General features: G+C 59.4%; 49 protein-coding genes (2 of these 49 cut by a window edge). 21 read left to right on the top strand and 28 right to left on the bottom strand.

Annotation, left to right across the window (positions count from 1 at the left end; translation table 11 throughout):
* Positions 1-1,247 carry the 3' portion of a malate dehydrogenase (quinone) gene (gene mqo, locus BKD70_RS19590; RefSeq protein WP_047275666.1) on the top strand. It extends 403 nt beyond the left edge of the window, so the window shows 1,247 of its 1,650 coding nt (coding positions 404-1,650); the start codon falls outside the window, past its left edge; it ends in the stop codon at positions 1,245-1,247.
* A 97-nt stretch (positions 1,248-1,344) separates the two neighbouring features.
* Here the strand turns inward: mqo and BKD70_RS19585 are convergent, their stop codons facing one another.
* The 9 genes from BKD70_RS19585 to BKD70_RS19545 form a co-directional block, all read right to left on the bottom strand.
* Positions 1,345-2,196, bottom strand: a complete 852-nt coding sequence (locus BKD70_RS19585; protein ID WP_047275663.1) for a CAP domain-containing protein — start codon at positions 2,194-2,196, stop codon at positions 1,345-1,347.
* Positions 2,197-2,262: 66 nt separating this feature from the next.
* The gene (locus BKD70_RS19580) at positions 2,263-2,931 is read right to left on the bottom strand and encodes a hypothetical protein (protein ID WP_047275662.1); all 669 of its coding nucleotides are present in this window, start codon (positions 2,929-2,931) and stop codon (positions 2,263-2,265) included.
* Positions 2,932-2,980: 49 nt separating this feature from the next.
* Positions 2,981-3,535 carry a UPF0149 family protein gene (locus tag BKD70_RS19575; protein WP_047275660.1) on the bottom strand — a complete coding sequence of 185 codons (555 nt, stop codon included), beginning with the start codon at positions 3,533-3,535 and terminating at the stop codon, positions 2,981-2,983.
* A 98-nt stretch (positions 3,536-3,633) separates the two neighbouring features.
* Positions 3,634-3,822, bottom strand: coding sequence for a hypothetical protein (locus BKD70_RS25460; RefSeq protein ID WP_230683706.1), 189 nt, complete (start codon positions 3,820-3,822; stop codon positions 3,634-3,636).
* Positions 3,823-4,078: 256 nt separating this feature from the next.
* On the bottom strand, positions 4,079-4,480 hold the full coding sequence (locus BKD70_RS19565; protein WP_047275657.1) for a hypothetical protein: 402 nt from the start codon (positions 4,478-4,480) through the stop codon (positions 4,079-4,081).
* A 236-nt stretch (positions 4,481-4,716) separates the two neighbouring features.
* Entirely contained in the window at positions 4,717-5,352 is a 636-nt protein-coding gene (locus BKD70_RS19560) for a TetR/AcrR family transcriptional regulator (RefSeq protein ID WP_052892177.1), read from the bottom strand.
* A 5-nt stretch (positions 5,353-5,357) separates the two neighbouring features.
* A complete protein-coding gene (locus BKD70_RS19555; RefSeq protein WP_047275655.1) occupies positions 5,358-7,772 on the bottom strand; it encodes a membrane-bound PQQ-dependent dehydrogenase, glucose/quinate/shikimate family in 2,415 nt (804 codons plus the stop codon).
* A 139-nt stretch (positions 7,773-7,911) separates the two neighbouring features.
* A complete protein-coding gene (locus BKD70_RS19550; protein ID WP_047275653.1) occupies positions 7,912-8,382 on the bottom strand; it encodes a GNAT family N-acetyltransferase in 471 nt (156 codons plus the stop codon).
* 23 nt (positions 8,383-8,405) lie between these two features.
* A complete protein-coding gene (locus tag BKD70_RS19545) occupies positions 8,406-9,371 on the bottom strand; it encodes a threonine dehydratase (RefSeq protein ID WP_047275651.1) in 966 nt (321 codons plus the stop codon).
* Between the two features lie 86 nt (positions 9,372-9,457).
* On the opposite strand from BKD70_RS19545, the gene BKD70_RS19540 reads away from it, so the two are divergent.
* Positions 9,458-10,825, top strand: coding sequence for a PLP-dependent aminotransferase family protein (locus tag BKD70_RS19540; protein ID WP_047275649.1), 1,368 nt, complete (start codon positions 9,458-9,460; stop codon positions 10,823-10,825).
* Complete coding sequence (locus BKD70_RS19535) at positions 10,810-11,034, top strand: hypothetical protein (protein ID WP_047275647.1); 225 nt, start codon at positions 10,810-10,812, stop codon at positions 11,032-11,034. The genes BKD70_RS19540 and BKD70_RS19535 overlap by 16 nt, the downstream gene beginning before the upstream one ends.
* A 5-nt stretch (positions 11,035-11,039) precedes the next feature.
* On the opposite strand, the gene BKD70_RS19530 is transcribed toward BKD70_RS19535, so the two are convergent.
* The gene (locus tag BKD70_RS19530; RefSeq protein ID WP_047275645.1) at positions 11,040-12,149 is read right to left on the bottom strand and encodes a DUF1615 domain-containing protein; all 1,110 of its coding nucleotides are present in this window, start codon (positions 12,147-12,149) and stop codon (positions 11,040-11,042) included.
* A 44-nt stretch (positions 12,150-12,193) separates the two neighbouring features.
* Entirely contained in the window at positions 12,194-12,535 is a 342-nt protein-coding gene (locus BKD70_RS19525) for an FKBP-type peptidyl-prolyl cis-trans isomerase (protein WP_047275643.1), read from the bottom strand.
* Positions 12,536-12,892: 357 nt separating this feature from the next.
* Here BKD70_RS19525 and BKD70_RS19520 point away from each other — a divergent pair, with 357 nt between their 5' ends.
* The 6 genes from BKD70_RS19520 (at position 12,893) to BKD70_RS19495 (ending at position 23,692) form a co-directional block, all read left to right on the top strand.
* Positions 12,893-15,151, top strand: coding sequence for a FepA family TonB-dependent siderophore receptor (locus BKD70_RS19520; protein ID WP_047275642.1), 2,259 nt, complete (start codon positions 12,893-12,895; stop codon positions 15,149-15,151).
* Positions 15,152-15,289: 138 nt separating this feature from the next.
* Positions 15,290-15,580: a hypothetical protein gene (locus tag BKD70_RS19515; protein WP_047275640.1), complete on the top strand. Its 291-nt coding sequence runs from the start codon at positions 15,290-15,292 to the stop codon at positions 15,578-15,580.
* Positions 15,577-17,115 carry a PepSY domain-containing protein gene (locus BKD70_RS19510; RefSeq protein WP_047275639.1) on the top strand — a complete coding sequence of 513 codons (1,539 nt, stop codon included), beginning with the start codon at positions 15,577-15,579 and terminating at the stop codon, positions 17,113-17,115. The genes BKD70_RS19515 and BKD70_RS19510 overlap by 4 nt, the downstream gene beginning before the upstream one ends.
* A gap of 1 nt (position 17,116) precedes the next feature.
* On the top strand, positions 17,117-17,452 hold the full coding sequence (locus BKD70_RS19505; protein ID WP_047275637.1) for a DUF3325 domain-containing protein: 336 nt from the start codon (positions 17,117-17,119) through the stop codon (positions 17,450-17,452).
* A gap of 399 nt (positions 17,453-17,851) precedes the next feature.
* Positions 17,852-18,850 (top strand): hypothetical protein, encoded by a 999-nt coding sequence (locus BKD70_RS19500; RefSeq protein WP_047275636.1) that lies wholly within the window; start codon positions 17,852-17,854, stop codon positions 18,848-18,850.
* A gap of 51 nt (positions 18,851-18,901) precedes the next feature.
* Positions 18,902-23,692: an RHS repeat domain-containing protein gene (locus tag BKD70_RS19495; protein ID WP_080960342.1), complete on the top strand. Its 4,791-nt coding sequence runs from the start codon at positions 18,902-18,904 to the stop codon at positions 23,690-23,692.
* Between the two features lie 74 nt (positions 23,693-23,766).
* Here BKD70_RS19495 and BKD70_RS19490 read toward each other — a convergent pair whose 3' ends face one another.
* From BKD70_RS19490 to BKD70_RS19460, 7 genes are all read right to left on the bottom strand, one after another.
* Positions 23,767-24,462 carry an amino acid ABC transporter permease gene (locus tag BKD70_RS19490; protein ID WP_047275633.1) on the bottom strand — a complete coding sequence of 232 codons (696 nt, stop codon included), beginning with the start codon at positions 24,460-24,462 and terminating at the stop codon, positions 23,767-23,769.
* 3 nt (positions 24,463-24,465) lie between these two features.
* Positions 24,466-25,194: an amino acid ABC transporter permease gene (locus BKD70_RS19485; RefSeq protein ID WP_047275631.1), complete on the bottom strand. Its 729-nt coding sequence runs from the start codon at positions 25,192-25,194 to the stop codon at positions 24,466-24,468.
* A 77-nt stretch (positions 25,195-25,271) separates the two neighbouring features.
* Complete coding sequence (locus tag BKD70_RS19480; RefSeq protein WP_047275629.1) at positions 25,272-26,078, bottom strand: ABC transporter substrate-binding protein; 807 nt, start codon at positions 26,076-26,078, stop codon at positions 25,272-25,274.
* 156 nt (positions 26,079-26,234) lie between these two features.
* Complete coding sequence (gene budA / locus BKD70_RS19475) at positions 26,235-27,020, bottom strand: acetolactate decarboxylase (RefSeq protein WP_047275627.1); 786 nt, start codon at positions 27,018-27,020, stop codon at positions 26,235-26,237.
* Positions 27,021-27,153: 133 nt separating this feature from the next.
* Positions 27,154-28,548: a HAMP domain-containing sensor histidine kinase gene (locus BKD70_RS19470; protein WP_047275625.1), complete on the bottom strand. Its 1,395-nt coding sequence runs from the start codon at positions 28,546-28,548 to the stop codon at positions 27,154-27,156.
* The gene (locus BKD70_RS19465; protein WP_047275622.1) at positions 28,526-29,209 is read right to left on the bottom strand and encodes a response regulator transcription factor; all 684 of its coding nucleotides are present in this window, start codon (positions 29,207-29,209) and stop codon (positions 28,526-28,528) included. The genes BKD70_RS19470 and BKD70_RS19465 overlap by 23 nt, the downstream gene beginning before the upstream one ends.
* 137 nt (positions 29,210-29,346) lie before the next feature.
* Positions 29,347-30,882, bottom strand: coding sequence for an MFS transporter (locus tag BKD70_RS19460; RefSeq protein ID WP_047275621.1), 1,536 nt, complete (start codon positions 30,880-30,882; stop codon positions 29,347-29,349).
* 210 nt (positions 30,883-31,092) lie between these two features.
* On the opposite strand from BKD70_RS19460, the gene BKD70_RS19455 reads away from it, so the two are divergent.
* From BKD70_RS19455 to BKD70_RS19440, 4 genes are all read left to right on the top strand, one after another.
* Positions 31,093-31,989, top strand: coding sequence for a LysR family transcriptional regulator (locus tag BKD70_RS19455; RefSeq protein ID WP_047275619.1), 897 nt, complete (start codon positions 31,093-31,095; stop codon positions 31,987-31,989).
* A gap of 145 nt (positions 31,990-32,134) precedes the next feature.
* Positions 32,135-34,225, top strand: a complete 2,091-nt coding sequence (locus BKD70_RS19450) for a bifunctional diguanylate cyclase/phosphodiesterase (protein WP_230683705.1) — start codon at positions 32,135-32,137, stop codon at positions 34,223-34,225.
* A 63-nt stretch (positions 34,226-34,288) separates the two neighbouring features.
* Positions 34,289-35,035: an SDR family oxidoreductase gene (locus BKD70_RS19445; protein WP_047275617.1), complete on the top strand. Its 747-nt coding sequence runs from the start codon at positions 34,289-34,291 to the stop codon at positions 35,033-35,035.
* Positions 35,036-35,180: 145 nt separating this feature from the next.
* A complete protein-coding gene (locus BKD70_RS19440) occupies positions 35,181-35,510 on the top strand; it encodes a DUF4880 domain-containing protein (RefSeq protein WP_047275615.1) in 330 nt (109 codons plus the stop codon).
* Here the strand turns inward: BKD70_RS19440 and BKD70_RS19435 are convergent.
* Both BKD70_RS19435 and BKD70_RS19430 read right to left on the bottom strand, forming a co-directional pair.
* Positions 35,463-36,731, bottom strand: a complete 1,269-nt coding sequence (locus tag BKD70_RS19435) for an AGE family epimerase/isomerase (RefSeq protein ID WP_047275613.1) — start codon at positions 36,729-36,731, stop codon at positions 35,463-35,465. The genes BKD70_RS19440 and BKD70_RS19435 overlap by 48 nt on opposite strands.
* A gap of 114 nt (positions 36,732-36,845) precedes the next feature.
* A complete protein-coding gene (locus BKD70_RS19430; RefSeq protein WP_047276152.1) occupies positions 36,846-37,709 on the bottom strand; it encodes a LysR family transcriptional regulator in 864 nt (287 codons plus the stop codon).
* A 206-nt stretch (positions 37,710-37,915) separates the two neighbouring features.
* Here BKD70_RS19430 and hcnA point away from each other — a divergent pair, with 206 nt between their 5' ends.
* From hcnA to hcnC, 3 genes are read left to right on the top strand one after another with little or no spacing between them, the layout of a single operon-like run.
* On the top strand, positions 37,916-38,233 hold the full coding sequence (gene hcnA / locus BKD70_RS19425; RefSeq protein WP_047275611.1) for a cyanide-forming glycine dehydrogenase subunit HcnA: 318 nt from the start codon (positions 37,916-37,918) through the stop codon (positions 38,231-38,233).
* The gene (gene hcnB / locus BKD70_RS19420) at positions 38,230-39,627 is read left to right on the top strand and encodes a cyanide-forming glycine dehydrogenase subunit HcnB (RefSeq protein ID WP_047275609.1); all 1,398 of its coding nucleotides are present in this window, start codon (positions 38,230-38,232) and stop codon (positions 39,625-39,627) included. Before hcnA ends, hcnB begins: the two co-directional genes overlap by 4 nt.
* Before the next feature lies 1 nt (position 39,628).
* A complete protein-coding gene (gene hcnC / locus BKD70_RS19415; RefSeq protein WP_047275607.1) occupies positions 39,629-40,885 on the top strand; it encodes a cyanide-forming glycine dehydrogenase subunit HcnC in 1,257 nt (418 codons plus the stop codon).
* A gap of 64 nt (positions 40,886-40,949) precedes the next feature.
* On the opposite strand, the gene BKD70_RS19410 is transcribed toward hcnC, so the two are convergent.
* Positions 40,950-41,399 carry a DUF1289 domain-containing protein gene (locus BKD70_RS19410; RefSeq protein ID WP_047275605.1) on the bottom strand — a complete coding sequence of 150 codons (450 nt, stop codon included), beginning with the start codon at positions 41,397-41,399 and terminating at the stop codon, positions 40,950-40,952.
* Between the two features lie 44 nt (positions 41,400-41,443).
* Positions 41,444-42,676, bottom strand: a complete 1,233-nt coding sequence (locus tag BKD70_RS19405) for a ribonucleotide-diphosphate reductase subunit beta (protein WP_047275603.1) — start codon at positions 42,674-42,676, stop codon at positions 41,444-41,446.
* Positions 42,677-42,895: 219 nt separating this feature from the next.
* On the opposite strand from BKD70_RS19405, the gene BKD70_RS19400 reads away from it, so the two are divergent.
* On the top strand, positions 42,896-43,810 hold the full coding sequence (locus tag BKD70_RS19400; protein WP_047275601.1) for a LysR family transcriptional regulator: 915 nt from the start codon (positions 42,896-42,898) through the stop codon (positions 43,808-43,810).
* Between the two features lie 3 nt (positions 43,811-43,813).
* Here BKD70_RS19400 and BKD70_RS19395 read toward each other — a convergent pair whose 3' ends face one another.
* Complete coding sequence (locus tag BKD70_RS19395) at positions 43,814-44,755, bottom strand: cupin (RefSeq protein ID WP_047275599.1); 942 nt, start codon at positions 44,753-44,755, stop codon at positions 43,814-43,816.
* Positions 44,756-45,652: 897 nt separating this feature from the next.
* Here BKD70_RS19395 and BKD70_RS19390 point away from each other — a divergent pair.
* Together BKD70_RS19390 and BKD70_RS19385 are read left to right on the top strand one after the other, a co-directional pair.
* A complete protein-coding gene (locus BKD70_RS19390) occupies positions 45,653-46,453 on the top strand; it encodes a glucose 1-dehydrogenase (protein WP_047275597.1) in 801 nt (266 codons plus the stop codon).
* Positions 46,446-48,272 (top strand): glycoside hydrolase family 15 protein, encoded by a 1,827-nt coding sequence (locus BKD70_RS19385; RefSeq protein ID WP_047275596.1) that lies wholly within the window; start codon positions 46,446-46,448, stop codon positions 48,270-48,272. The genes BKD70_RS19390 and BKD70_RS19385 overlap by 8 nt, the downstream gene beginning before the upstream one ends.
* Positions 48,273-48,327: 55 nt before the next feature.
* Here BKD70_RS19385 and BKD70_RS19380 read toward each other — a convergent pair whose 3' ends face one another.
* From BKD70_RS19380 to BKD70_RS19360, 5 genes are all read right to left on the bottom strand, one after another.
* Positions 48,328-50,805, bottom strand: a complete 2,478-nt coding sequence (locus BKD70_RS19380) for a TonB-dependent siderophore receptor (RefSeq protein ID WP_047275594.1) — start codon at positions 50,803-50,805, stop codon at positions 48,328-48,330.
* A 168-nt stretch (positions 50,806-50,973) separates the two neighbouring features.
* The gene (locus BKD70_RS19375; RefSeq protein WP_047275592.1) at positions 50,974-52,638 is read right to left on the bottom strand and encodes a cyclic peptide export ABC transporter; all 1,665 of its coding nucleotides are present in this window, start codon (positions 52,636-52,638) and stop codon (positions 50,974-50,976) included.
* 213 nt (positions 52,639-52,851) lie between these two features.
* On the bottom strand, positions 52,852-53,721 hold the full coding sequence (locus tag BKD70_RS19370; RefSeq protein WP_371914012.1) for a formylglycine-generating enzyme family protein: 870 nt from the start codon (positions 53,719-53,721) through the stop codon (positions 52,852-52,854).
* 24 nt (positions 53,722-53,745) lie between these two features.
* Entirely contained in the window at positions 53,746-55,095 is a 1,350-nt protein-coding gene (gene pvdM, locus BKD70_RS19365) for a pyoverdine-tailoring dipeptidase-like protein PvdM (RefSeq protein ID WP_047275590.1), read from the bottom strand.
* 117 nt (positions 55,096-55,212) lie between these two features.
* Positions 55,213-56,121: a LysR family transcriptional regulator gene (locus BKD70_RS19360; RefSeq protein ID WP_080960215.1), complete on the bottom strand. Its 909-nt coding sequence runs from the start codon at positions 56,119-56,121 to the stop codon at positions 55,213-55,215.
* Positions 56,122-56,216: 95 nt separating this feature from the next.
* On the opposite strand from BKD70_RS19360, the gene BKD70_RS19355 reads away from it, so the two are divergent.
* Complete coding sequence (locus BKD70_RS19355) at positions 56,217-57,083, top strand: pirin family protein (protein ID WP_047275588.1); 867 nt, start codon at positions 56,217-56,219, stop codon at positions 57,081-57,083.
* 88 nt (positions 57,084-57,171) lie between these two features.
* A protein-coding gene (ycaC, locus tag BKD70_RS19350; RefSeq protein ID WP_047275586.1) for an isochorismate family cysteine hydrolase YcaC crosses the window boundary here: on the top strand, positions 57,172-57,671 show its 5' portion. It continues 127 nt past the right edge of the window; only the first 500 of its 627 coding nucleotides appear in the window; it begins with the start codon at positions 57,172-57,174; its stop codon lies off the right edge, out of view.

The following is a 57,671-nucleotide window of genomic DNA, read 5'->3' as shown; positions in this document are numbered from 1 at the left end:
CGCCACACATGAGCTTTGTGTGGGGCGATGACAACATCAAGTTCCTGAAAAAGCGCTACGACGCACTGCAGGCGAGCCCGCTGTTCGCTGGCATGCAGTACTCCGAAGACCCGGACCAGATCAAAAAATGGGTCCCGCTGATGATGGAAGGGCGTGACCCGAACCAGAAGATCGCCGCCACCTGGTCGCCGATCGGTACGGACGTGAACTTCGGCGAAATCACTCGTCAGTTCGCCGCTCACCTGCAAGCCCAGCCTAACTTCTCGCTGAGCCTGTCGAGCGAAGTCAAAGACATCAAGCGCAATGAAGATGGCAGCTGGCGCGTGGTGTACAAAAACCTGAAGGACGGCACCGAGTCCCAGACCGATGCCAAGTTCGTGTTCATTGGCGCGGGCGGCGGTGCGCTGCACTTGCTGCAGAAGTCCGGCATTCCTGAAGCTCAGGAATACGCAGGCTTCCCGGTAGGCGGCTCGTTCCTGGTGACCGAGAACCCGACGGTGGCCGAGCAACACTTGGCCAAGGCCTACGGCAAAGCGTCGGTTGGCGCGCCACCGATGTCGGTGCCTCACCTGGACACCCGCGTGCTGGACGGCAAGCGTGTGATCCTGTTTGGCCCATTCGCGACGTTCTCGACCAAGTTCCTGAAAGAAGGTTCTTACTTCGACCTGTTGACCAGCACCACCACCCATAACTTCTGGCCAATGACCAAAGTCGGTATCGAACAATACCCCTTGGTTGAATACCTGGCCGGTCAGTTGATGCTGTCGGACGAAGACCGTTTCAACGCGTTGAAAGAGTACTTCCCGAATGCCAAGTCTGAAGACTGGCGTCTGTGGCAGGCCGGCCAGCGCGTGCAGATCATCAAGCGTGACGAAGAGAAGGGCGGCGTGCTGAAACTGGGCACCGAAATCGTCAGCGCCAAAGATGGCAGCATTGCAGGCCTGCTCGGCGCTTCGCCGGGTGCCTCCACTGCGGCACCGATCATGCTGACCGTGCTCGAAACCGTGTTCAAGGACAAGGTGGCCTCGCCTGAGTGGCAAGCCAAGCTGCACCAGATCGTACCGAGCTATGGCACCAAGCTGAACGGTTCGCCAGAGCGCGTTGCGCAGGAATGGGCCTACACGGCTGAAACCCTGCAACTGACGCCTCCACCGGCAATCCCGGCAGCCTCGGCTGCTCAGCAAGCTCCAGCTCAAGCGCCGGCACAGCCAGCGCCAAGCAACCCAGCCGCTGATATGGCCCTGTAAAAAAGCGGCCCCGACCCACACTGTTGGGCGGGGCCACTTTCAGTTGTGACGCTTGACGCCCTTCGATACTACGCCCGCTGAATGAGTGGACGCCGATTCACGGCGTACCGAACAGGGCGGTCCAGTAAATCCCCGCATCACTTTTCGGATCGACCGCATAGGCCGCGCCCAGCGCCTGAAACTGCGGATTCATCACGTTCGCGCAATGCCCGGGGCTGGCCAGCCAGCCATCGACCACCTTGTTCGGCGTGTCTTGCCCGGCGGCAATCGTTTCCCCGATCCATTGCGCGCTATAGCCCGCCAGTTCTGCACGGTCCCCAGGCGTTTTGCCATCGCGGTTCATGTGATCAAAATAATTGGTATTGGCCATGTCACGTGTGTGGCTTTCAGCGGCGATGGCCAGTGTGGCGTCCCAGGTCAACGGGGCGGCTGCGGCAAACGCCTGCGTGCCGCATTGGCGCGGTTGGGCGCGGGCGGTATTGATCAGCGCCAGTACCTTCTGGCCCTCGGTTTGCCAATCCCCCAGGCGACCGGTCAACAAGGGCCGTGCCAGCACGATGCGCCACTCACGCTGGTTGCGGCTGACACCGATGTCCACGAATTGCGGGTCGAGAACCACCTTGCAGAAGCTCTCTTGAACGGCTTGCATCGCGGCCTGCGCATCACGCGGGCCTGACAGGCTAATGGCCTGCACATTGACCAGCGGATACGCATGGCTGGCCAGCGCTTGCTGCAGGTCGCCAAAGTTGCCGGAAGGCAAGATCAGGCGCGCATCAGCGGTCAGTGGCGGCAGTTCCTGAGAGACCTGCCCCGCGCACTTGTGAGGCTGGCTGCGATAGGTATTGATCGACTCGACGAGTTGCGACTCTTCGCTGGCCACGGCCGAGCAAGCCACGAGCCAGGCGCAGGTGAAAGCGGCCAGACGGGTGAAGGTGACGGGAACGCGCATGCAGGTTTCCTCTGAACGGACTGCGCACATGATGCGTTATTTCACCCCCCGTTTGGCAACGGCCTGTCAGCGCGTGCGTTCGGCCACGAAGGCGCGTGCCTTGGCGGTGAGCTGGTCGATTTGACGGTCACGCTTTTTTTCGGCGTCGATCATGGCTTTTTTGCCGTGACGGTTGAGCAGGTAGGTGTGAATCTGCCGCACTTCGGTGGAGCTGTAGACCGCCGACACATCCAGCACGGCCATCAGCCCGTCGGTGCCGTGGTCGCGGGTGTTCATCACCACCTGCGGGCCGCGAGCGCCTATGACCTGAAAGCCCAGTGCTTCAAATGGCGCCACGTTGCGCACGCTGCAGGTGAGTTCGGTGTGGGGGTAGCGGCGGGTGACTTCCTGCACCATCGCCCGGGTGACGTCCGGGGTATTGGCGGCCATGTAGGCGATACCGCAGGCCTGAGGGTCGTCCTTTACGGGCAGATACAGGACAAACCCGGTCACGCTGTCCGGCGCCTGCTCGTCCGTGGCGACGATCAGTTCAACGGCAATCCCTTTGGTGCCGTCCAGCGCCTCCAGATACAAATGCACTTCGAAGCCGATGGCGTACTGATAGATGTTGTAGAGCAGGTTGCTGGGCGTGATTTCCATCATGCTCAGCTCGGTGAGCTGGTCCACCACCCGTTGCAAAATCTGGCTGCTGATGGGTTCGCTGACGGGTGTATCAAAATGAGTAAGAAGCGTCATGGGCCTTTTCTGCAGGTCTGTGCGTGAGGGTAGGTCGGAGGCCGGCGGCTCAGCGCTGGCTCAGCCAGTAGTCATGCAAAGCGCGGGCGGCGGGGGCCAGCTCGCTTACCAGGTGCTGATGCGCGGCGACGTCCAGATCGGCTGGCAGTTCAAAGTTGTCCTGTTCGGCGCAGTCAGAAATAGCACTCAGCAACCCCGCCTGAATGGCTGGCAAGGGTGTCCAGTGGGCAATGGCGACACCGCGCAGGTACCCGAAACACCATTCTTCTGCCAGTGTCACGGTTTGACCCTGATGCTCGGTCTGTTCGAAGCGCGGCAAAAATGCCTGACTGTCGTGCGCCAGTTGGCGAGCCAGCGTGTTGAGGTGCCGCACGCACAGGTCAATGAACTGTCGGGCCTCTTCCGGGGTTTCCCACTCAGGGTTTTGCCCCCCCCAAATCGCCGGGAACCACTCGGCAATGTCCACCGGCGCCGGGCCAGAAACCAGTGCCGTGAAGTAGCCGTCGAGTTCGCTCGGGTTGAGGACAGAATGGTCGTCGCCGTATTTCAGCAGCGTGTCTTCAAGTGAGGTGAAGTCGGCAGCGTTCAAAGGTTGGGTGTTCATGGACGGTTTCCTGTAGCGGGCGCTTTGGGCTGCGCGCTGAATAAATTGCGCAGAATCCCGTTTGACGCGGTGTGTGACCCGGGCGCGGGCTCAATGAATCAATCGACTTTAACGATCGACGCCAATTCGTAGTATTTAAATTTGGCTTTGGCCAAGGCTTTTTTGGCTTCTTGCTCGGCATCAAACCGGCTCAGGGATTTTGAGTCATGAATGAACTGGGTCACTTCGCCGTCGTATTCCTTGCTGACGTTCATGGTGACGCGCAACACGGGGCCTCTGCGTTTCACGGGAGCTCGGTCCGCAGCCTTGACGGGGGCGGGTGCGACGGGAGGCAGTTCAGGTTCAGGCTGGGGGGCCGGGGCGGGAGTGGGTGTATCAAGGCCGAGCGCTCTGCGCATTTCGTCCTCGGTGAATCCGGTGCTCATGGTGTGACTCTATTGATGTGAAACACGGGCTTATATTTCAGGCCTCTGGTCAAGGCAAGCGAATTCTTCCGGGAATGCCGAAAAACCGCTTATTGGGCCCACGGCATCGCACAGCGATTCAGGTATCGCGCAACAGGTCGTGACCGTCGAGCAGGCGATAGGCTATTTCCGGGCGCTTCTCCAAGGCTCGCCGTATGGCGGCGGGGATCGCCTGACGGGTTTTGCGGCACAGGCCCGGCTGATCGGCCAGGCGGATGGCAATCCCGCGCATGGTGCGCACTTCATTGAAGCCGGGCTCAATGTCGAGGCGGATGCCCAGTTGTTCGTGCATGCGCCGTTGCAAATGGTGCAACTCGTCGAGGTCCTGAATGTCTTCCAGCCGTTGCAGCAGCTCTTTTTCCGCCTGACGGGTCAATTTGAAAATCCGCAGGTCGGCGTCGTCCTTGGCCAGCAATGCGTCACGCTCGCAGATGCAAAACCCGGGCGGGCAAGCAGGTCGGATCGGTACGGAGTGGGTCATGGGCCAGGGTCTGTTCCCGTTTTATAGCCGTCGCGACGAAAACCCACGGGCTGCAGGGCAAGGCGCGAGAAGCGTGGTGTGATTGTTCCCAGCCAGCGTCGAGTACCGCCGCTCTGCGCCACGTGGGCTTTCGTCCCTTCGGAGCGCGTGGCACAAGTAGCCAGGCTGCGTTGCAGCGTTTGAGAAGAGCATAGCCAGATTGCCCGGGGTTTGCCGCCATGCCCGCCGCGCAGTGCTCAAGGGACTTGCAGACGGCGCATCACCAAGGCGATCAGTTCCTGGATCATGGGCTGGAACGCTTTGGCGGTGCAGGTTTGGCCCAGCATCACGGTGCGGGTCGTCAGGTGCGAGAACAAGGCATCGAACAGGATCGCGGGCACTTCGCTGGTTGACGCATCGGTGGCGATCGCTCCTCGCTGGCGCTGCTCCTGAAGCAGGTTGGCGATCAATTGGTGCCAGAACTTGGGACCGTGCTCGTACCAGGTTTGCCCCACTTGCGGGACATGGGCCGAGCCGTTGACCACCAAGCGGTAGAAGCTGACATGGCGAGGGCTGGTGACCACCGCCACCAGCTGTTCGAGGATCATTTCCAGACCGCGGGCCAACTCGACACCCGAGGTGTCGAGTTGCTTGAGGTCAATGATGAAGTCTTCACACAGGTACTCGACCACGGCCACCAAGAGCGCTTGCTTGCTGCCGAAGTAGCGGTAAATCGTGGCTTTGGAGCCGCCTGCCGCGGCGACGATGGCGTCCATGCTGAGGCCATCGTAGCCCTGTTGCAAAAACAGTTCGCTTGCCGTGATCAGCAGGTTGCGCCGTCGGTCCTCACTCCGGGTTGGGGTTGAAGTCGGGGAACGGTGCAACTGCGGCATGGGAACTACTCTTTTTCGGGAAGCGCGTACGCTATCACGTAATCCCCGCGATCTGGAGACTGACGCGCGCCACCTGCGACGATCACCACATATTGACGCCCGGTTTCAGGCGAACGATAGGTCATCGGCGTGGCCTGACCCCCGACCGGCAAGCGGCCCTTCCACAGCTCTTTGCCGGTGGCCATGTCCAGGGCCCGCAGGTAGTAATCCTGTGTCCCCGCATAGAACACGATCCCCGAGCCCGTCACGGCACCGCCGCCCAGGGTCGGCATGCCCAGCGGAATCGGCAGCTTGGCGCGCACGCCATTGATCACAGCATCTTCCACTGTCCCGGCCGGACGCTCCCAGACCTGTTTGCGTGTCTTCAGGTCCACCGCGGCAAAGACTCCCCACGGCGGGCTCTGGCAGGGAATACCCAGTGGCGAGTTAAAGCTTTTGTGGTCAATCACGAACGGCGTGCCGTCCATCGGGTAGGTGCTGCCCACGCCATGTCCGGACTTGAGGTGGGACAGGTCGACGTTGTCACGCGGCACCAGTTTGACCACCTGCGGGATGCGGATGTCGTTGACGAACAGGTAGCCGCTTTTCTCGTCAATGGCCGCGCCACCCCAGTTAAAGCCACCGTAGTAGCCAGGGTAGATCAACGTGTCTTCGGTGCTCGGTGCGGTGAACTCACCGTGGTAGTTGAGCTTCTTGAAGTCGATACGGCACATCAACTGATCGAAGAACGTCGCGCCCCACATGTCTTTCTCGGTCAGCGGTTGTGCGCCGAAGGTGGGCATGCCGACCGAGTAGGGCTGGGTTTTCGCCACCCAGTCGCCCGCCGCATGCGCCTGTGGCACCGGTTTCTCGATGACATCGGCGATCGGCTGGCCGGTGCGGCGGTCGAGCATGAAGATTTGCCCGCGCTTGGTCAGTTGGATCAGTGCCGGTATCTTGCCGCCTTTGCCGTCCGGCACGTCATACAGGGCTGGCTGGGACGCTACGTCATAGTCCCAGATGTCGTGATGCGCGGTCTGGAACGTCCAGCGTTCGCGGCCGGTGGCCATGTCCAGCGCAACCACGGCAGACGAGTATTTCTCGGTCAGTTCCGGACGTGCGCCACCCCAGAAATCCGGCTGCTGGTTACCCGTGGGCAGGTACACCAGGCCCAATTCGTCGTCGAATGCCGGGCTGGACCACATGTTCGGCGTGCTGCGGGTGTAGGTTTGACCTTCAGGCGGCAGTTTGGTGATGGCCGGGTTGCCCAGGTCCCAGGCCCAGACCAGTTCACCGGTGTCGGCACTGAAGGCGCGCACCACGCCCGACGGCTCATCGGTCGAGCGCCCGTCAAAGACCCAGCCGCCGAGGATAATCAGGTTGCGCGACACCGTAGGTGCTGAGGTGTAGGCGTAATACGGGACGTTTTCCATGACCTTGCCCAGGCCCTGGGTCAGGTCCACGGCGCCTTTATCACCAAAGTCCTCGCAGGGTTTACCGGTTTGGGCATCGATTTCCAGCAGCCGTGCGTCCATGGTCACTTGCACAATGCGCCGGGCGCAGACGCCAGCTTGCGCAGTGGCAGCGGGCTTGAGGTCGGTAAACACCAACGGGTGCTCAACCTTGGCGGGCTCGTAGTAGCTCACGCCCCGGCAGCGGTTCCAGGTTTTGATGTTGTGCGGCTTGGGGTCGAACATCCAGCGCTGTTCCCCGGAATCGGCATCCAGCGCAATCACCTTGCTGGTCGGTGTGCAGGTATAGACGGTGTTGCCGACCTGGATCGGCGTGTTCTGGTATTCCGACGCACCTTCGGCGATTTCTCCGGTGCGATAGGTCCACGCGACCTGTAGCTGATCGACGTTGTCTTTGGTGATTTGATCCAGTGCCGAGTAGCGGGTCCCGGCCGGGTTGCTGCCGTAGTGGCTCCAGTCCGCCACCTGCTCTTGAGGGATGTCCGTGCCCGGTTGTGCAACGGGCAGGGGTTTGCCTTCGAGCACGCCGTGCGGGGTGAAGAGGGCATTGGCGCCCACGGCCAGCAGCGCGGCAAACACGGCGCTGCCGGTATAACTGGCGGCGCGCTGGCGACCTTGTGTGAGCCACGGGTGCAGCAGGGATGCCAACAGGCCGATGACCAGGAACGGCGCCAGGCGCGGCACCATCGGCCAGAACGTGAAGCCGACTTCCCACAATGCCCAGGCCACAGTGGCGACCATTACCAGGGCCATGATCCCGGTTGCAGCGGGTTTTCGACGGATATACAGCACGCCCGATCCGAGCATGCCGAGCCCGGCAAGCAGGTAATACCACGATCCTCCCAGTGTGATCAGTCGCGTCCCTGCAACTGCCAGAAACAGCCCGCTGAGCGCGAGCAAAATGCCGAAGATGCCCAGTATCAGGTGTCTTCCTTTAGAGGCAGGGGCCTCTTGTTTAACGTTTTTCATTGCGGTGATCCCGGCAACCGGCAGCCAAGGCCTTGGAAGCGCTGCGGGTTTAGGTTTTAGAATGGTACTGTACAGTACAGTTTTTATTCTGAGCCTGTTTCCGGCACAAATAAAGACAATTTGTCGCAGGGGATGAAATTTAGTGAGCCGGTGACGGCCCGTTCAGAGACAGGTTCATAACGATGGTGCGTTCCTCGCCATGGTACTGATCGCGCACCTTTTGGAAGCCCAGACCGGCATAGAACGCTTGGGCCGTGACCGAAGACGGGACCTGCACGTCGCTCAGGCGTGCGGCCCGCGCCACCGCGATGACCTGCGCCATCAAGGCCTGACCCACGCCGCGTCCTTGCCAGTCGGGGTCTACAAACACACTGCGCACCACTGAACCATCAAGGCTGGCGGTGCCGATCAGTTGCTGATCGGCACGCGCGACGTACACCTGACGTTGTTGCATGAGGTCAAGGATTGAGGCCGGGGCGAAGTGCTGTTCCACCTGCGCAATGACCTGCGGCGTGTAATCACGGGCGTTGGACACACGCAACGTCCTGATAATCAGCTGGCTGATGGCGGGTGCATCCGCGGGTCGGGCGTGTTCAATCGTGCAGGTCATGGTGCGTCCTTGTCGTCGTGGTTTCAGTCGTCGAACCCTTCAGCCAGAATGCCGGCATACAGCTGCCGGTCAATATTGGCGCCGCTCAAAACCACCGCCACGCGCCGTCCTTGCTGCCGGGGCTGCTCCTGAATCAAACCCGCCAGCGCTGCAGCGCCTGCACCTTCGGCGGTGTTGTGCGTGGTTTCATGATAGACCCGCATGGCGTGGGCAATTTCGCGGTCCGAAACGCGGATCACCCGGGCTGCGCCCTCAGCGATGATGGCCAGTGCGTCGGGCAAGGGCTGACGGCAGGCCAGGCCGTCAGCGAAGGTGTGGGCAGTCTCGGTGCTTACCACACGGCCTTGCTCAACGCTTTGGGCGAAGGCATCGGCATGCCGGGACACGACGCCCACGATCTCGGTCTTGAGGCCCAGCAGGTCGCGGGTGCGAATTAATCCGCAGATACCCGAACCCATGCCCACCGGCACATACACCGTGTGCAAATCGCTCACGGCTTCAAACAGCTCCAGCGCATAGGTGGCGACCCCGCGGATCAGGTCGGGATGGAACGCGGGCACCAGATGATGACCATGGGTTTGCGCCAGCAGTGCTGCTTCGGCTCGGGCCTCGTCAAAGTCTTTGCCAGACTCGATCACGTGCGCGCCCAATGCCCGCATCGCGGCGTTTTTCTCGGACGAATTACCGACCGGCACCACAATGCTGATCGCCAGCCCCATACGCCGCGCCGCCAGCGCAAGGCTTTGCCCGTGGTTACCGCGCGTGGCGGTCACCAGGCCCCGTGTGTCGGGTTCGCGCTGGAGCAAGCCTTGTACATACAGCAACCCGCCGCGCACTTTAAACGCGCCGGTCGGGGTGTGGTTTTCATGTTTGACCCACACCTGCGCGCCCAGCCGTTCAGCCAATAAAGGCCACGCCAGCTGTGGCGTGGGGGCCAGGGTCTGGTGGATGTCGTGGGCGGCGAGACGCAGGCTGTTCAAGTCAAACATGGGGAGCACCGTGATCGGGGGTTTGACGCGATTCTAAGCACAGCACATTGTATGGGCCGATCCTTATATTGCATGGCCAACAATAAATGTGGATGCCAACCCTCAACGATACTCAAGCACCGCGCTATCTGGCGTTGGTCGAAGCGATCACCCGCGCCATTGCCTGTGGCGAGTTGCAGCCCGGTGAGCGCTTGCCGCCCCAGCGCCGTCTGGCCTGGGCGTTGGGCTGGAACCCCAGTACCACCATGCAAGCCTATCGCGAGGCCGCGCGTCGGCATCTGGTGTCCGGCGAAGTGGGGCGCGGCACCTACGTGTTGGCCAGCAGCCAGGAAGCGACGCTGTTCAAGCTGCAACAGGTTGACGATCAGCCTACGCGCATCGACCTGCGCACCAACCTGCCTGCCATCGACCTGCACACCGAGTGCGACGCCCAGGCGCTGAGCTGGTTGCTCGACACCCGTCAGGCCAGTCGCCTGCAACACTACGTGAGTGCGGCCGACCTGTTGCAGGCCAGGGCGCAAGGGGCTGCCTGGTTGCGCGGGCGGGGGCTGGAACTGCCCGTCGATCACCTGATGTTGTGTACCGGCGCCCAGCAGGGATTGTTCACGGTGCTGTTGTCACTGTGCCAGGCAGGCGAACCGGTATTGGTTGAAGCCCTGACCGCACCCGGTATCAAAGCCGCCTGTGCGCAGCTGCGTCTGCCGCTGCACGGGGTCGCACTGGACGAAGAGGGCATCGTGCCCGACGACTTTGACCGCATGATCCGCGCCACGGGGGCGCGGATCGCGGTGCTCACACCTACCTTGCAAAACCCGACATCGGCAGTCATGGGGGTGGAGCGCAAGCAGGCCATTGCGCAGATTGCCCGGCGTCACGGGGTGTACGTGATTGAAGATGATGTGTACGGCGCCCTGACCGACAGCCCGCCGCTGTGCCAGTTCTTGCCGGAGCTGGGCGTGCTGATTACCAGTCTGTCCAAAACGGTCGGCGCAGGCTTGCGGCTGGGCTGGATCGCCGCCCGCCCGCAGGTACTGGCGCGCATCGACCCGCATGCCCAGGCCGCGCACTGGGGGCTTTCGCCGGTGACGCTGGCCATTGCCTGTCACTGGATCGCAGAAGGCATTGCCCATCAGCGTGTCGAGTGGCAAGCCGGTGAGGTAGAGCGCCGCTGGCGGCTGGCAAAAAACCTGATGGGCCGTGGGATGTATCAGACCCGCTTCGCCTCGCCGCATATCTGGCTACACGCCCCGGTCGAGGCCGAACCGTTGGTGCAGACGTTTCGCGCGGCAGGCATCGAGGTGGTGCCTTCACAGGTGTTTGCGGTTAAATCAGCCCCCTTGAACGCCGTGCGAATCAGCCTGACCGCCGCGCCCAGCATTCAGCAACTGAGCGTGGCGCTGCAGCGTTTGCCTCCTGACATCCCGTATATGAGAACCCCATGCGCAGAGAAATAGGCTATTGGCACCGCGAAGGTCGCGAGCTGTTTTATTACCTGGAATTCAAGCCCGAGACCGCCGAGTTTTACCTGACGTGTGAACACACCCCCAGCGAAGGCGAGGGCAGCGTACGCTCGGTGTTGCTCAGCGAAGCGCGGGGCGAACGCTATTACGAAGATGCGCTGCTGATCATCAAGGAAGAGCTGTTCAAGCAGTACACGGTGTAAGACGGCTACTGGATGGGCGCCGCACCCGCGCGATTCATACAGCGTTGACGCCGCTCATCCACCCGCTGGGCAAACCAGGCGGTAGTCAGATTGCGGGTGATTTTCGGGCTTTTGAGCGTGATGCCCGGCAGCACGGCACGCGGCAGCGGTTTGCCTTGTTGGCGATCTGCCAGCGCGAACACCTTGCGGTACAGGTCGGTCTCATCGAAGGCCAGGCTTTCGCCTTTTTCCAACTGACGCCGAATGGCGTTGTCATTCATGCCCAGTGACTTGCCCAGTGCTCGCACGGCACGTTCGGTAGACCCTACGGCGTAGGAACCGGGAATCGTCAGGTCGCCATCCAGTGCCAGCGGGATGCCCGACACCTGGCTCACGGCATTCTGAAAAGCAGCATTGCGGCTGGCATACCAGCCTGCATTGAAGTCAGCGAAGCGGTACAGCGACTGTGGGTAATCCGCCGGGTAGCCCAGCAAATGGGCGATGCCGAAATACATGCCCCCGCGTCGGGTGAACACTTCCTGGCGGATTGAATGCGCCACCGGGTACGGGTATTGCTTCGCGCGCTGCTCAGCAAAGGCGATGCTCACTTGCATCGGGCCGCCCGTGTGGACCGGGTTGAGGCTGCCAAACAGCGTGCTGCCCAAGGGCACCATGCCGATAAAGTCATCGAAAATGGCGCTTAACTGGCCCTCGGTGCGGGCCGCGTCCAGACGCTGGTTGTAGGTTTTGCCGGTGGGCGAGGTGATGTTCAACGCGCTGCGTACCAAAAACTCCGGAATATGCAGCTTGCCGGCGCGTCGGTTGATTTCAGTGCGGGCAATCTTCGCCAACCCCGGCACGGGCGGGTCGGCCCGATAGGTTGACTCCTGCTCGGTGACCGCCAGTACCGAGCATAAATGCTCATCGGACGGGGACAGATCCTGCGCCATAAAGGCGACCTGAATATCGGCGGCCCAGCCCTGACGGTCGGCAACCGTGGACGGCAACAGTTGCACGATCCGCGCCCGGGTTTGCTCAGGCGTCAGTACCGGGCCACTGCGGGTGTCCCGGCTGCTGCAACCACTGAGCACGGCCACGGACACACACGTAAAAACAAACAGGCTGAAACGGTTCACTGACAGGCAACTCCCGGAAAATCATCAAAGTCCACTGGCGCGCGTCAATCGTCTCGCGTCAGCACTTGCAGCAGTTCGATCTCAAAGGTGAGGTCAGAGTTCGGCGTGATGTGAGCGCCCATGCTTCTTTCACCATAGGCCAGATGCGCCGGCACCTGCAGCTTGCGTTTACCACCGACCTGCATCCCCATCAGGCCGATATCCCAACCCTTGATGACCCGGCCAGTGCCGATCACGCACTGGAACGGCTTGCCGCGCTCGTGGGAAGAATCAAACACCGTGCCGTCTTCCAGCCAGCCGGTGTAGTGCGTGGTAATCAGCGCGCCTTTGACGACGGTCTTGCCGTCGCCGATGAGCAGGTCAGTGATGAGCAGTTCGGGGGTCATTGGAGGTTCTCAAGCAGTGTTCGGGACGGTGATTTTTTCAAAAGGCCAGCCAATTACACAATAAGTAACAAATTTGTGAAGGGGGCTGGAGTGCGGCGTAAGGGCGCTGTTTTTCTCAGGGTTGCCGGGGTTTGGCAATCTTTTTCTTGAAAGAAAAAGCTGAAAAATACGCGGAATACGGAACTGTTGAATGAGGATTATTGTCCTTTGCGCTTTACTCTCATTTGAGAGTGATTATTATTGCGGCCCTTGCAGTGCCATGGCGCGCAATCGTTGCAGGGTCCTTTGGAGCCTCGCGGAGGCGCATCACGTCGTGCGCCTGCTGAGCACACTCCATTGTTAAGGGATCAACTGGACATGTCGTCTCGATTCAAACGCAGTCAGATTTCGCTCGCCTTTATTGCTGCACTGGCCTCACCCACGTTGCTGGCCGATGCGCTGGAACGCGAGCGTGACGAGGTGCCTGTCCAAGGGACGGACCTGCCGGTCGATGGCACCCAGCAAGCGCTGGAACTTGAAGAAACCCGCGTTCTGGGCACCGCCGCGCAAGAACTGAAACAGGCGCCGGGGGTGTCGATCATCACCGCCGAAGACATCAAAAAACGCCCACCGGCCAACGACCTGTCGGAGATCATGCGGCGCGAGCCGGGGGTCAACCTGACCGGCAACAGCACCAGCGGCAGCCGTGGCAACAACCGCCAGATCGACCTGCGCGGCATGGGCCCGGAGAACACCCTGATCCTGATCGACGGCAAGCCCTCGTCCTCGCGCAATGCCGTGCGGTATGGCTGGAGCGGCGACCGCGACACCCGGGGCGAAACCAACTGGGTGCCCGCCGAAGAAGTCGAACGCATCGAAATCTTGCGCGGCCCGGCCGCCGCACGTTATGGCTCGGGGGCCATGGGTGGGGTGGTGAACATCATCACCAAGCGCCCGACCGACACACTCAAAGGCTCGTTGACCGCCTACTACCTGGCGCCGGAAGACGACGCCGAAGGCATCAGCAAACGCACTAACTTCAACCTCAGCGGCCCGATCACTGACGACCTGGTGTTTCGCGTCTACGGCGGTGCGAACAAAACCGACGCTGACGATGCGGGCATCAACACCGCCGCGCAGGCATCGCCGGACAGCGTCGTGGCGGGCCGCGAAGGCGTGCGCAACAAAGACATCAACGGCTTGCTCAGCTGGCAGTTCACCCCGGAACAATCGCTGGACCTCGAAGCCAGTTACAGCCGCCAGGGCAACATTTTTGCCGGCGACACCATGCTCAACAGCGGCGGCGATTTCGTAAACAGCCTGACCGGCAAGGAAACCAGCGTTCTGCAACGCAGCACCTTCTCGGCGACCCACAATGGGTCGTTCGACTGGGGCTCGACCCAAGCGTCGCTGAGCCACGACCTGACCCGCAACGCCCGCCTGAACGAAGGCCTGGCCGGTTACGGCGAAGGGGCCCCGTCTGAAAGCGCGGGCCGCTTCGAATCGCGCTTGCGCAACACCCGCGCCACCGGCGAAGTCAACCTGCCGCTGAGCGCATTCACCGAGCAAGTGCTGACACTGGGCGGCGAGTACTTGTACGAATCGCTGAATGACCCGGGTTCGCTGCGCCCTCAGAGCTGGGACCCGGGTGCGGATGGTACGCCGGGCATTGCGGGGCAAGACCGCACGCAAACCAAGTCCACGGCCAACAGCTACGCGTTTTATGTGGAAGACAACATCGAGGCGGGTGCCAAAACCATCATCACGCCGGGTGTGCGTTTCGATCATCACAACGAGTTTGGTGGCAACTGGAGCCCAAGCCTAAACGCATCGCATCAAATCACCGATGAGCTGAGCGTCAAGGGAGGCATCGCCCGGGCCTACAAAACCCCCAACCTTTACCAGTCCAACCCCAACTACCTGCTGTACAGCCGCGGCGCGGGTTGCAGCTCGGTTGAAGTGAACATCGGCGGTTGCTACTTGGTCGGTAACCCGGATCTCAAGCCCGAAATCAGCGTCAACAAAGAGATTGGTCTGGCGTTTGATAAAGGCACCTGGCGTACCAGCGGTACGTATTTCCGCAACGACTATCAAAACAAGATCAACGCCAGTAACGAAGCTGCCTACCGCTTGCCCAACGGCCGACGTGTTTACCAATGGGATAACAGCGGCAAAGCCATCGTGCAGGGGATCGAAGGCAACCTGTTCGTGACCCTGCGTGACGATCTGGACTGGAACACCAACCTGACCTACATGATCGAGAGCAAAGACAAGGAAACCGGCGATCCGTTGAGCATCATTCCCAAGTACACGGTCAACACCACCCTGGACTGGTACGCCACCGAGAAACTGTCGTTCCAGGTCAGCGGGACTTACTACGGCAAGCAAGAGGCGCCAAAACGTAACAACCGGGCCAACGAAGAACTCGACAAGTCGGTGCAGCAATCCGTCGATCCCTATGGTCTGGTGGGCCTGAGCGGCGGGTATGAGTTCAACAAAAACCTCAGCGTGCGACTCGGCATCAACAACCTGTTCGACAAGCAGCTGTACCGCAAAGGCAACTCGGACGAAGCGGGCGCACAAACCTATAACGAAGCGGGCCGCGCCTACTTCGCTTCGGTGACCACCTCGTTCTGATGATCTGACTGACCGTGTATTGCCCTACGGGCAATGCCGCTCTTTATAGGCGCGACACCCGTCTCGACGGGCGCCGCGCCGTTGTTGCATCTGGCACTGGCAAAACCGTGGCTGGCGCTGAATGAAGGATTGAACGCTATGAAATTCGCATCAACGGCCTGGGTGCCGATTCTGTCTCGAACACTGGCGGCCTGGGTGGGCGGTTATGCTTTCACCTATGCCTTTACCGCGGCCCTGGCGCGTCTGTTGCCGCTGGACAACGTGGACGCCCTGATCGTCGCCAGCCTGCTGTCTTTTGTGATCTACACCTTCGCCATCCTCTGGGCCTTTGCCGCCCGCCATCAATGGTCGGCGTGGATGGGGGCGGTGCTGGCGCTGCCTTTGGCGGCCATCGGTTTTTGGCCGCAGTGGATGGAGCGACTGACATGAAACAGACCTTGACCCAATCGATGGCGTGGTTGCACACCTGGGGCGGCCTGATCGTCGGCTGGCTGTTGTTCGTGATTTTCCTGACCGGCAGCCTCGCGGTGTTCGATCAGGAAATCGACAACTGGATGCAACCCGAACTGCCTGCCCATCATGTGAGCGACGAACAGGCCGCCGAACGTGCGCTGGGTTATTTGCGTGAACACAAAGCCGATGCCAAACAGTGGGGCATCAGCCTGCCCGGCGAGCGCACTCCAGCCTTGCAAGCCTCCACCGGCGGGCGCCGCGACGGGGTGTCAGTGACCCTCGACCCGAACACGGGTGAGGTCATACCCGTGCGCGACACCGCAGGCGGTATGTTCTTTTTCTTCTTTCATTTCACCTTGCACATGCCTGGCATGTTTGGCATTTACCTGGTGGGTGCCATGGCCATGGGCATGCTCGCGGCGTTGGTCAGCGGCATCGTGATCCACAAAAAGTTCTTCAAGGAATTCTTCACCTTCCGCCCCGCCAAAGGGCAGCGCTCATGGCTGGATGCGCACAATGCCAGCGCCGTGTTGCTGCTGCCGTTTCACTTGATGATTACCTACAGCGGGCTGGCGATATTTCTGGTGATTTACATGCCCGCGGCCATGGACGCGTTGTTCGACGGCAATCGCGAGGCGTTTTTCAAGGCGCAGAATCCGGCGCCCGCGGCCGTTGAAGTGCAGCGTCCGGGCACCGTCGAACCCGCTCCATTGATTGCGCTGGGGCCGCTCTTGAAGCAGGCACGCGAGGTCATGGGGCCGCTAGGCGGGGTGAGTATTTCCAACCCCGGTCAGCGCAACGCCGAGATCATGATCCGGCCGTTGCTGGGCAACCGGATTGCACTGGCCAAAGGGCAGGGCATGCGTTTTGACGGCGTCACCGGCGAGCAACTGTCCGGGCCCACCGAGATGCGCCCCAGTGTGTTGACCCACCGGGTTATTTCCGGGATGCATTTCGCCCAGTTCGGCGGCTATCCGATGCGCTGGTTGTACTTCATCTGCGGGCTGATCAGCAGCGCCATGATCGCCAGCGGCCTGGTGCTCTTTACCGTCAAGCGACGACGCAAGTACGCCAGTGAAAGCCGGGTGGCCCAAGTGCTTTACCGCGGCGTCGAAGCACTCAACGTGACCGTCATTGCGGGCTTGAGCCTGGCGTGCATCAGCCTGCTGTGGGCCAATCGCCTGCTGCCGGTGGACATGGCCGCCCGCGCGGCGGGCGAACTGAATGCGTTCTTTGGCGTCTGGGCCCTGAGCCTGGGGCATGCCTTATTCCGCCCGCGCATGCAGGCTTGGCGCGAGCAATTGGGTCTGGCGGGCACGATGTGCCTGACGTTGCCATTGTTGAGTCTGCTGACCGTCAACTCGCCGTGGGCATTGCCCAGTCGTCTGGGGGTTGAAGGGGTGGCCATGGTGATTGGGGCGTTGTTGCTCTGGACAGGCTGGAAAATCGCGCAACCGGCGGTCGAGCGGGCGCCACGCAAAAAGCCAGCGTCCATGGCTGAGGTGAACTGAGATGGTGGCTCACTTTTTTGCGGGCTTCGCGCTGGCGTATATCGGCATGCTCGGCTTGTGTCAGGGGTTGGAGCGCCATTACAAACAGGTGTGGCAAACAGTGCCGTCTGCACATCTGCGGCGGCTGCTACGCGGGGCGGGTTGGTTTAGCCTGGCCCTGAGCTTTTACTTCTGTGGGCGTGCCTGGGGCTGGGCGATGGCCCCCATCGGCTGGTTCGGCATGCTGTCACTGAGCGGGTTTGGCTTATTGATGCTATTGCCTTATCGACCGCGTCTGGCGGTGTGGCTGGCGTTTGTATGTGTCCCGCTGTGGGTGCTGATTCGGGTGCTGGCGTAAGCCTCATTAACTCCCCCACAACCCTGTGAGGGAGTTAATACAAAAGGCGAGGCCGAGATAAGATCAATCGGCTGTAGTATTAATCAGTTGTTCGACAGGACTTATCCTGTAACAGAGTAAAGTCTATTTTTTTCTGAGTGTATATTTCCTTTCAAAATTTAATAAGAAAGTAATTACACGTGTTTCTGTTAATTCTGGCTGCGCAAGCGGGCCACGCTGCTTGACGGAGTGCGGTTGCGTTCTTTTTTTAAAATGAGGCTTGTAGGGCGGCAATTTATAGCCGTTGTTTGTGCCCTAGACTGGTTTTTAGCCCCCTGTTATTTAGCGACTTCACGGCGCCTAACGTTCATTGGGGGGTGCACCAATACCCTAAACCTCTAGGAAAGCGCAGGAATTAGAATGGACGCAGAGTTTGAGCAGGAATTTAATAACCCCGCCCCTATGCATGGCGTGCAGGAGAATGTTGCGCCTACACCCGCCGCTGTGACGTGGACAGACATTACAGATTTTCAAGTTTATGCACCTGAGGGCGGCACAACGCTGTATGCGAACGGTAAGCAACAGTTGAAAGTTCGCGTGTCTATCCGGGTGAAATATAAAGGCCTCGCGACAGTAGAACTGGATGAGCAAACGCTGTCCACGCTCACATTGGTGGAGTCCGGCACAGGCACACCGTTGGTCCATGACAGGTTCAACCCTGGCGATCCGATAGGCTGGCGGTATGTGCTGGAGCGCAATGAAACGTTCAAGTCCCTTCCTTATCAAGGCCCGATCGTGGCTGGAGTGGAGGGGGCGAAGGTGTATAGCCGTGATTTCTATGTCAGTACCACCGCCAGCACTTCAATATTGTTGTCGGCATCGGTGACACGGTCGGACGGGACGATGTTCTATTCAGAAGCTATCAAGACCCATGGCCGGATGACGTTGAACAGCGTTCCTCCAGCCGTCTACTCACACAACCAATTTCAGCTCGCCTTGATCGGTAAGACGCCTTACGAAAGTAAGAATATATCTAAAGTTGAGGTGTATCGACTAAGGCTGATTGTGGACCAGCATCAAGTTGACATCCTCAAGATTGACAGTCTTTATCCGGGTGTTTTTTTACGTAAAAGCTCACACCCTGATTACTTGGGTTTCTACACATCAGCTTATATCAATGGCGAGGAGTATCCGTTTGCTGAGTTACTGCCCTTTGAAATGCCACATGCTCGAGCCAAGTATCACAACTATCCGGGCGCGGTGACATTCCTGATGAGCTATGCCAAAAAAGGCGGCCACTCTCAGATCAGGACTGAGCAAGACGCGTGGAGTATGGTGTTGTTGGATATGTATGGTAATACCCATGCGGTTATTGTTAAAGCGTCAGAGCATTCCCTGCCCGAGTTAAGGCTCTCTTGATACTGAAACCCTAAATCCCTTCGTTGTGTTTACTAAAAGATAGGTTGATGTATGAGCACGCCAGTACAAAAGGAAGAAGCGGTCAGCTCGGGCGCATTTAATTATTTAAGCTTTATTCAATCGGGTGTTGATCCGCGCACGGGTTCCTACAGTTGCAGTCTGTCTATGAGCGACCTGTTGAGTCATCATCTGTGCGGGCCAGCGCTACCCTTGATATTTAGCTTTAACTCTTTTAACGCCCTCAATCAGGGCTTGGGCTGCGGTTGGTCCCTGCGCATGAGCGCCTATAACCGCACCACGAAAAAACTCACCCTGTCATCAGGTGCGAGCTATCAGGCTTATATCAATGGGCGTGACGTGACACTCGTGGACAAGAAGCTCGATACGTTCAACATCTCTGTTGAAAATGACACATTAATCATTCATCACAAAGATGGCACCGTTGAAGAGTTGACCCGGCCCGACCCTGACGATGACGAGTGGCTCCCGTCTCGCCTCTCTTCGGCAGAAGGACGTTATATTTCATTTACGTATGACATCGTGCACGGGTATCGGGTTTTACGGGGCATCAGTGACGCCCATTACCGTTTACTGAGCATTGAGTATGAAAGTGATCATAATTGGGACAGCTCGCCTGGGATTACGTTATGGCCCGACAGCCCTTATCACAGAAGAAAGTTTGGGTTTGTCATTCGCGACAGCTGGTTAAGTGAAATATACCTGGAGTCGCGCACCGGGCTGGAGAGAGAAAGTTGGTTGTTTGATTACCAGCCCGGCGTCAATGGTACGCTGCTGATTACCCGCTTGCAGACGCCTGCCGGCGCCCTTGAAACTATCGATTATGCAATGCAAGCCCATGTGCTGCCGCCCGGTGCTCCGCTAGCCGCCGTTCCGGCCGTCTTGTCCTGTACGTTAATTCCGGGGGCTGAACAAGCTGCAACGGTCCGTCGATATGCTTTCTCAGACCACAACTATTTCGGTAACGGTGCCGGTTACGAATGGAGCGATAGCGAGGATTACCTCTACAGGAATATCAGTGACTATACCTACTCATCTGTCGAGTCAGTGACCTGTGACAATAACGTTAAAACGATTGAAAGAACGTACAATCGATTTCATTTGCTGATGTCTGAAAAGACCACGGTGGGGACAAAAGTACATCATAAGCGTATTGAATATCACGACGTAGCGGGGCAGGACTTTGCGGCTCAACCGGCTATTTTTCAGATGCAAAAAAAACTGACGAATACCTACTACGACCGTCTCGAGCCTGAGGCGAATTCATATTCGGAAATGACCTGCACCTCGTATGATTCTTTTGGTAATTTGCTGGAGCTGGTCAGTCCAAACGGTGGACGTGAAGTGTATGTCTATTATGTGGCCGCCGGGGAAGCAGGTTGTCCTCCCAGCCCGTCAGGACGCGTTCATTATCTTAAAAGTAAACGTGTTATACCCTCGCCTGATTATGCACAGGCTCCGACGACTACGGTCGAACATACTTACGGCGATTTGCCGTGTCTTGGTAATAATGGCAAGCGCTTTATCATGTTGCACAGTGACGCCCTTTATGAGAATAACGCGGCCCAACCGACGGTCCGCACAACGTACGGTTATATCAATGAACCTGAACACCCTTTTTACGGGAAAGTCAGTATTAAAACTGAAACGATGGGCCGTCACGCTGTTACTTACAGACATGCCTATGCCCTGGACACACGCGTCGTTAAGCTCAGTCACACCGTTGAAGCAGAGAACCGGTTTTATACTCATCACATAGAATACGATGTCTATACCGGTCAGGAGGTCAATGTTAGCGATCATGCCGGACATGAGGTTGCCACTCTCTATGACGGTCTAGGGCGTGTACAAAAGGAGACTGTAAAGAACGGTACCACTACAGTGTCCAGAACCTATGCCTACCCTGTATCAGATGAGAGTCTTAATGCCAGACGGCATGTTGTTTTAAATTCAAGAGGGCAGGCGCACATCACGGTCCTTGACGGGTTGGGGCGAACCATTGAAGTCCACGTGCAAGACATCGATTATCCCGGTCCCGTAAAACCTCTGCGTGAAACGTATCGTGCTTCATACAATGAGTGGGGGCAAATGACCCAAGAGGTCACGACGGACTGGTTTGAAGGAATCCCGCTACCACAGCCGGTAACGTTTATATATGACGAGTGGGGTAAAGCCGTTCAGGTCATTCACGCTGACGGTACCGTGGAAAACGATACGTTTGATCCGGTTACGCGCACGCAGGTCAAGTGGCTCAATGGCGGCGGGAAAACAATAACGGTGATCAATGCTTTCGGTAAGCCCGACAGCATTGAGCGTGTCGACACGCAAGGTCGTTCCTACGGGAAAACGTTACACACGTATGACGGATTTGGTCGTTGTCTGGAAACCATTACGCCTGAAAACCTGAAGACTAGGTTCAGTTACGACATGTTTGGCCGGGTGACTGAAGCACAACTGCCGGATGGAACGGTCATTACTCGCCAATACGATCCGCGCAGTGCCGGGGATCATCCGATTACCATCAAAGCAAATGGCTATACGCTGGGGGCTCGAACGTATGACGCCCTCATGCGCATCACTTCGACAACGGTGGGTGGACGACGCGAGCACTTCACGTATGAAGGCAGCAACACCGAGCCGTCGCGCAAAACCTCTGCAAGTGGTGCCGTGGTCAACTTTAGTCTGGACCCGATCTTCAAGGGTGAAGTGGGTGAGCGTAGCGTCGAGAACAATTCAAACCTGGTGTCTCGATTCAACAGGGATGCGTTGTATGGTCAATTGATTCAGGCGTCCAATCGCACCTCTCAGGAAAATTTCGATTATTACGCTTCCGGCAAGCTCAAGCGCAAAGAGTACCTGCTCGAGCAAAAGCAATTTGAAACGACTCATGCCTACTCTTTATTGGGAAAGCTCATGAGCTTTACCGATGTTCTGGGGGATGTTCAACGTTATCGTTATGACCCCTTCTGTCGTCTCGAACGGATAGAGGCAAACGCACTTATCACCACTTACAGTTATGATCGGCAGGGCGCATTAAAGAGCCTCCATGTGACGGATACTGACACGCAGCATCAGTTACGCACCGATTTGGATTACGACGATTTCGGGCGGGAAATACGGCGTACGTTTACCTCGAGTGAAACACCTAAACGCGTGATAGAGCAGACGTTTACGTCCGAGGATAAATTACAGCGGCGCACCTTGCGCACCGAGCAGGCCGTACTGCGCGATGAAACCTATCAATATGACAAACGTGGCCGTTTGAGCCGGTATGCCTGCAGCGGGCCTCAAGCGCCGGTAGACGCGTGGGGCAAAACCATTGTTGCCCAGTCATACGAACATGACGAACTCGATAATATTCTCACCCTGACAACGGACTTTATTGGCGGTGAAAATATCACCACGTTTCACTACGATTATGTTGACCGTACGCAGTTAAGTTCAGTGACGCACAGCCATCCAGACTACAGTCCACAACGCATTCAATTTGAATACGATGCCGATGGCAATCAACGGACTGACGAGTTGGGGCGCGTACTTAACTATGATGAGCTGGGGTGTTTATGTGGGGTCGCCGTCGGCGGGGCATCCGGCTCGTCCATGCTGGTTGAATATAACTATGACCCGTCTGACACATTGCAAAGCAGCAGATCGAACGAGGGGGTGACCAAAGCGTTTTTTTATCATGACGGGGCTTTGATTAATGAGCTTGAAGGGGAACAGCGTCGCAGTTACATCCGGCATGGGGCTCACGCGGTGGCCCAAAGGGACGATACCGAATGTCTGTTGTTGAGTACTGACAGTCAGGGCAGCGTGATTCAGGCCGGTTCGAAGAAACACCAAGCACCTGTTGCGTACATGCCTTACGGCGGTCGACCGCTTGATGACGGGATGAGTTCACTGTTGGGTTTCAACGGTGAATTACCCGATCCGTATACCGGGTGTTATTTGCTGGGTAATGGGTACCGTGCTTATAACCCTCTGCTCATGCGCTTTCACACGCCGGACAGTTTGAGCGTGTTTGATGGAGGCGGGCTCAACCCGTATGCGTACTGTTTGGGCGATCCAATCAACTACCGCGACCCAACGGGGCATATCACCGCTGTTCAAGGTGTGAAAATCGGGCTCGCTATTGGTTTGTCAGTGGCTTCTTTGGCATTGACTATCTTTACATTTGGCGCGGCCGCCCCAACCGTGGGGCTTTCAGTCACCTCTATTATCAGCCTGGTCTATGAGGTCGTTTCAACGGCCATCTCGATCACCTCAGCTGTGCTGGACGAGTTGGCGCCTGATTCCACAGTGACCCAAGTGTTGGGGTATGCAGGTATTGCGTTTGGATTAATCTCGGGGGGGAATTGGGCCGTCGGTAAACTCGCGAATAAAGGCATCAGTAAAGCACTGGAAAAAACGATTAACCGCGTTGGAAAAGCGGCTGCTGGACAATCAACCTGGTCTGGAGCCAAAGTCCCTACGGCATCAAGGCCGATGTCAACTACCAGTTCATTACTGCGCGCAAATGGAGGCGGCAAAAATCTGAGGAAACTTCACGCGCAACTTCAAACTGTCTCCAACGTAAAAGACGGTATTGATTACACTCGATATGGCTTCATAGGCATCAAGGCGGGGTTTAAACATTATGGTAAAGCCGTGGATGTCTGGAACAGTGAGGCTTTTCAGTACGGGCTGAGTTATCTAAATAATGCGTATTTAGGGTTGGAAACTATTTTTCCTCGGGAATGTGCCACTGCAGCAGATCAAAAGCTACCGCTTGAAAATTTTTTAGAGGGGATAGAAAGTCGGGTCATGCATATCAGAAATGGGTGATGCGCCCCGCTCATTTCGCTTGAGAGGGGCGCAAAATGCCTGATCTTTAAAGAGTGAGTGTGGACAACGGCCCGTTATTTCGCTGCGGCGTGCGAGCGAACGCCGGGCTTGACCCAGCGTTGGGCCAGCCAGTCCAGGCTGCTGCACAGCACGAAGTAAACTAACCCGATAAACAGGAAGATCTCAGTCGGGTGGACCATCACCCGATTACTGACCTGAGTGGCCACAAATGACAGTTCCCCCACGCCGATCACGTAGGCCAACGAGGTGTCCTTGATCAGCGAGATCCATTGGTTAAGAAAAGACGGCAGCATCATCGGCAGGGCTTGCGGCAAGATAATCAGGCGCAGCACCTGCCCACTGCTCAGACCCAGCGCCTTGCCCGCCGCCCATTGTCCGGGCGGCAAACTGCTGATGCCGGCATGCACCGAATGCGCCAGATAGGCGCCGCCGATCAACGACAGCGCACACACCACGGTCGCTAGCGCGGGCACGTCTACCTTGAACAGGACGGGCAGCAGAAAGTAGCTCCAGAAAATCAGCATCACCACAGGAATGGCACGCAGAAACCCCAGCACGGCCAGTAACACCCAGCGGCCCCACCCGCGCATCATCACCAGCGCGATCCCGAGCAACAGCCCCAACAGTGCGGAAATCACACCGGACAACACACTGAGCACCAGCGTGAGTGCGGCGCCGCCCAGCGGACCGTCGGGATAAGCCCCGAGCAGGAAATACGACAGGTTGTCGCCAATCACTGAAAAATCCATGGCTCAGACCACTCCCTGCTTGTACCACTTGCTACGGGCCATCCATTGGCCAATCACTTCGATCAGCGCAATGCTGGCCACATACAAGAGGGTGGCGAAGCCGAAGGCCTGAAACGTCTTGAAGGTTTCGGTTTCAACCTGACGTGACGCGTAGGACAACTCGGCCAATCCGATGGCCATGGTCAGCGACGAGTTTTTCAAGGCGTTCATGTATTGCCCCAGCAACGGACCCAGTGCGGTGCGAATCGCTTGTGGAAATACGATGTAACGCCACACCTGCGCAGTGGTAAACCCCAGGGCCAGCCCGGCGGCTCGTTGCTCAATGCGCACCGAGCTGACCCCGGCGCGAAACTCTTCACAAATAAAGGCCGCGGTGTAGAGCATCAATCCCCAGAACCCGGCGATGAATTCAAAGGATGGCCATTGCAGCTCAAAGAAGCCTAACGACAGGCTGCGTGGCTGGTTAAGCCACATCACCCACCCTTCAGGCAGCATCGCGGTGACGCCGAAGTACCAGAAAAACAATTGCACCAGCAGTGGCGTGTTGCGAAACAGTGAAAGATAGGCGCGGGCGGGCCACGACCACAGACGCGCAGAGGACAAGCGTGCCAGGCACAGCAAAAAGCCGAGGCCAGTGGCGAAGACACAAGTGAGCAGTGACAGGATCAGCGTGAGCACAAAGCCATCCAGCAGCCAGTGCAAGTAGTGCGGGGCAAGCAGTTCACCGAACATAAACAGCGTCCATCCAGAAACAAACAAACCCGTCCGGTTGACCGTGACGGGTTGAACGATGATGCAGCAGTGAGGGCCTAGCTCTTGTCACCGATCTTGTAGAGACGGGTCAGTGGGGTTTTCGTGTTCGGGCCGAACCAGGCGTCGTAGATGGTTTGCGCCTGACCTTTGCTTTCCAGCTCGACCAGCGTTTGGTTGACCACTTCGGTCAGCGCTGTTTCACCTTTGGGAATGCCCACCCCGATCAAGTCGTTGGAAATGGTGAACGGCGGCACTTCGTACTTGTCCTTGTCCGGCACATTAGCCAGCAAGCCGATCAGTTTCGGCCCATCCTGAGTGATGGCTTGTACGTTGCCGTTGCGCAGGGCGGTGAATGCGAAGGGGGTGTCGTCATAGGCAACAACCTTGGCACCCGGGAATTTCTTGCGCAGCACGCCTTCATTGACCGTGCCCTTGTCCACCCCCACGCGCCATTTGTTCAACTCTTCAGGGGAGGTGAGGGTGCCTTTTTTGACGATGAATTGCTGACCGGACGAGAAATACGGAATGCTGAAATTCACCTGCTCGGCCCGCTCCGGGGTGATGGTGAAGTTGGCCAGCACCAGATCCACCTTGTTGGCCACCAGCAGCGGTACGCGGTTGGCCGGGTTGGTTGGCTGAAGCTGCAATTTCACGCCCAATTTGTCAGCGATGGCCTTGGCGTAATCCACGTCCAGGCCTTCAATCTGCTTGCTCTTGGCATCCACAAATCCGAACGGCGGATTGCTGTCGAACGACGCCACGCGCAGCACGCCGGATTTTTTGATGTCGTCCAGACGATCGGCGTGAGCCAAGCCTGACAAAACAGCCAGGGTCAATGCGGTGAGGGCAGTGATTTTCTTCATTTCGTTCTCATCATGAGTTGGAATCGTTATGACGAGAGTCTTGCAGGAAATTTAGCTTTTAAAAAAGAATATAAAACGATTTAGATATTCTATTTAAGAATATGTATTCGCGTTCGAAGTGACCTCAAAGCCCGAGCCTCAAGGTCACAGGCGGCCTCACGATGACTGCTCAACCCGGCGGATATCCCGGTCCAGAAAGGCCGGGGTCAGATTGGCGTGCTTGAAGTCCTCGCCGGTGGGGAAGTGCACCACCAACCGACTGATGATGCCGAACTGCACTGAACCGTGCTGCAAATGGAAGTCAATGACATGCCCGCCGCCGTGGCGCTGCTCGGTGATGAAGTGTTCGTGGTAACCGGCCACGCCGATGCCCTGAATGAAATCGGGTGAGCGGAATCCGACCAGCGTGCCCGCAGCATGTGCAAAGTCGAACAGAGGTTGCTGCTCGACGGCTTTTGTAAAAGGGATAAATGGCGGCGCTTGTCGTTCGACGGTGCGGGTTCTCACGTGGTTGAACTGCCCGTCAATGCGGATGGCGCAGAACACATTGGCCGAACCTATTTGCGCATCAATGTCGTGATGCAACGCTTGGCGGGTCACAGGGCTGTCCACATATAACGTCAGTTGTGGCTCGAAAAAGGTCACTACGGCGTAGGGCGTTTTCTGGTTGCCTGTGGCAGGACGCGCCGAGCCGTCTGAGCGCAACTGATAGGCTTCGCCGTCAAATGCAATCAATTCGCCGTCCAGTTCATTAAACGTGCCGAGGCCGAAATCGCCTTTTGCGAACAGCTCGGCCAAGGTCATTTCGCCCTCATACACCCCGTCCATCAAAGCGCTCATGATCGAGACTTGATGCAATTCACGTTGGTTGTCGCGTTGTCCTTGACTCACCAGCCCTTGCAGCAAGTGCTGCGGGCACAGGCATCCTTGGAGGTGGCTCATGATCACTCCTGTGTTCATCGTGTGAGGGGGTTACCCTAGCCCAGCAATGAGGCAATGCCCGCTAAATAGACGCTCTGCGACGAATGGACACTGCCCCACAGCGCCGGTTGATCCTTGTGGCGCCACGGCAGGATTAACGAGGCTGGGCGCCGATCGGTCGTTGGCGACAGTGCAGGCTCAGCTTTGCGCCGCCGCCGGGGCGGTTGTCCACCTCGAGGCTGAAACCGTGCAGGTTGACGATGGCGGCGACGATAGACAGACCAAGGCCGAACCCGCCGTGTTTGTCGTCGCTACGGTAAAACCGCTGGAACACAGCTACGCGCTCGGCTTCGGGAATGCCCGGGCCGGTGTCGAGGACGTCAATGCGCACGCAGCCTTCGTCGTTGACGGCGCGCAGTATCACCTCACCGCCGGGCGGGGTGAATTTGATCGAGTTGCTCAACAGGTTGGCCAGTGCTTCAAACAGCAGAGCGCGGTCCCCGGTCAGGCCCGGCAAGGTGGGCGATGCGTCCAGCAACAGCGTGACTTGGCCTTCTTCGGCCAGCGGCAGGTAAAAGTCATACAGTTCTTGCATCAGTGGCTGTGGGTCGAGTTGCACAAAGCCCGAGCGGCGTTGATGGTCTTCGAGCTCGGAAATGCGCAGCAACCCGCGAAAACGCGCCATCAAGGTGTCGGTTTCAGCGATCACTTGATCCATTTGCACGGCTTCGGGCGACCCTTCCGGCGCTTGCTGCTGGATGCGATACAGTTGCGCGCGCAAACGGGTCAGCGGGGTGCGCAAGTCGTGGGCAATGTTGTCGCACACGCCTTTGACTTCGTGCATCAGCCGCTCGATGCGGTCGAGCATGGCGTTGACGATGGCGGCGAGCATGTCCAGTTCGTCACGCCGATTGGACAGCGGCAAGCGGTAGGTCAAATCCCCCGCGACAATCGCTTCGGCGCTGGCCTGAATCGCCCGGATGCGCTGCAAGGGGCGACGTCGTAGCAGGTGCCAACCCGCGATGCCGGGGATGATGGTCAGCGACAGCCCCCAAAACAGGGCGTGCAAAATGATCCGCGTGACGGCGAACAGCGAACCGTTGTCGCGCACCAGAACCAGCCACCGGCCGTCGTGGGTTTGCGTGGCCACGGCGTCGCAGCTGTCTTGCGGCAGGTTGGGGTCGTCGGCGTCGACGCAGGTGCTCAGCTCATGGATCTGGCCGTCGAGGGGCAGGTCGGCCGGGATGACCTGGATCGGCCCGCTGAGGGGGCGGTGTTGCGCGTCGAACAGTCCATACGCATCCACCGTGCGCAAATCAAACGTCAGGCTGGTGGCCAGCGCCTCGTCCAGTTGTTCGCCCTGAAAGCGCGAAAACAGGTGTTGGCGCTGCATCAAGGAATGCTTGGCCAGATTGCCAAGGTAGTCCGACACCTCGTAATACAGCACCCCCATCAGGATGCAGCTCCAGGCCACGAATAAAAAACTGTACAGCGCCAGCAACCGGCTGCTGGAAGAACGCCAGCCCTTAGAGGGGTTCGGCAATGACATAACCCGAGCCTCGAACGGTGCGAATCAGGGGCACCTGGCCCGGCGGGTCGATCTTTTTGCGCAAACGCCCGATGTGCACGTCGATCAGGTTGGTGCCCGGGTCAAAGTGATAGCCCCAGACCTCTTCAAAAATCATCATCCGCGACAGGATCTGCCCGGTGTTGCGCATCAGGAACTCCAGCAACTTGTACTCGGTGGGCAGCAGGCTCAGCGGGTGCTCGGCGCGGCTGGCTTCACGGGTGATGAGGTTGAGTTCCAGATCGGCCACGCGCAGTGAGGTCTCGTATTTGTCGGCCGGGATTTTGCGCCGCAGCAGGACTTCAACCCGGGCCGCCATTTCGTCGCTGGCGAAGGGTTTGGTCAGGTAGTCGTCGCCCCCGGCCCGCAACCCGCGCACGCGTTCATCGACATCGGAGAGGGCGCTGATCATCAAAATCGGTGTGCTGACGCCGATGGTGCGCAGGGTGGTGACAATCGCCAGCCCGTCCAGTTCGGGGAGCATGCGGTCGAGGGTAATCAAGTCGTAGTCGCCGCTGACGGCGCGTACCAGGCCTTCGCGGCCATTGTCCACCCAGTCGACATCCAGCCCGTGGCTGCTCAATTCAGCCACGATTTCTTTCGCCGTTACGGCATCGTCTTCAATGGTCAAAATGCGGGTCATACCGTCACCTGATAAGCCGTCATGGCGATGGCACATTTTGCCCGCAAAAAGCTGAAACGTTTCTTAATATTTCTTCATGTTCAGCGGGGCGTCAGGCAGGACGGTTTTTTCCGTCTGCCTGACGCCGTGCAAGGGCTCTAAAGCGGGCGGGTGACGAGCGCCAGTGGCGGGATCGGCTGACGCATCAAGGTCCCCACCACCAGTGCGCCCAGTAACCCCAGCCACCCGGCGACCCATAACACCACACTGAACCCGTTCACAAAAGCCTGCGTGGCCAGCGCCTGAATCAGGGGTTGGACTGACAGCGGCAATGCGCTCACGGCGCCGTGCAGGTCTCCCGCCACGACCCGTGAGGCGATGGCGTGGGTGTGATCCTTGTATTGCGGGGCATCGGCCGCAAGGCTGGCATTGAGGTGCTGTTCGGTGTGACTGCCGAGCAACGCGCCGAGCACGCCAATGGCCAGCACAATGGCGCTGAAACGCATGGTGGTGCTCATGCCCGAGGCCATGCCGACACGGTCGCGCGGCACGCAGGCCATGATGTTTTTTTGCGTGTCGCCATTCAGTAAACCGGCGCCTGCGCCTGTCACAGCGGTGGTCAGGGCGAAACTCAGATAGCCGCCGTGCTCCACGGCGCAGGCGCTGAGCAGGTTGCCACAGCCCACCAGTGTCAGGCCCGTCGCCATCAGCGTGGCCGGGCTGTAACGGCTGGCCAGGCGGGCACCGATGCGCGGGCCGATCAACATGGTGACAGCAAAGGGCAACATGCCCAGCCCCGCGTGCACGGCGCTGAACCCCAACCCGTTTTGCAGGTAAAACGGCAGCAGGGTCATCATCACCTGCGCACAACCGGCGTAGGCGAACATGCCGAGCAGGGCGCCGATAAAGCGCGGGTGGCGGAACAGTTGCAGGTCGATCATCGGGCGCTTTTGCAGCGACTCGACCCATACAAACACCCCCAGTAGCAGCACCCCGCCCACGATCCGTGCATAGGTCAGCGGGCTGTTCCAGCCAATGCGGTTGGCTTCGATCAAGCCCCAGATCAGGCACAACAGGCTGGCGCTGAACACCAGGCTGCCCCACGGGTCGAGCCGCGCGGATTGCGGGTCCCGGGATTCGGCAATGGCGTGGTTGACCAACGCCATGAGCAGCAGGCCCACCGGCAGGTTGAGGTAGAAAATCCAGCGCCAGCCCAGGTACTCGGTGATCAAGCCGCCCAGCGTGGGCGCGGCCGTCATGGCGACGCCCATGCACGCGCCCCAAAATGCCCAGGCCCTGGCGCGTTCCGCCTCGTCATGAAACGCGTGGCCGATTGAGGCCAGTGCCGAGGTTAGCAGCAGCGCAGCGCCGACCCCTTTGACGGCGCGGGCGATGTCCAGTAGCAGGGTGGTCGGCGCGGCCCCGCAGCCGATGGACGCGAGGATGAAAATGCTCAGGCCCCAAAGCAGGGTCTTTTTGCGGCCATAGCGGTCGGCGATGCTCCCGGCCGGTAACAACAGTGCGGCGAAGGCCAGCATGTAGGCGCTGACCACCCATTCGATGTCGACAAAGTTGGCCCCCAGGTCTTGCGCGATGCTCGGCAGGGTAACGGCCACAATGTTGGTGTCGAGCACGATCAGGGAGCACACCCCGGAAGCGGTCAGCAGGGTCAGGCGCGGGCTGACAGGCTTCATGGTCTGGGCTCCCGAGGCAACCGCAGGATTGCCTGCGAGGCAATGCAGCAGACGAGCGGATGCGCGAAGTGACTGAGCGGCACGGCAGGCCTTGATTTGACGGACATAGAAGCGGCTCTCTAGTGTGACGGTCGGCACAGGGTAACGCTGTGCCGGGGCGGGTCGGTTAGGCATCGGCCGAGACTTCATTACCTATGAGCTAATGCACCCATGGACATACGTCATTTCCGCTATTTTCTGGCGGTTGCGCAGCAACGCAATTTCACCCGCGCGGCCGAGGTGCTGGGCATTGCGCCGCCCACCCTGAGTCGGCAAGTGCAGGATCTGGAAGCCGAGCTGGGGGTGCGTTTGTTTGTGCGCGAGCAACGTCAGGTGAGCCTGACCCAGGCCGGCGAGGCGTTATTGCCCGAGGCGCAAGCCACCGTCAGTCAGTTCGAACGGGCTGGGCGCCATGCACAGCGGGCTGGTCGCGGCGAGACCGGGCATATCGAGTTGGGGTATGTCGCGTCGGCAGTCTATTCCGGGGTTTTACAGCGCCAAGTACAGGGCTTTTGCCGCGAATCGGCCGAGGTCAGCATTTCGGTCCGCGAAGCACCGATGGCGAATTTGCCAACGATGGTGGCTGAAGGCCGCTTCGATATTGGCTACGTGCGCTCGCCCATGGCGTTGCCCGATGGGGTGGAGGCGGTTCGCCTGAATGCGGAAGGCTTTGTCCTGGCGCTGGCGGCAGACGCATGGCTGGCACGTTTAAAGGTCATCAGCCCCGAACATCTGCAAAACGAAACGTTTGTGTTGCCCGAGCAAATCAGCGGGACGTTGCAGGTCGCCCGTCAAGGCGGTTTCGCCCCCAGGCTCGGCCCGCAACCCGGCGGGCTGGTGGCGGTGATCGCGCTGGTGTCGCTGGGGCAGGGGGTGGCGGTGGTGCCTGCCTCGGTGGTCGGGCATATCCACTTGCCCGGCGTGGTCTATCGCCCGATCGAGGGCTGTGAGGTGATGTCGTGGTTGTCGCTGATCCACCGGCGCTTTGAAAAATCGGCTGCGGTGGCGCGTTACATCGAGCATGCCAAGTGTGATTTCCGGCTTCACGAAATAGCCCCTCGCGACTGATCGGAAGGGGAGACGATGCCAGCTCGTCAGATGCTGGCATTTAGCCTATGTCTGTACGTGCGTTTGCCCGTGGAATCAGTACAATCGCGCACTTTTCACGGTGCATGGATGCCGTTCGGCTAGCGCTCTGCAGAAGGTCCATGTTTTGGCAAGTTACTCCCCCGCGTTGGTTCTGATTTCTTTATGTGTGGCCATTCTTGCTTCCTACACCGCCCTTGACCTCAGCGGTCGCATCGCCACGGCGCGCGGCCGTGCTGCTTACCTATGGATGGGGGGCGGTGCGCTGGCGATGGGGTTTGGTGTGTGGTCGATGCACTTTATCGGCATGCTCGCGCTGTCGTTGCCCATTGAGCTGGGCTACGACCTCGGGCTGACATTGTGGTCATTGCTGGTGGCGATTCTTTCATCGGGGTTTGCCTTGTGGCTGGTCAGTCAACCGCGGCTGCCGGCGCTGCAACTGCTCTATGGCGCCCTGATCATGGGCGCGGGCATCAGCGCCATGCACTACAGCGGCATGGCGGCGTTGCGCATGCAGCCGGGGATCGACTACGACCCTGCGTTATTTGGTTTATCGCTGGTGATCGCCGTGGCGGCGTCGGCGGCCGCCCTGATGATAGCGTTCCGTTTGCGTCAACAAACGCCCTATGTGCGTCTGGCCCGGGCCGGGGCCGCAGTGGTCATGGGGCTGGCTATTGTCGGCATGCATTTCACCGGCATGGCGGCGGCGAGCTTCCCTGAGGGCAGTTTTTGCGGCGCAGCCCTGAACGGGCTGAGCGCCAAAGGGTTGGACAATCTGGTGCTGGTGGCAAGCCTGGCGGTGATGACCATCGCGCTGCTGACCTCGATCTTTGATGCCCGGCTGGACGCCCGGACCGCCGCGTTGGCGCAGTCCCTGACCCTGGCCAATGAAGAGCTGACCCAACTGGCCTTGCATGACAACTTGACCGGCTTGCCCAATCGCATCCTGCTGGCCGACCGCATCGGGCAGGCCCAGCGCAAAGTGGCGGAACAGGGCGGTTGTTTTTCGTTGATGTTCATCGACCTGGATGGCTTCAAACCCGTCAACGATGCCTTTGGCCATCACTTGGGCGATCGCTTGCTGCGCGAAGTGGCGCTGCGTATGCGTCAAGAGTTGCGGGGTCAGGACACGCTGGCGCGCATTGGTGGCGACGAGTTCGTCATGCTGGTGCGACTGACCGAGGCCAATGACGCGCCGCAGGTGGCTGCGCGGCAGGTCAGCCTGCTGTCGCGCTCGTTTCAGGTGGATGAGCATCAACTGCAAATTTCCGCAAGCATCGGCATTGCGCTGTACCCCGGTAATGGCGTCACGGCTGAAGAGTTGCTGATGAACGCCGACGCGGCGATGTACCACGCCAAAGGCGCAGGCAAGAACGGCTACAGTTTTTTCGAGGTGTCGATGAACACCAATGCCCGCAAGCAATTGCAATTGCTCCAGGACTTGCGCCAGGCGCTGGCGCAGCAGCAGTTCAGTTTGCATTATCAGCCCAAGATGGATGCCAGCACCGGTCAGCCGATCGGTGCCGAGGCGCTGTTGCGCTGGGAGCATCCGCAGCAAGGGTTGTTGATGCCGGATGCGTTTATCGACGTGGCGGAAAAAACCGGTCTGATCATCCCTATCGGTGAGTGGGTGCTCAACGAAGCCTGTCGCCAGATGCGGGTGTGGTTCGACCAGGGTTACAGCCACTGGCGGGTGGCGGTGAACCTCTCGGCGTTGCAGTTTTGTCACAAGGGGCTGGTCGACAGCGTGGCCTGTGCGTTGGCCCGACATCAATTACCGGCCAATAGCCTGACCCTGGAAATCACCGAAACCACGGCCATGAACGACGCCGATGCCAGCATGACGGTGTTGCAACAGCTGTCCCTGATGGGCGTCGACCTGTCCATCGACGATTTCGGCACCGGCTATTCAAGCCTGATGTACCTCAAACGCTTGCCCGCCAACGAGCTCAAGATCGACCGCGGGTTTGTCCGCGACCTGGAACACGACAGTGATGATGCGGCCATTGTGTCGGCCATTGTGGCGTTGGGTCAGGCATTGGGCTTGCGAATCGTGGCCGAGGGGGTAGAGACCGACACCCAGCAAAGTTTCCTGACCACGCTGGGCTGCGATGCCTTGCAGGGCTACCTGTTGGGGCCCCCCAAGCCTGCGCAACAGTTCATGTCCGACATCCACCGCGTTCAGCAAACATGCGCGGCACCTGACGCCGCGCACTGACAAAGGCGTAACGCCCGGTTATTCTGGCCGCAGGTTTACACCGTGAATGGGGAACGCGTATTTATGGACAAAGTCATCGTGATCACCGGTGGCAGCCGTGGCATTGGCGCAGCGACGGCGCTGCTGGCTGCCCGGCAGGGTTACAAAATCTGCATTAATTATCTGGCGGACGACGCGGCGGCCCATGAAGTGCTGGAGCAGGTTCGCGCACTGGGCGCGCAGGCCATCAGCGTGCGAGCCGATGTCAGCAATGAAGACGAAGTCATCAGCCTGTTCCTGCGGGTGGATCAGGAACTGGGGCCGGTGACGGCGCTGGTCAACAATGCCGGTACGGTGGGGCACAAGTCGCGGCTCGAAGAGATGTCCGAGTTCCGCGTGCTGCACACCCTCAAAACCAATGTGCTGGGCCCGATCCTGTGCGCCAAGCACGCGGTGCTGCGCATGTCGCCCCGGTATGGCGGCCAGGGCGGCAACATCGTCAATGTGTCGTCGGTGGCTGCCCGGTTGGGGTCGCCGGGCGAATACGTCGACTATGCGGCGTCCAAAGGCGCACTGGACGCTTTCACCATTGGCCTGTCAAAAGAGCTGGCGGGTGAGGGTATCCGCGTCAACGCGGTGCGACCGGGGTACATTTTCACCGACTTCCACGCGCTGAGCGGAGATCCGGGCCGGGTCAGCAAACTCGAATCCATGATTCCCATGGGTCGGGGCGGGCGCCCGGAAGAAGTCGCGGAGGCGATCGTCTGGCTGCTGTCCGACAAAGCGTCCTACGCCACCGGCACCTTTGTGGACATGGCCGGCGGACGTTGACCCGCGCAGGCGGCTAAACGCGGATGCGTCTGTCATGCCGGTGAGGCCTGTGTCACCTTGCAATTCATCTTGATATCACGATAATGCGACTTATTACTATTTGAGTTCGGTTGTCTTTATGAATTGTTCGAGTGGCACAGTCCCTATGAGCAAAAGCAGCGTTGACCCCATTACCCGTGCAGCTGTTGACTGGATGTTGCTGCTTGAATCCGGTCATGCCTGCCCGTCGGAACGTCAGGTGTTTAAAGCCTGGCTGGCTGAAAATCCCAAGCACCTCGCTGCATGGCTGCGCGTGGCCAATGTGCAACGGTTCAACCCGCGCACGCCCGCGGCCGACCCCGACCTGCTCAAGTTGGTGCAGCGCGCATTGGACGGGCGTTCCTTCTTCTCCCGGCATAAAGCCCTGCAACACGCGCTATTGGCTTTTTTAGTCGGTTTGGGCGTGCTGGCGTCCGGGTTGTTGTGCCAGGGCTGAGGCCAGACTGATCGCTAACGGCAGGCGCGGCAGCAGGGTAGCCTGATACGCGTGGTAGAGGTCCGGTTTGCCCGGCCATATACGGGCCGAAGGCCGGTTGTGCGGGTCCAGTTCGTGAAGCCAGCTGCCGTGTTCCCGATCGATCAGGTGCAGGTCGATAAAATCCCAGAAGCGTTGACCCCACTGCTCATATTCCGCTTCCCCCGTGCGCTGCCATAGCGCAGCGGCCGCTGCCGAGGCTTCGGCCAGGGTCCAGTGCAGACGTTCGCGAACCACCGGCCGGTTATCCCAATCCAGTGTGTACACGATGCCGGGCTGGCCGTCGGCATTCCAGCCATGCTGGCATGCGCTGTGAAACAACTGCCGGGCATCGTCCAGTAGCCAATCGGGTGTCGGCATGCCACGTCGCGTGCGCGCCGCTTCCAGATGCAACAACAGACGCGCCCATTCGAAGGCATGGCCAGGGGTTTTGCCGAAGGGGCGGAACGGGTCGGCCGGATGGTCGCGGTTGTAGTCGGGCAGCGGTTGCCAGTGCTCATCAAAGTGTTCGACCGGCAGGTAGCCAGCTTGAGCGGCCTGTACATGGATGACCCGCTCGGCGATCCGTAGGGCGCGGTCCAGCCACAGGTTTTCGTCCAGCACATCGGCCAGCGCCAGAAAGGCTTCGACGCCGTGCATGTTGCTGTTGGCACCGCGATACGCTTCGCACGCGCTCCAGTCACCGGTGAAAGACTCCAGCAACGCGCCTTCGGCTTCGCTCCAGAACGTGTCTTCCAGCAGCTCCACGGCATCCCCGAGTAATTCGGCAGACCCTTGTCGGCCAGCCACCGCGGCCGAGCTGAAGGCCAGTGCCACAAAGGCATGCAGGTAGGCTTGCTTGCGGGTGTTGCCATCGTGGGCGTGCGCGGTGGCGAACCAACCGCCATGACGGGCGTCGCGTAAAGGCCCCGCCAGTGCCGCCAGGCCGTGATCAATCAGCTGCGCACAATCAGGTAAACCTTGCAGGTGGGCGAGGGCGAAACTGTGCACCATGCGTGCCGTGGTCATGGTGTCGGCCAAAGCGTTATCGGGGCGCTGGCCAAAGGAGTCGAGGCTGGTAAAACCATCCGCCACCCGGGCGGCCCGGGCGAAGTCCACCAGCCGTCGGCCCTGATCATGCAGCCATTGATGATGGGCCGGGCAAGCCATCCAGCCAGCGTCGGTGCGGGTGAGGTCGGACATGGGTCACCTGTGTTGTCATTGTTATTGCGCGTTGCAGCAGCCTAAGGGATAGCGCCGCGACTGCAAAGCTGAAAGGTTTCAGGTGCCGCAGGTTTCATCCTGGCGCAGGCCGGATCAGACTTCCGGCCCCCAGCGCTGGGACCAGTCGCCGTCCAGCTTGACGATGTCGCGCAGCAACTCCAGCGCCTGTTGCAAGGCTGGGCAATCGCGCTCGCGTGAGTACACCAGATAGGTCGGGTAACTGAATTCAGGCGTTTTGGGCACCCGCTCCAGGGCGCCGCTGTTGAGGTAGCTTTGCACCACCCGCGTGCGGAAATAGCCACTGCCGCCGTTCTCAAGAATGTAATGCAGCGCCACCGGCCCGAGGTTGAAACTGACGGCAGCCCGCGCCTTTTCTGGCAGGGCGGCATCGTGCTGAAGGCGGAAATCCTCCCCCCAGTCCACGTACACATAGGGATCGGGCCTCGCGGGGCGGCGGATCTGGATCAGCTTTTCCTCCAGCAACTGTTCCACCTGCACGCCGGGCCAGTAAGCAGGCCGGTACACCAGCGCAGCATCCAGCAAGCCCATTTCCACTTGCCGCAACAAATGCTCGCCATCGCGAATCTGCACCCGCACGGCATGGGAACTCAGGTGCTGGCGCAAGGCTTGGGTCCAGCTCAGGATCAGCGGGTTGCACAGGCTGACCTCGCCCGCGATATGCAGAACCTGGTCAAGCCCTTCGGGGCGCGGCAAATCGCGCCGTGCCGCCTCCCAGGTGTGCAGTAGCTGGTTGGCATACACCACAAACGCTTCGCCTTCGGGCGTTAATTTGGCCCCCGCGCGGTTGCGGATGAACAGCGTCACCCCCAGCAGGCTTTCGAGTTTTTGCACCCGCGCCGTGACGGCGGTCTGGGTGACATGCAGGTTCTGGGCAGCGCTGGCCAGGCTGCCGTAGCGAACAATCTCAAGGAAGGTGCGAGCCAGATCGAGGTCCATGGAGCGTGCCAACAAGCAAAGGGCCATCAGTGTAAGGGCTTTCCGTCGCAAATTCGAAAAATGGAGCGGATCTATTGGCCTGCATCAATGCTTATTTTTACGAATCGTCTAACGTTCCGGTCTTGGTTCCCAGTGACCAAGACCTCTGGCTGCCTAACACCCGGAGGCCCGCGCTAAGCAGTTCATACAAAGGACAACATAAGAAAATGGATGATTTGAACCGGCAGTACGACATTCAACCTTTAATGCAGGCGGACATGACCATCCTGCTCAATGGCCAGGCGGTCAGCGCCGCGCAAGGCGAGACTGTACTCAGTGTCTTGAACGCCGTCGGCGTTCGTCAGGTGTCGGCCAACGACCATGGACAGGCCAGCGGCGCCTATTGCGGCATGGGCGTGTGCTATTGCTGCCTGGTCAATATTGACGGGCGGCATAAACGCCGGGCCTGCCAGACCGTGGTGCGCCCCGGCATGAAAGTCGAAACCGGGCAAAACCGGGTCGCAGAACAGGAGAAAGCCCGATGAGCCTTAATCCTGTGATCGTCGGCGGTGGCCCGGCCGGCATGTCGGCTGCCATTGAACTGGCGCAGCACGGTGTGCAGAGCACCTTGCTGGAAGAAGCCTCGCGCCTGGGCGGTGTGGTCTATCGCGGGCCGCTGCGCGAAGGCGTGGAGCTCGACTATTTGGGCGAGCGTTACAAGCAAGCCCTGCACACGTTGCATGATGAATTCGCCGGGATTGCCCGGCATGTCGATGTGCGGCTCAACCATCGGGTGATTGGCGGTCAGGGCGTACAGCGCCTGCAACTGCTGGATGTTAACGAGCAGGTGCAGGAAATCGCCTTCCCGCAGCTACTGCTGTCGGCAGGCTGCCATGAGCGCAGCGTGCCTTTTCCGGGCTGGACCACCCCCGGCGTGATCATGCTCGGCGGTCTGCAACTGCAAATCAAAAGCGGTGTGGTCAAGCCCAAAGGCCCGGTGTTGATAGCCGGTACAGGGCCGCTGTTAATGTTGGTCGCCTGCCAATTGCACGCGGCGGGCGTGGAAGTGGCCGGCGTGTATGAAGCCTGTGAGTTCGGCCGCATCGCCAAAGAAAGCCTCGCGCTGCTCAATCAGCCGCAACTGTTCCTCGATGGCCTGAGCATGCTGGTGTACCTCAAGCGCCATGGCATTACCGTGCGGTATGGTTGGGGTGTGGTTGAGGCCATGGGCGACGGTGAGGTGCAAACGATCAAGGTGGCGCCCTACGACAGCCACTGGCAGGCAGACCTGAGTAAGGCTCAGACAGTGACAGCTCGCACCCTGGCGGTGGGCTACGGCTTCATTCCGCGTACCCAGCTCACCCAGCAAATGGGCCTCGAACACGCCTACAACGTGGACGGTTACCTGGCGGCCACCGCCAACAGCTGGCAGCAAAGCAGCCAGCCGGCGATTCACCTGGCTGGGGACGTCACCGGCCTGCGTGGCGGTGAAGCCGCCATGCTGACCGGACGTATCGCGGCCCTCTCGATCCTGATGCAGCGCGAGGTGCTCAGCGAACAGCAGGCCCTCGATCAGCGGCGGGCCTATCTGAGCAAGCTCAACACCATCGTGCGCTTTCGCGGCGGGATTGACCGTTACACCCAGCGCGGCACCCGTCAGATTGACTTGCCACAGGCCGACACGGTGGTGTGCCGTTGCGAGCACGTCACCCGCGCCGACATCGACCTGGCCCTGAGTCAGGGAGTGCAAGACATGGCCGGATTGAAAATGCGCACCCGGGTCAGCATGGGCGATTGCCAGGGGCGCATGTGCGTCGGCTATTGCAGCGACCGTCTGCGCGACGCCACCGGGCGCCAGGATGTGGGCTGGTTGCGCCCGCGCTTCCCGCTGGAACCCGTGCCATTTTCGGCCTTCACCAATGCCTGCAAGGATGCCTGACATGATCAAGACCTATGACGTAGTCATCGCCGGTGGCGGGGTGATCGGCGCCTCAATCGCCTATCACCTGTCGCGCCGCAAAGACCTGAAAATCGCCATGATCGACTGCAAGCGCCCCGGCAATGCCAGCCGCGCCTCGGCGGGCGGCCTGTGGGCCATCGGCGAGTCGGTGGGACTGGGCTGCGGGGTGATTTTTTTCCGCATGATGTCGGCCGAACGCAAGCGTGAAGCCCAGGGCTCGGCAGTGGTGGTGGACTCCAGCACGCCGCACATCCTGCCGGACTGCTTTTTCGACTTTGCCTTGCAGTCCAACGCGCTGTACCCCGGCCTGCATGAGGAGCTCAAAGAAAAACACGGCATGGACTTCAAGTTCGAGCGCACGGGGCTCAAGTACGTGATTTATGACGACGAAGACCGCCTCTACGCCGAGCACATCGTCGCCCATATTCCGCATTTGGCCCATGAAGTGCGCTGGCTCGACCAGGCCGCGCTGCGCGAGGCGGAGCCGAGTGTCAGCCACGATGCCCTGGGCGCACTGGAGTTTCTGTGCGACCACCAGGTCAGCCCGTTCCGCCTCACGGACGCCTACACCGAAGGCGCTCGCCAAAATGGCGTGGACCTGTATTTCAACACCAACGTCACCGGCGTGTTGCGCCAGGGTTCGAAAGTCATCGGCGTGCGCACCGACAATGAAGGGGTGTTCCACAGCAAAACCCTGATTAACGCGGCGGGTGCGTGGGCGGCCGAATTGAGCGTGATGGCCACTGACATGAGCATCCCGGTGGCCCCGGTCAAGGGCCAGATTGTGCTCACCGAGCGCATGCCCAAGTTGCTCAACGGCTGCCTGACCACCAGCGATTGCTACCTGGCGCAGAAGGACAACGGTGAAATCCTGATCGGCAGCACCACCGAAGACAAAGGCTTCGACGTCACCACCACCTTCCCGGAAATCAGCGGTCTGGTGCAGGGCGCCATGCGTTGCATACCGGAACTCAAGGACGTCAACCTCAAGCGCACCTGGGCAGGATTGCGCCCGGGCTCGCCGGATGAACTGCCGATTCTGGGGCCGATGGCGGGGGTGGAGGGGTATTTGAATGCCTGCGGTCACTTTCGCACGGGCATCCTGACGTCAGCCATCACCGGCGTCATGCTCGACGCCTTGGTGCGCAATGAGCCTTTGCCGCTGGACGTGACGCCGTTTCTGGCAGACCGTTTCGACCTGCAGCCGGTAAGGCTGTCTAACGTCATCGGCGCCTGACACACGCCTCAACGGTGGGTGCCAGCCAACGGGCGCCCACCGTCTTGACTGTCTGCCGCGCGTGTTAAAGCGCCTGCGTCTGGATGCGCTGGTAATGCATCTCGGACAGCACAAAGAACTCTTTGTCGATCAAAGCCCGAACGTCCACCAGCGACATGCCCCGGATTTGCGGCGCAAGCCGTATGCCGTAGTCTTCGATGCGCTTGATCGTGTCCGCACCGCGCCAAATCACCTGATACGCCAAGTAATAAATGGAATGCTCAGGTCGCAGTTGAATCCTGCGCCGGGTGAGTTGGTCCTTGAGCAAGGCCTCGTCGAACACATCCACCAACCCTTGGGTAACACGGTCGAGCAAGTGCTCAAGCCGCCACAATACGGCTTGTTTGTCCGTTTCCGAATACCCGTTCCAGCCCACAATTTCATGGTGAAAACGTTTGCATCCCCTGCACACAAGGTCACCAAAAACCGTTGAGCACAGCCCCACGCACGGGGTTTTGATTTTCTGGCTACACATAAGTATCAGTTTGAAAAAGTGAGGGCCTCACCGGGCCGATAGGCTCAGTCCCAGCTTAATGCGCCGCCCGTCTGGTACTCGATGACGCGGGTTTCGAAGAAGTTCTTTTCTTTCTTCAAATCCATGATTTCGCTCATCCACGGGAACGGGTTGGTGGTGCCGGGGTATTCTTCTTTCAAGCCGATCTGGGACAAGCGGCGGTTGGCGATGAACTTCAAATAGTCTTCCATCATGGCCGCATTCATGCCCAATACGCCGCGAGGCATGGTGTCGCGGGCATATTCGATTTCCAGTTGCGTGCCCTGCAAGATCATTTGCGCGGCTTCATCTTTAAGTTCGGCATCCCACAAGTGCGGGTTTTCGAGTTTGATCTGATTGATCACATCAATGCCGAATTTCAAGTGCATGGACTCGTCGCGCAAGATGTACTGAAACTGCTCCGCCACGCCATTCATTTTGTTGCGCCGCCCCATGGACAGGATCTGCGTGAACCCGCAATAGAAGAAAATACCTTCCAGCACGCAGTAGTAAGCGATCAGGTTCTTGAGCAACTCTTTGTCGTTCTCGACCGTACCGGTTTCAAACGTCGGATCGGAGATCGAACGCGTGTACTTCAAACCCCAGGTGGCCTTTTTCGCGACCGAGGGAATCTCGTGGTACATGTTGAAAATTTCGCCTTCGTCCATCCCCAGCGACTCAATGCAGTACTGGTAGGCGTGGGTGTGAATCGCCTCTTCAAAGGCCTGGCGCAGGATGTATTGCCGGCACTCGGGGTTGGTAATCAACCGATACACCGCCAGCACCAGGTTATTGGCCACCAGCGAGTCGGCCGTCGAAAAGAACCCCAGATTGCGCATCACGATGCGGCGCTCGTCATCGGTCAGCCCTTCAGGGCTTTTCCAGAGGGCGATGTCGGCGGTCATGTTGATTTCTTGCGGCATCCAGTGGTTCGCGCAACCGTCCAGGTACTTCTGCCAGGCCCAGTCGTATTTGAACGGCACCAGCTGATTGAGGTCAGCGCGGCAGTTGATCATGCGTTTTTCATCGACCGCTACCCGGGCAGAAGCGCCTTCCAGCTCCGCCAGGCCTTCTGCGATGTCCAGTTGGTTCAGCGCGGCCTTGGCGCGCAGCGTGGCGGGGGTATCGTCAGCTGTCGCCTGACGTGCTTTGGCCGCCTCCTGATCGCCGACGCGGTTGAGTGCATCCAGCGCAGGCGAGGCGGGTCGCACTGCTGATGTGCCAGAGGCTTCGTTGTCAGAACTGTCCCAATTCAACATAGGGGTTTCCTTTCGGGGGAGGCGGGTACGGCCACGAACAGGCTCGTGGAATAGAGTGAGTCAAACGCTAAAAACACATCATGTAGTGTGTCTTTGTGTTTCTTGGCACACCATATAGTCGATACCCCGAAGGGTCAACCCGAAATTCCCCGGCGGTTTGCACGATCCAACGGGTGAATCTGATAGCCTTTGGCGACTTTTCCTTAGTGCAGGCCTGACATGGACTATTTCGCAGCGCTGAGTGCTTTTGTTGAGGCGGCACAGGCCAATAATTTTTCCCGGGCAGCCGAAAAACTGTCGATCAAAGCCTCGACGGTCTCGCGTTACATCAAGGACCTTGAGCAGGATCTGGGCATTGCCTTGTTCAACCGTTCAACCCGTACCTTGCGCCTGACCGAAGGCGGAGAGACGTTCCTGCACCATGCGTTGCGCGTGCTCGACGCGCTGGATCACGCCAAACAGGCAACGTCTTCGCTTAATCAGCACCCGCGTGGCCTGTTGAAACTGAATCTGCCCCCGGCATTCGCCCGCCAGCACATCCTGCCGGTACTCGGTGAGTTCATGTCGCGCCATCCCGAAGTCCGGCTGGACCTCACGCTGGACGACCATCACGTGAACCTGATCAATGCAGGGGTTGATCTGGCCGTGCGCATCGGGGTCTTGCCCGATTCCACCCTCAAGGCACGCAAGCTGGCCAATGAACGTACGCTGGTGTGCGTCAGTGCGGCCTATGCCCGGCAACACGCGCCGCCGGCAACGCCCCAAGAGCTGAGTGGCGTGTTATTGAATGGCAATCTGCCGGATGAGGTGTTTTTCGTGCCCGCAGAAGGTTTTGCCCACGGGGTGCAGCGCCTGGCGGTGGCGGGGCCTTTGCGGATCAATGACCTGGAAGCGCAGTTGCGGGCGGTCGAACAAGGGTTGGGCGTGGCGTGCTTGCCCGACTGGCTGGTGGCCGGGCAACTGGCCTCGGGCGCGCTGGTTCAATGGTTTGCGCAGTGGCAGGTACAAGCGACGCACGTGCCTGCGTCGCTGTGGCTGGTGTACCCGCCCAAGCGCACTGTGTCTTCCAAAGTGCGCTGTTTCATCGACTTCATGGTCGAACGGGTGGGCAGTCCGGCCTATTGGCAGTCGTGAGTGTCAGCTGAAACGGATATCCAGCGCCCGCAGGTAGGTTTGCAAGCCTGCGTCCTGAATAGGAATCAGAAAGGCCTCATCGTCCGACTCGTTGAAGTGCGCATGCCAGTAACCGGGCGGCGTGACAAACGCCAGCCCCGGCGCCCAGTCGACCCGGGTCGGATTACGGATCTGCCCGTTCTCGTCGATGTCCGTGCCCACCAGGGTGTAACACCCGGCCGGGCAATCAATGATGAAATCCAGCGCAATGGATTGGTGGCGATGGGGTTTTTGCACTGAACCGGCGGGCAAAATCCCGTACATCGCCCACAACACATGGGTCACCGTGCGTGTCTGGGGAAAATGCCGATTGCCCAGCAAGATACTGATCCGGCTCCGGTCCTGCGCCCTTGGGTCATCCGCCGCCTCACGCAGCTTTGCGTTGGCTGTTTGGGCCGGGTACAGCGTGGCGCTGAAGTGCTGTTGGGTGGGCGTGACGCCCAGATAACGCAACAGCGGCTCATCGTGAACGTAATAAAAACGTGCATCTTCATGGGCACTCAGCTGCAGCTCTTCCAGCCCGGGCACGGCAATAAAGCAGCCTTTTTCCCATTCAAACGCCACATCGCCTTGCACCAACCCACCGCGTCCGGCGATGACATACAACACCTGGGACGTCGCCGTGGGGGCCAAGGTCAGGTGGTCACCGGCATTGAGCCGGATAAAGTTCGCCAGCAGCCCCGGCCCGGTTGCCGGCCCTTCGCAGCCCAGCGCCTCACTCAGGTCTAAAGGGACAAGACGGCTAGGGCCAGTGTCATACAGCGAGGATGGAAAGTTCTGGTAAGGAATACGCGAAATCAACCCGGCACTGATCGGATTCGCGGCCTTGCTGTATTCGAAATATTCAGCGTCATGCTCGGCATCCAGCAGATCGACGTGGTGCAGTGAGGCGTTCAGGCTATTCATGCAAACCCCTTCTTCTTGTGAGTGACATATCGGGTACAGGCGCAAGCCACTATACGAAGCGCGGGTCCGCCCATTAAGGCCTCAAACGGAACAGCAGTTGTGCAGGGAAGGGGTCATGCGGTTTGGCGCAGTGAAAAGTTAATTCGAAGACAAACCACTGCTCAGGTGAGTCAGGCGACTGTCCTGACTCAGGCTCGACCTAGTTATTAGGAGTTTCAGATGTAGAAGTCCAGATGTGACCTGACAGTTTATGAATTGGCCGTCGTGAGGTCAGTTAAATTCAGTTAATTATTGTGGTCTGCCAGATTTTTTGCCATCTTCAACTATCACTGTCTGCAAGCGATCACAGCACTCAATACCTTTTTTCTGGATCATTCCATTCATTATTGTAGTGTGTCGGCATAAGGTACGATCAATCGGCCTCCGCTTATAATCGCCCTGACACGCTCATATAATTTTCGCCTTATATCGAAGGTCTTGTTGTGACTGCACCGTGGATCATAAGTGTTAGCGCTTATTTATATATTGGGTTCTAAGCATGTATCGATAATATTAGGGGGGTGTTGTTGTCATTATTGATGTGACTGAACAATAAGTGTGTGGTGTGTGGGTTGTAGGGTGATTAATGGTTTTTCAATGTTCGTTTTAAATATGATTGGGTCTGGTTTTTCGATTTTCTAAAGTTATAGTCTGGTGAAGTATGGAATGGGTATTTTCTTGTGGCTTAACGCCTCTGTAGGCATTAAATATTCAACGTTGAGTGTTTAAGCCGTTATTTAAATCTCAGCACGGGTAACGGGCTGCGCGGTGAGTACGTGGAACTGATAGCGCATTGAACTCCGGCCTGCTTCTACCAGTCAGCACTCCAAGCCCACTCACAAACAGGTGCTGACACTCATGCAAATTTCTCTCGCGCAACAGGTGGCGCTGGTCACTGGCGGCAGTTCCGGGATTGGCGCGGCCAGTGCCCGGGCGCTGGCGGCGGCCGGTGCGGCGGTGGTGGTGCATTACAACGCGCAGGCGGAACCCGCGCAGGCGTTGGCGGCCGAGATCAAGGCGGCCGGGGGCAGGGCGATTGCTCTGGGCGGGGATGTGTCGAAAGAGGCGGACGTGGAGCGTTTGTTCGAGCAGACGCTGGAGACGTTCGGGTACCTGGACATTCTGCTGGCCAATTCGGGCATTCAGCAGGACGCCCCGGCAGTCGACATGACGCTGGAGCAATGGAACGCCGTCATCGGTGTCAACCTGACCGGGCAGTTTCTGTGCGCGCGGTCGGCGCTGCGGATCTTCAAGCGTCAGGGCATTCGCGAAGGGGTGTCGCGGGCGGCAGGCAAGATCATTCACATGAGTTCGGTGCACCAGGTGATTCCCTGGGCCGGGCATGTGAATTACGCAACCTCCAAAGGCGGGCTGGACATGCTCATGCGCAGTCTGGCGCAAGAAGTCAGCCATCACAAAATCCGCATCAATGGCATTGCGCCGGGGGCGATCCGTACGGCCATCAACCGTGATGTGACTGAAGGCGAAGCTGAACAGGCGCTCCTGAAGTTGATCCCCTATGGCCGCGTAGGCGAGGCCGAGGAGGTGGCCAACGCGGTGGTGTGGCTGGCCAGCGATATGTCCGATTACGTGGTGGGCAGCACGTTGTTTATTGATGGCGGCATGAGCCTTTATCCGGAGTTCCGTGGCAATGGTTAAACCCGATACCGACACCCAAAGTCACATCGAAGCCCACGGCATCATTGGCGACATGCGCACCGCCGCGCTGGTGAATGACAAGGGCAGTGTGGATTTTTTCTGCTGGCCGGAGTTCGACAGTCCGTCCCTCTTCTGCGCGTTGCTCGACAGCCCTGAGGCAGGCATCTTTCAGTTGGCGCCGGACATGCCCGACGCCCGGCGTGAACAGATCTACCTGCCGGACACCAATGTCCTGCTGACCCGCTGGCTGGACAACGAGGCGGTGGTGGAGGTCACCGACCTGTTGCCCGTCAGTGATTGTGCCGATGAGTTGCCCGTGCTGATGCGCCGGGTGCGGGTGGTCAGTGGCCGGGCGACTTTCACGTTGCGCTGCGCGGTGCGTCATGACTACGCCCGTGCAGACACCCACGCCCGAGTAGACGGCGCGGATGTGTGGTTTGAGGCCTCTGGCCAACCGGCGTTGCGCCTGGCAGCCAGCCAGCCGCTGAGCGTTGAGCAGCAGGCGGCGTGCAGTACGTTCGCGCTGGCGCAAGGGCAGACCGCCGAGTTTGTCCTGGGCGCGGCTCAAGATCCGCGTGTCCGTGTGGGCAGCAGCGATTTGGCGTTGCAGCACACGGTGCAGTTTTGGCGGCAGTGGATTGCACAATCGACCTACCGCGGGCGCTGGCGCGAGATGATTAACCGCTCGGCACTGGCGCTCAAACTCCTGACGTCTCGCAAAGAGGGGGCGATTATTGCCGCCGCTACGTTTGGCTTGCCTGAAACCCGCGGCGGCGAGCGCAATTGGGACTACCGCTACACCTGGATTCGCGACGCTTCCTTCACGGTGTATGCGTTTGTCCGACTCGGTTTTGTCGAAGAAGCCAACAATTTCATGCGCTGGTTGCGCGGTCGTGTCGGGGATGGCTGCGACCAGCCGCTCAAACTCAACATCATGTATGGCATCGACGGTCGTCGTGAGCTGCCAGAGCGGGAGCTGACTCACCTGGCCGGCCACGGTGGTGCCACGCCTGTACGCGTGGGCAATGGCGCGGTGGATCAAGTGCAATTGGACATCTATGGCGAGCTGCTGGACGCGGTGTATTTGACCAACAAGTACGGCGAGGCGATCAGCCATGAAGGCTGGCAGCACGTGACGCAACTTGTTGATGAGGTGTGTGAGGTCTGGGATCAGAAAGATGTAGGCATTTGGGAGATGCGCGGCGAGAAGCATCACTTTCTGCATTCGCGGCTGATGTGCTGGGTGGCGCTGGACCGGGCCATCCGCCTGGCGTCAAAACGCTCGTTGCCCGCCCCCTTTGAGCGTTGGAACGCTGCGCGTCAGGCCATTCATGCCGATATCTGGGACAACTTCTGGGACGCTGAACGCGGGCATTTTGTGCAATACAAAGGCGGCACGGCGCTGGACGGCTCCATGTTGCTGATGCCGCTGGTGCGTTTTGTCGGCGCCACCGACCCGCGCTGGCTGGCGACCTTGCAGGCGATCGAACGCACGCTGGTGCGCGATGGCATGGTGTACCGCTATCTGAATGAGGAGGAGGGCATGGACGGCCTTGAAGGCACCGAAGGGGCGTTTGCGGCCTGTTCATTCTGGTACGTGGAATGTCTGGCGCGAGCCGGACAGGTAGAAAAGGCGCATCTGGAGTTCGAACAGTTGCTGCGTTATGCCAACCCGCTGGGCTTGTATGCCGAAGAGTTCGATTGCCACGCCCGGCATCTGGGCAACACGCCCCAGGCGCTGACGCATCTGGCGTTGATCAGCGCCGCCAGCTTCCTGGACCGCAAGCTCGATCATCAGAAAACCCAGTGGCAACCCTGAACGCACAAGCCCCGACGCAGTTGCGCCGGGGCTTGTCGGGTGATGCCAGTGACGCTTAGAACGTGTACTTGGTGGTCAACATCAGGCTGCGCGGCTCACCGTAGTAGGTGGTGTTGAAGTTGCCCAGTCCGGTCAGGTACTTCTTGTCGAACACGTTGTTGGCGTTGAGGTTGAACGTCAGGTGTTCGTTGTACTCGTAACGGGTCATCAGGTTGACCAGCGCGTAGCTGTCTTGCTCGATGATGTCGTAGTCGCCTTTGGCATTGTTGTAGATCTTGCCGTAGAACGGGCTTTGCCAGTTCACGCCACCGCCGACGGTGACCTTATTCAACACGCCCGGCAGGCGGTAAGTGGTAAACAGTTTGGCCACGTTTTCAGGTTTGGTGGTTTCCAGCGGATAACCGTACACGCGCTCACCGTCGTCCGAGCGGGTCTGGGCGTAGGTGTAACCGGCGCTGATGTTCCAGTCCGGCATGATTTCACCGCTCAGCTCGAATTCCACACCCTTGGTGGTCGCACCGTCGAGGGATTCGAAAATGCCCTCGTTGGTATTGGGGTTGGTGCCGATCTGGATCGGCAGTTTCTTCTGCTCGGTGCGGAACGCCGCAATGCTGGCGTTCAGGCGACCGTCGAAATATTCGCTTTTGAGGCCGATTTCGTAGCTGTTGCCTTCCGTGGGCGCCAGGGTGGTGCCCGAAATGCTTCTGTCGGTGACCGGTTTGTAAATCGAGGTGTAGCTGGCGTACACCGAGTATGTGTCGTTGATGTCATACACGGCACCGGCGTAAGGCGTCACCCGGCCATGCTGTTTGGACGTGGTTTTGTTGTCCTCAAAGGTAGGCGGTGCCTGTACGTAGTACTTGTAGGTGCTGTTGTACTGGAAGTCGCTGACACGGCTGCCGAGGATCAACGACAGGTCGTCGGTCGGTTTAAAGCGTGCGGCGATGTAAGCGCTGTTCTGGTTTTGATTGGTCTCGTACTTGCCGTTTTTCGGGAAGTCCGGCTTCGGGTATTTGCCCCTCCAGTCGAAAATACTGCCCGGCACTTTTTGTAACAGGCTGCCGTCAAAGGTTGCTCCGGTTTGACGGGACTCTTGGGAGGTATAGCCTACGACCAACTCATGTTCGCGACCAAACAGGCTGAAGGGGCCGGTTGCGTTGAGATCGAATGTGTTCTGGACACGGTGGCCTTCCCATTTGCCCCAATAGAAGAACATGCCTTCGCCCGTGACCGGATCGGGCATGTCGCCACTGGCCGAGCCCAACTGTGTGTCGTGATCGTTGACCTGCTGGTTCAAGGTGCCTTTGATTTTCCAGTCATTGGCGAACCGGTGTTCCAGCGACGCGAACGTGGTACGCGCCTGCACATCGCGACGGCTCCAGTCGGTGGCCGGGTTGAACGAGCGGCTGAAATCGGTCTTGGTGTAGTTGGAGAAGTAGTACGGGTTGCCGGTCCAGGACGAGCCTCGCGGCTTGATGTCCTGGTAGTCCATGCCAAAGGTGAACAGCGTGTCGGGTGTGATGTCGGCTTCAAGAATGCCGTAGAACACCTGGTTCTTTTTTGAGTAATGGTCGAGGTAGGAATCGGCGTCCTGAAGCGCGGTGACGAAACGCCCGCGCACGCTGCCGTCTTCGTTCAGCGGCCCGGAAATATCGCCTTCAGTGCGGTAGTTGTCCCACGATCCCGCGCTGCCGGTAATCGAAGCCTTGAATTCACGGGTCGGTTTCTTACGGATCAGGTTGACGGTGGCTGAAGGCTCGCCTGAGCCCGACAACAGGCCGGTTGCGCCTTTGACGATGTCGACGCGGTCATACAAGGCCATATCGACTTTGGTGGCGCCCTCGTCGAAAACGCCGTCGTACATCGAGTTAACGCCGTCGTACTGGAAGTTGGTGATGGCGTAACCGCGGGCCGAATACTCCATGCGGTCGCTGTCATACGCCTGGGTCGAAATGCCCGGCGCGTTGCGTAGCACATCACCAATGCTCTGTGCGCCTTGGTCATCCATGTTCTGGCGGGTGACGACCGTCACGGTCTGTGGCGTTTCCCGAATCGAGAGCGGCAGTTTGGTCGAACTGCTGGTGGCGCCCGTTGTGTAGGAACCTGTGCCTTCGGTGGTCAGCGAATTACCCAGGCCCTGCCCGGAAATGGTCGTAGCCCCCAGCTCCAGCCCTTTGCCCTGTGGCGCGTTGAGGATGACGGTGTCGCCGTTGAGCTGGTAGGACATGCCGCTGCCTTGCAGCAGGGTTTCCAGGGCTTTGACCGGTTCCAGCGAACCGGACACGGAATGCGATTTGATCCCTTGAACCTGATCGGCGCTGTACAGGATCTGCAGGTTGGCCTGCTTGCCCAGTTCGTTCAGCGCGTTGGCCAGCGATTGTGCCGGGATGTTCAAGGCCACCGGGGCCGCTTGAGCAAGGGATGAACCCAGCAGCACCGAGGCTACCAACGCACTGGACAACAGCGTGCGGCGAACGGTCTGGCGCTGGGTAGCGATCGAAAGCGGGGTCCGTCTCAAGTTTGGTCGTTGCATTACGTGCCGAAGCTCCGAAGGAGGGGATTATTGTTTGTTAATGGGAATAGTTATTAGACGCAGCGCGATTGAGAAACCGGAAAGAAGTTCCTGAAAAAGCGAAGATTTATTTTTTCAGCACGGTCTCCCTGCAGGCATCAGCACGTTAACGCCTGCAGGGAAGGGGCTTCAGGCGGGTTCCAGCGCCGTGCTGACCTTGCCGCTGTCCATGCGCACCAATTGGTCGGCGACGTCGAAATAACGGTCGTCGTGGGAAATGACGATGATGGTCTTGCCCAATCGCTTCAGGTCCGGCAGCAGTTCGGTGTAGAAAATCCTGCGGAACGTCGGGTCCTGATCGGCCGCCCATTCATCAAACACCAGCACCGGGCGCTCTTCGAGCCAGGCGTTGACCAATGCCAGGCGCTTGCGCTGGCCGGTCGACAGGTCAGTGGTGCTGAACTGACCGTCGTTGATGCTGACCTTGTGGGAGATTTCGAGACGTTTGAGGTACTGCTCGGCATCCTGCGGGATGTGCATGTCGCCTTGCACCACGTCGTCGAACAGGTAGTAATCGGCAAAAATCGTCGTGAACAACTGCCGGTAATCGTCGCGGCTTTGGGCCGTCACGGCATGCCCGTTGAGGCGTATTTCGCCCTGTTGGGGGGCGTACAGGCCCAGCAACAGCTTGATCAGCGTGGTTTTGCCGCAGCCGTTTTCACCGACGATGAACACAATGTCGCCCTGATTGACCGTCAGGTTGACCGGCCCCAGACGAAACGGCGCGCTGCCGTCCACAGGCGGGAAGCTGTAGCCCACATCCACCAGCTCCAGGCGCTTGACGGTCTTGTCCTGGGCAGCGGGTTCACTGAGCAGCAGGTGCGGTTCAGGGGAGTTGAACTGCTCGGAGAGGTCTGCAATGCGGCGGAAGGCGATTTGCGCCCGGCTGATGATCGGCAGGGTGCTGATGAGGTGCTCCAGCGGGCCTTTCATGTACAGCAACACCAGTACAAAGCCGCTGATCACACCGGGGTTGGCACTGGGCCACACCGATTGCATGGCCAGCGCCAGGCCAATGACCACGAAGAACAGCATCGAGCCCAGGCTTTTGGCAATCACGAAGGTGTTGATCGAGCGCACCTGAATGTCGCAGATTTTTTGCGCCGTGCGCTGGATGCCCGCAACGAACATGCGCTGGCGACGCGGGCGGTGTATGCGCAGTTCCTTGGCGCCTTCGGCAATGGCGTTGTAGTGCTTTTGCAAATCGTCTTCGGCTTCGCGGGCTTCATTGAAGCCGTTCAGGCCGTAGCCGCGTGCGATGTACTGGATCACTGTGCCGATCACGATGGCCACCAGCATCATCAGGAACATCGGCCACGAGAGCATGGCCAGGTAGCCCATGCAGCCGAGCGTTACCGTCAGGGAAATCGCCAGTGGCGCAAAGGCAAAGGCGAAGTCGCTGATGGTGTCGACGTCATGGGTCAGGACGGGGATCAGGCGATGGCTGCGATAGCGCTCGATCTGCGCGATCGGCGCTGACAGGACCTTCTCCCCCAGCTCTTTGCGCAGCCGGGCGATGATGTGCTGGCCGACATAGTTGCTGCCGATGTCCGAACAAATGGTGCTGATCAGCGCCAGTACGCACAGCCCGGCAAACAGGGCGACCACCTGCTGGGTCAGGCCGCCCTCGGTGTGCAAGGCACTGTTGATGGTGGCCAGCAACACCGTGACGCTCAGGCCGCCGACCATGCCTAGCAGGACGGACAAGCTGACAATGAGCCGGAACGGCTTGAGCAGATGGAACAGTTCTCGAAGAACCCCGGGGTTGGGTCGGGGTGTGGCGGGCTGGCTCATAAACAAGAGTTCCTTGGATCAAGGTAAGGACAGTCTCTTGTGAACGAGTGATTGGGCCATGGATTTAGCGTGGGTCAGTGCCGAGCCGCGAGGCGGCGGTTGAGGGCAAAGGGATCGTCCAGTGCGCGTGCGTCGCTCGATCAGGCAAGCCCGGCACCTTGACGCTGCCCCGCACAGCTTGTCAGCGATGACGGGGCAGTGCCCACCCGGACGTTAAAGCTCGCGCTGTACCCGCATGCCCACCCAGTCTCCCCGTGTCTGCGGGTAGATGTCATTGCGGTTGCCGGAGCGGGAGAAGACCGGCGCCTCGCCCCAGTCGTTGCCGCGTATCTGGCGCAGTTCGCAGGTGCTGTCCGTCACCCAGGCGCTGCCGTCGGTGGGGGCGCCCACGTAGTCGTTGTGTTTGCAGTCTTCCAGCCACTCGTACACGTTGCCGTGCATGTCATACACCCCAAACGCATTGGGCGGGTAGCTGCCCACGGGAGAGGTGTAGCTGTAGCCATCCGTCGGGCCGTACGTGTTGGCATGTTTGGCGATGCTGTAGGCCTTGCCTTCATCCATAGGGAAGGGGAATGGGCCGGTGGAGCCTGCCCGGGCGGCATACTCGCGGGTGGCTTCGCTGACCATGCGGTAGGGTTTGCCCGTCTTTTTCGACAGCCAACTGACGTAGTGTTGGGCATCGTCGAAGTCCATGCACACCGCCGGTTGGCGTGGACCCTGCGGGTAGCGCGGCTTGCTGGCAACGCACTCGCGTCCCGGGCGGTCGTCGCCGTCAGCAATCTTGACCCCGGTGTCCTTGATGTAGGCGTCAAATTCGGCGGCCGTGATCTGAAAGCGGCTGATGGCCAGTGGCTTGCTGAACGTCACCTTGTGCAGCGGCCCCTCATCGGGTTCGCGGCCGACTTCATCGTCCGGGGTGCCCATCATGAAGCTGCCCGTGGGCAACACCACCATCTGCGGGCAGTCCTTGCAGTCCTTGAACACCGTCCCCGGCCTGGCCGGTTCGTCTGCGTGGGCAAGGGCGGGCAGGCTGCACAACAGGGCAGCCAGCGAGAAGCGATACAGCGGATTCAGCGGATTCAGCGTCAACATGGTCAGCAAGTTCACTTATTGAAGAGAGACAGGTTTGGCGGCTTTTTGCACGGTGTCCCACACGCGCAGGAAGTTGCCGCCCCACAATTTGGCGATGTCGGCTTCCGAATAGCCGCGTTGCAACAGCTCGGCCGTGACGTTGCGGGTTTCGCTGACATCCTTCCAGCCATCGAGTCCGCCGCCGTCGTTGAAGTCGGAACTGATGCCCACGTGGTCGATGCCGATTTTCTTCACCGCGTAATCAATCGCGTCGCCGTAATCCTTGAGCGTGGCTTTCGGTTCTTCTTCGACGATGGCGTACAGCCCGGCCGCGTACTCCCCGAAGCGCTGCTCGGGCCAGACGGTAATGATCGGGTCGCCCGGCATCAGGGCCATTTCCAGGTTGTGCAGCGGCGGCAAATCGAACTGGCTGCGCAGGGTGTTGAGTTTGGCCTGGCTGTCCTGGCCAAGCGGGCGCAGGTAGGTCGGGAAGCCGACGATTTGCACCACGCCCCCGCTGTCCTTGATGAGCTGCATTTCTTTGTCGCTGAGGTTGCGCGGGATGTCCACCAGCGCCCGCGGGGCCGAGTGCGAGGCCACCATCGGCGTGCGGCTGAGCTGGCTGACTTGCTCCAGTGCCTTGGTCGACATCTGTGACACATCAATAATCACACCCAGATCGTTCAGGCGTCGTACCGCTTGCTTGCCGGTTTCAGACAGACCGTCGAGGGCATCAGGCGTGTCGTTGAAAAAAGGCAGCGGGCGCGAGGAGTCGGCCCAGTCGTTATTGCCGACGTAGCTGAAACCGAACATGCGCATGCCGCGTGCGGCCCACATGTCCAGCTGATTGAGGTCGTTACCCAGTGGGTAGGCGTTGAGCATGCTGATGAAGATGGCGAATTTTCCTTCGCCGTGCAGGCGTCGCAAGTCATCCGGGGTGTAGGCGATGCCGACCTGATTGGGGAAGTCGCGGACCATGCCGGTGATGATCCGGTAGCGCGCCTGCTGCTCATTACGCGCGGCCTCGACGAAGCCGGCGGTCGGGCGGTGCGGCGCGTTGGGGCCGTTCCAGATTTCCGGCCAGCCGAACACGGTCAGTGCCGCGCCGGATAACCGGCCCTTGGCGGCCTTGGCCAGGTCAAACTGCCCCGGCCCGTCCTTGTCGGCTTCGTTGCCCGCCGTGCCGAACTCCAGTGGCACCGTGATGTGGCTGTCAAACGACAGGATGCGGTCCTGAAGCGCGTCGGCCTGCTTGATGATCTTCAGCGGGTAACCCGGATTGCCCCGGTAAAACGTGTCCCACACCAGCACGCCGCCACCGATGGCGGCGGCCAGGGCCAGAGGAAGACCGAACAGCAGGGCTTTTTTAGAACGTGATTGAGTCATTGCCATCTCAGTAGAAATCCGCCGTCAAGGGGCAGGCGCGCGGCCTTTGCTATCTGGAAAGAACGAGGGGCAGTGGCATTAATTTAGAGGCAGGGGCGTCCATCACGTTCCGATGCGTCAAACCACGTCGCTGTGGCTGAATTCCTCGGCCAGAAAATCAATCAGCGTACGCACTGAAGGCAGTAATCCCCGGCGCGAGGGGAATACCGCGTGCACGATCCCGCTTTTGGGCGCCCAGTCCGGCAGCACGTTGACCAATTGACCGCTGGCGATTTGATCGCGAACCACCACATTGGGCAGATGCACCACGCCCAGGCCTGCCACGGCGGCCTGACACAGGGCGGGCAGGTCATCGGTGATGAGTTTGGGTGTGTGAGGGATCAAGGCGGTGGCGCCGTCGGGACCAAACAGTTCCCAGGCGTAGTCGCGACGGGCCGAGCCCCAAAACAAACTCGGCAGGCCGCTCAGGTCGGCGGGGCCGGGCGGGTTGGAAAAACGCGGCAGCAGCGCCGGGCTGGCGACCAGGCTCTGGAGGCTGTTGCCCAACACTTTCATCACCAGCTCACTGTTCTGCAGCGGCGGAAAGCGCACGCGGATCGCAATGTCGAAACCCTCTTCGATCACGTCCACCCGGCGGTTGGTGCTTTCAACGTGCAGCTCCACCAATGGGTACTTGAGCATGTAGCGCGTGAGCATGGCGCTGACCCACGAGTTGAGCAGCGAGGTCGGACAGCTCAAACGCACAATGCCTTGGGGTTCGGAGCGATTTCGTTCAATGACTTCAGCTGCCGCTTCGGCCTCGATGCGCATGGCCAGACACCGCTGGTAATACTCTTGGCCAATTTCCGTCAGTGAACAGTGGCGGCTACTACGCTGTATCAGCCGTACCCCCAGTCGCTCTTCCAGCTGGGCAATGCGCCGGCTGAGTTTGGATTTGGGCATGTCCAGCGCCCGGCCGGCGGCGGCGAAACCGCGGTGTTCGACCACTTGGGTGAAGTAATAGAGCGTGTTGAGGTCTTCCACCATCGTTCTCCAAATAGAACGCTAAGGTTTAAAAACGCAGTCTAGTCGACAAAACGCATCGAATCTAAGCTGTTGCCATGAATTACAGGAGGTACACGATGAAACACATTCTTGGCATTTACACAGCGCCGCGTGGCCACTGGGTCGGTGATGGTTTCCCGGTACGCACGATGTTTTCTTACGACCAGATGGGTAAACACATCAGCCCATTCCTGTTGCTGGATTACGCAGGACCCGCCGAATTTACGCCGACTACTCAGCGTCGCGGCGTAGGGCAACACCCGCATCGCGGGTTCGAAACCGTCACCATCGTTTACAAGGGCGAAGTCGAACACCGCGATTCCACCGGTAACGGTGGGGTGATCGGCCCCGGTGATGTGCAATGGATGACGGCGGCGTCCGGGATCTTGCATGAAGAATTCCATTCCGAGGCATTCGCCCGCCGTGGCGGCACCCTGGAGATGGTCCAGTTGTGGGTCAACCTGCCCGCCAAAGACAAAATGGCCGCACCGGGTTATCAGGGCATTCTGGACCGGGACATCCCGGATGTAGCCCTCAAGGACAACGCCGGACGGCTGCGCCTGATTGCCGGTGAATTCGACGGTCACCGTGGCCCGGCGCACACCTTTACTGACATCCAGGTGTGGGATATCCGGTTGCAGGCGGGCAAGTCGGCTACGTTTGATCTGCACGAAGGCCACAACACCGCACTGGTGGTGCTCAAGGGCGCCGTGCAACTGAATGGCCAAGAGATGGCACGCGAAGGCCAGTTGGCCTTGTTCGATCGTGATGGCACTCAGGTGCATGTCGATGCCGATCAGGATGCGGTGTTCTTGATCCTTAGCGGCGAACCGATTGACGAGCCCATCGTCGGTCACGGCCCGTTTGTGATGAACAGCGAGGCCGAGATTGAGCAGGCGTTTGTGGATTTTCAGTCGGGCCGTTTTGGTCGTATGCCCGCCTGATCTGAGTGTTGCAACGCGTTAAACCGCACGTCCGGGCCATGAAGGGTCATGGCCCGTTTTTTTGAATTACCCATGAGAGGAACACCCTGTGACGACTTCTTACAAGCGTTTGGACAAGGACAATGCCGCCGTTTTGTTGGTGGATCATCAGGCGGGTTTGCTGTCGTTGGTTAGGGACATCGACCCTGACAAGTTCAAGAACAACGTGTTGGCACTGGCCGATCTGGCCGCGTATTTCAAGTTGCCGACCATTTTGACCACCAGTTTTGAAACAGGCCCCAATGGCCCGCTGGTGCCGGAGTTGAAAGCGCAGTTCCCCGACGCGCCGTACATCGCCCGGCCGGGGCAGATCAACGCTTGGGACAACGAAGATTTCGTCAAGGCCGTCAAGGCCACAGGCAAAAAGCAACTGATCATTGCGGGCGTGGTGACCGAGGTGTGCGTGGCCTTTCCGGCGCTCTCGGCGCTGGCTGAAGGGTACGAAGTGTTTGTGGTGACGGACGCGTCCGGTACGTTCAACGAAATCACTCGCCACTCGGCGTGGGATCGTATGTCGGCCTCCGGTGCGCAGTTGATGACCTGGTTCGG

Source organism: Pseudomonas sp. BS-2016 (assembly GCF_001806145.1).
Classification (GTDB): Bacteria; Pseudomonadota; Gammaproteobacteria; order Pseudomonadales; family Pseudomonadaceae; genus Aquipseudomonas; species Aquipseudomonas lundensis.
The sequence above is the reverse complement of the archived record's forward strand: the minus strand, read 5'-3'. Positions and strand labels throughout refer to the sequence as shown.

What these genes read in the sequence shown, in the direction of transcription:
- BKD70_RS19430 (WP_047276152.1), bottom strand. Translation starts at nt 37,709, where the DNA reads ATGGACCTCGATCTGGCTCGCACCTTCCTTGAGATTGTTCGCTACGGC.
- BKD70_RS19555 (WP_047275655.1), bottom strand. Translation starts at nt 7,772, where the DNA reads ATGAAAAACGTTAAACAAGAGGCCCCTGCCTCTAAAGGAAGACACCTG.
- BKD70_RS19375 (WP_047275592.1), bottom strand. Translation starts at nt 52,638, where the DNA reads ATGAGCCAGCCCGCCACACCCCGACCCAACCCCGGGGTTCTTCGAGAA.
- BKD70_RS19410 (WP_047275605.1), bottom strand. Translation starts at nt 41,399, where the DNA reads ATGTGTAGCCAGAAAATCAAAACCCCGTGCGTGGGGCTGTGCTCAACG.
- BKD70_RS19535 (WP_047275647.1), top strand. Translation starts at nt 10,810, where the DNA reads ATGCGCAGAGAAATAGGCTATTGGCACCGCGAAGGTCGCGAGCTGTTT.
- BKD70_RS19520 (WP_047275642.1), top strand. Translation starts at nt 12,893, where the DNA reads ATGTCGTCTCGATTCAAACGCAGTCAGATTTCGCTCGCCTTTATTGCT.
- BKD70_RS19405 (WP_047275603.1), bottom strand. Translation starts at nt 42,676, where the DNA reads ATGTTGAATTGGGACAGTTCTGACAACGAAGCCTCTGGCACATCAGCA.
- BKD70_RS19545 (WP_047275651.1), bottom strand. Translation starts at nt 9,371, where the DNA reads ATGTTTGACTTGAACAGCCTGCGTCTCGCCGCCCACGACATCCACCAG.
- BKD70_RS19470 (WP_047275625.1), bottom strand. Translation starts at nt 28,548, where the DNA reads ATGTCATTGCCGAACCCCTCTAAGGGCTGGCGTTCTTCCAGCAGCCGG.
- BKD70_RS19495 (WP_080960342.1), top strand. Translation starts at nt 18,902, where the DNA reads ATGAGCACGCCAGTACAAAAGGAAGAAGCGGTCAGCTCGGGCGCATTT.
- BKD70_RS19540 (WP_047275649.1), top strand. Translation starts at nt 9,458, where the DNA reads ATGTGGATGCCAACCCTCAACGATACTCAAGCACCGCGCTATCTGGCG.
- BKD70_RS19565 (WP_047275657.1), bottom strand. Translation starts at nt 4,480, where the DNA reads ATGACCCACTCCGTACCGATCCGACCTGCTTGCCCGCCCGGGTTTTGC.
- BKD70_RS19390 (WP_047275597.1), top strand. Translation starts at nt 45,653, where the DNA reads ATGCAAATTTCTCTCGCGCAACAGGTGGCGCTGGTCACTGGCGGCAGT.
- BKD70_RS19525 (WP_047275643.1), bottom strand. Translation starts at nt 12,535, where the DNA reads ATGACCCCCGAACTGCTCATCACTGACCTGCTCATCGGCGACGGCAAG.
- BKD70_RS19585 (WP_047275663.1), bottom strand. Translation starts at nt 2,196, where the DNA reads ATGCGCGTTCCCGTCACCTTCACCCGTCTGGCCGCTTTCACCTGCGCC.
- BKD70_RS19575 (WP_047275660.1), bottom strand. Translation starts at nt 3,535, where the DNA reads ATGAACACCCAACCTTTGAACGCTGCCGACTTCACCTCACTTGAAGAC.
- BKD70_RS19515 (WP_047275640.1), top strand. Translation starts at nt 15,290, where the DNA reads ATGAAATTCGCATCAACGGCCTGGGTGCCGATTCTGTCTCGAACACTG.
- hcnB (WP_047275609.1), top strand. Translation starts at nt 38,230, where the DNA reads ATGAGCCTTAATCCTGTGATCGTCGGCGGTGGCCCGGCCGGCATGTCG.
- BKD70_RS19580 (WP_047275662.1), bottom strand. Translation starts at nt 2,931, where the DNA reads ATGACGCTTCTTACTCATTTTGATACACCCGTCAGCGAACCCATCAGC.
- BKD70_RS19485 (WP_047275631.1), bottom strand. Translation starts at nt 25,194, where the DNA reads ATGTTCGGTGAACTGCTTGCCCCGCACTACTTGCACTGGCTGCTGGAT.
- BKD70_RS19395 (WP_047275599.1), bottom strand. Translation starts at nt 44,755, where the DNA reads ATGAATAGCCTGAACGCCTCACTGCACCACGTCGATCTGCTGGATGCC.
- BKD70_RS19500 (WP_047275636.1), top strand. Translation starts at nt 17,852, where the DNA reads ATGGACGCAGAGTTTGAGCAGGAATTTAATAACCCCGCCCCTATGCAT.
- BKD70_RS19445 (WP_047275617.1), top strand. Translation starts at nt 34,289, where the DNA reads ATGGACAAAGTCATCGTGATCACCGGTGGCAGCCGTGGCATTGGCGCA.
- hcnA (WP_047275611.1), top strand. Translation starts at nt 37,916, where the DNA reads ATGGATGATTTGAACCGGCAGTACGACATTCAACCTTTAATGCAGGCG.
- BKD70_RS19550 (WP_047275653.1), bottom strand. Translation starts at nt 8,382, where the DNA reads ATGACCTGCACGATTGAACACGCCCGACCCGCGGATGCACCCGCCATC.
- BKD70_RS19455 (WP_047275619.1), top strand. Translation starts at nt 31,093, where the DNA reads ATGGACATACGTCATTTCCGCTATTTTCTGGCGGTTGCGCAGCAACGC.
- BKD70_RS19435 (WP_047275613.1), bottom strand. Translation starts at nt 36,731, where the DNA reads ATGTCCGACCTCACCCGCACCGACGCTGGCTGGATGGCTTGCCCGGCC.
- BKD70_RS19400 (WP_047275601.1), top strand. Translation starts at nt 42,896, where the DNA reads ATGGACTATTTCGCAGCGCTGAGTGCTTTTGTTGAGGCGGCACAGGCC.
- BKD70_RS19560 (WP_052892177.1), bottom strand. Translation starts at nt 5,352, where the DNA reads ATGCCGCAGTTGCACCGTTCCCCGACTTCAACCCCAACCCGGAGTGAG.
- BKD70_RS19505 (WP_047275637.1), top strand. Translation starts at nt 17,117, where the DNA reads ATGGTGGCTCACTTTTTTGCGGGCTTCGCGCTGGCGTATATCGGCATG.
- BKD70_RS19465 (WP_047275622.1), bottom strand. Translation starts at nt 29,209, where the DNA reads ATGACCCGCATTTTGACCATTGAAGACGATGCCGTAACGGCGAAAGAA.
- BKD70_RS19480 (WP_047275629.1), bottom strand. Translation starts at nt 26,078, where the DNA reads ATGAAGAAAATCACTGCCCTCACCGCATTGACCCTGGCTGTTTTGTCA.
- BKD70_RS19355 (WP_047275588.1), top strand. Translation starts at nt 56,217, where the DNA reads ATGAAACACATTCTTGGCATTTACACAGCGCCGCGTGGCCACTGGGTC.
- pvdM (WP_047275590.1), bottom strand. Translation starts at nt 55,095, where the DNA reads ATGACTCAATCACGTTCTAAAAAAGCCCTGCTGTTCGGTCTTCCTCTG.
- BKD70_RS19380 (WP_047275594.1), bottom strand. Translation starts at nt 50,805, where the DNA reads ATGCAACGACCAAACTTGAGACGGACCCCGCTTTCGATCGCTACCCAG.
- BKD70_RS19360 (WP_080960215.1), bottom strand. Translation starts at nt 56,121, where the DNA reads ATGGTGGAAGACCTCAACACGCTCTATTACTTCACCCAAGTGGTCGAA.
- BKD70_RS19440 (WP_047275615.1), top strand. Translation starts at nt 35,181, where the DNA reads ATGAGCAAAAGCAGCGTTGACCCCATTACCCGTGCAGCTGTTGACTGG.
- BKD70_RS19510 (WP_047275639.1), top strand. Translation starts at nt 15,577, where the DNA reads ATGAAACAGACCTTGACCCAATCGATGGCGTGGTTGCACACCTGGGGC.
- BKD70_RS19385 (WP_047275596.1), top strand. Translation starts at nt 46,446, where the DNA reads ATGGTTAAACCCGATACCGACACCCAAAGTCACATCGAAGCCCACGGC.
- BKD70_RS19460 (WP_047275621.1), bottom strand. Translation starts at nt 30,882, where the DNA reads ATGAAGCCTGTCAGCCCGCGCCTGACCCTGCTGACCGCTTCCGGGGTG.
- BKD70_RS19490 (WP_047275633.1), bottom strand. Translation starts at nt 24,462, where the DNA reads ATGGATTTTTCAGTGATTGGCGACAACCTGTCGTATTTCCTGCTCGGG.
- hcnC (WP_047275607.1), top strand. Translation starts at nt 39,629, where the DNA reads ATGATCAAGACCTATGACGTAGTCATCGCCGGTGGCGGGGTGATCGGC.
- budA (WP_047275627.1), bottom strand. Translation starts at nt 27,020, where the DNA reads ATGAGCCACCTCCAAGGATGCCTGTGCCCGCAGCACTTGCTGCAAGGG.